The organism is Nocardia sp. NPDC020380, from assembly GCF_044386975.1.
Taxonomy (GTDB): domain Bacteria; phylum Actinomycetota; class Actinomycetes; order Mycobacteriales; family Mycobacteriaceae; genus Nocardia.
Genome location: NZ_JBIRVQ010000026.1, coordinates 56006 through 97380, shown reverse-complemented (window position 1 = coordinate 97380; position 41375 = coordinate 56006). Strand labels below are relative to the sequence as shown.

The window sequence follows — 41375 nt, the reverse complement described above, 5'->3', positions numbered from 1 at the left end:
GCTAGTCAGGTGGTCCCATCAGTGGCAAACGAGGTGGTCCCATCCTGCTGGCAAAAACAGCTCCGAAACGGTCCCTTCCCCCTGGCAGCCGACAGATACGGCGGTCGCGCAGTCCGCCTCCGGCACTGCCGGCCGTCGTGTAGGGACCACCATGTTCGGAATCCTCCTGACTGCCGCGATCAGTGGGGCACGCGTCGTGACTATCATCGACCAGTCGAACTAGGCGGCGCGTTTGCGGGCATCCATTCTGGCGATCATTCGATGACCGAGGGCGTGAGAAGGCTTCTCGATCATGCGGTAGGTCACCGTCGCGAGCAGCAGCGAGGCGATCACCCAGCCACCGAAGGTGAGCCACTGTGCGGGGATGCCGGCGACGGATCTCGTCCAGTGCGGCAGGGCGTCGAGAATGAGCGCGTGAACGAGGTAGAGGGAGTAGCTGATCCGGCCGAGGAACAACAGCGGGCGCGGGAAGGAGTGGCGGCGCAACAACAACGCGCCCGCGAACAACAGGTAGGCGGGAATGATGGTGGAGGGCTGCTTGATCCAGTGGACCCACAGGCCGCTCGCCGAGTCCTGGTAGGGCTGGATGAACGTGCTGATCCCGAAGATCACGAACACGGCGAACCAGAACACCGCCCATCCGCGCCACCGGCGGATCTCGCCCGCGGTCATCCGGTAGAGCACGGTGCCGACGAACATGGTCGCGAAATATCCGAAGGTCAACACGGATTCGCCGGGCTGGTTGAGCACCAGCGGAACGGCGATGACCGCGAGCACGACCGCGGCGATGGCCGCGCGGCGGTCGGCGGCCAGGCGGGCGAACACCACTGCGACCAGAATCGTTGCGACCACGACTATCGAACGGGTGATGGCGTTGGCAGAGGATCCATTGAGCAGCGCGGGCGGCAGTCCCGCTCCCGGAGCGATCAGGCAGAGCGCCAGGATAGCCAGCGGCACCGAGCGGCGGTTGAGCCCGGCGACCAGCAGCAGCGACAGGAACAGGTAGAACGCCAATTCGTAAGCCAGCGACCAGGAGGCGCCCACGATCAGGATGCCGGGACCACCCAGGAAGAACTGCATCATGGTGAGGTTGTTGAAGAAGTTGAGCACCGGGTGGGACAGGAAATCCGTCGGAAGCTCGTAGCGATGTATCGAATGCAGGATCATCGCCGCGATCAGGCAGGCCCAGTACAACGGGTAGAGCCGGAAGAACCGTCCCACCCAGAACGCGCCCAGCGACCGCCCGCGCTCCAGTGATGCCGGAATGATGAAGCCGCTCACCAGGAAGAAGACGAAAACGCCGAACTGACCGAGCCCGAAGTGCTGCTGTGAGAACCCGAAATACCCGGGCCACAGTCGTTCCGCCGAATGTTGAATCACCACCGCCAAGGCCGCCAAGCCACGCAGCGCATCCAGGAACTCGAGCCTGCCCCCACGGTCACGTACCGGTTGTTCGACCTGCGGGACCGGTTCTGCCGCAACACCATCGACGGTCATCGGGCGATACCACCGAAATACGCGAACACAGTCGTCGAACGAAAGCTCAAGTAACGCACAGCCGAGACTTAAGCATGCGTAGGATGCCACCGCAAACCGGTTCAGATCTCGGGAAACGCGTTGAATCGAGTGGGCGAACCCGGAAACGTCGTGGGGGAGCCCTCAAGTGGGAATGTACTGGCGCCGGAGTAATTCGTTTGCGGCCGAGGGTGTGTCGTGCCTCGCTATGACAGGGCGGTGGAGTCGGTTGCGCTGTTGAGCCGGTTGTTGCGGAGTTTGCCTGCCAGTCCATTGCGTATCGCTATTGCGGCGGTGCTGTGGGGTTTGCGGACGGCTTGATGTTCGAAACAGCGGGTGAATTCCTCGACCAGGCCCAGGCGTGGCCACCGCGACAGCACCGAGGCGCGGGTGTTCGCGGGCAGCAGGTCGACCTCGCGGCCGGAGATGTCGATGCCTGTGGCGCGTTCGAGCAGATGCCCTTCAGGGTCGGAGCCGGCATCGACGGTGTCTTGCATGTGCGCGACGATGATCTCGTGCAAGCGCTGCGCCCGTGTGGGGGACCAGCCTGCGCCGGTGGCGAATACTCTCGCGACGTGCCCGCCGGCGTCTTCGAAATCGACAGCGAAAGCATCGAATTGGGGGACCAGGCCGATGTCATGGAACAGTGCTGCGACATACAGCAACTCGGTGTCGACAGTGAGGCCCTCCTCGTTCGCGAGGGCTGCTGCCCAGTGGAAGGAGCGCACGCAGTGATTCAGCAGTGCCGGTGAATAGTAGTGGCGCGCAACCTCCCACGCGGCGCCGGCCGCGGGGGTATCCGTGCCGGGGATCGTTATCCCGTCGATCATTTCTGGGCTCACTGCTGTCCTCCTTCGATCGTGGTCGACCTCTTCACTCTGCCGGGGCGCACTACACTCCCACCATGTCCAAAGTGACAAATGAACCACAGATTCAGACATGACACATCGGGTCGGTTTTCTCGTCTTCGACCAGGTCACCCTGCTCGACGTCGCCGGACCGGTCGAAGTCCTGCACGAGGCCAGTAGGTTCTACGAAACGATGCTGCTCTCACCGCAGGGTGGATCGGTGCGGACCTCGTCGGGGATCCCGCTGGCGACGATCGCTGTCTCCGACGCCGGCGAGATCGACACACTCGTGGTTCCCGGGGGTGATCAACTGGCGGAGCATGGCGCCGAGGTCGCGGTGCTCGAGGCCGCACGCTCGCTGGCCGCCACCGCCTCCCGGGTTGCTTCGGTATGCACCGGCACGTTCGTGCTGGCCGAACTCGGGCTATTGGCCGGCCGGCGCGCCACCACGCACTGGCGACATGCCCGCACCCTGGCGCACCGTTACCCCGACGTCGATGTCGTGACGGACGCGCTGCACATCAGTGACGGCCGCTACCTCACCTCGGCAGGCATCAGCGCCGGAATCGACATGGCACTGGCACTGGTCGAACACGACCACGGCCCTGAATTCGCCCGCACGATCGCCCAAGAGCTGGTGGTTTATCTGCAACGCCCCGGTGGCCAATCGCAATTCTCGGCCGCGCTACGCACACCTCCGCCGCGAACCTTGGCCCTGCGCACCATCATCGACGCTGTCCACGCCGACCCCGCCGCCGATCACAGCGCCACCACTCTCGCAGCGACTGCGGCCCTGAGCCCGCGCCAGATCACCCGCCTGTTCCACGCCGAACTGGGCACCACCCCCGCACGCTGGATCGAACGCGTACGTCTCGACTTGGCTCAGCAGTTGATCCTGCACGGGCACAGCGTCACCGCCGCCGCCCGTCGCAGCGGCCTGGGCAGCGACGAATCCCTGCGCCGCGCCTTCGCCCGCCACCTCGGTCTCACCCCTACCGACTACAAACGTCGCTTCGCCACCAGTCTGAGCCGCGACGCTGACCCCTCCGGGTAAGTCGACAACGGAATCGGAAATGCCACGATTTACATTGCTGAACTTGTGTTTCGGGTACGGGCCGCCCAATTCGACTCCGTCACAAGCTGTTTCAATGCACCATGCCGCCGATATCAGGGTATTGCCGGCCACCGTAATATCGAACAAATGGCTATCGCTGAGCTAGCTCTCATCTCGCTGAACTGCGCCGACGAGCTCGAACTGGCGACCTTCTGGGCCGCCGGGGTTCGGATCATGGAGATCACGCCGCGTGGGGTGTGGACTACGGCCATGGTGTCCTCGCGGTACACGATCTCTCCGCCGAGTAGCAATAGTTCTTCCCGCCGTGCCGGATTCACCCGCACCAGCACGGTGACGTGGTCGCCGCTGGTACGGAACTGTGTGCTGCGTTCGTGCCAGGCCCGATCCAGATCGACCCGGTCCGGCCGCTGCGCGGGTTCGGCAAGTTGTTCGGCGGCCCGGATCCGCGAGAGCCGGTAGGTGCGATCCGAACCGGATTTCGTGGCCAGCAAGTAGCCCATGTCTCGCACCGTGACCAGGCCGATCGGGTTGATCGTGCGCCACATCGGGGTTTGATCGGGTGCGGCGTAATGGATGCGCAGTTTGTGACTACCAACCACCGACCTGGCCCGACGGCACCACCCCAACCCACATCCGCCTCGACCTCACCGTGACCGACCTGGACATCGGCGAACAAGAAGCCCTGCGACTGGGCGCCCGCCTCGCCGACGAACAGCCCGGACCCCACCGCTGGCGCGTGCTACTGGACCCGGCCGGACACCCGTTCTGCCTGACCACCCACCTCCCACTACTTCCCTTGGGGGAGAGGAACGCCGACGACACCCCTGCTAGCGGCGCATGAACAAATGCCGATTTACCAGCTGCAAGCCTCAGGATGTCGCTTTGTACCAGGTCGCGATTTCGGTGGCGTGAGCACCGCACTGGCAGTCCGTGCCGAAGAAACCGACACGGATGGCTGGCTGCGACTACAGGTCACCTTTCAAGATGCGAGACATGCCGAATGGGCACTGTGGCAACTCGCCACGAACGCCGAAGCTCTTGCGCCCCAATGGTTACGCGCCGCATTGAGCAGCGATGCCCGCACCTGCCGAGTCCCACGCTGACCGAATTGGCCGGCGTGGGACGGCGGAAGATCCACCGGCCGTGCCGATCCGGGGCGGCGTTGGATCTGTTCAGTTGCGTGGGGTCAGCAGGACCAGTGGAATTTCGCGAGTGGTGCGCTGCTGATAGCCGGCGTAGACGTTGTATTTCGCGGTTACTTTCGGCCACAGCTCGGCTCGCTCCTCCGGAGAGGCCGTCCGGGCGGTCATGGGTCGGCGGGGGCCGCTGCGGAAGGACACGTCGACCTCGGGCTGATCTCGCAGATTCAGGTACCACGCCGGGTGGATCGGATCGCCACCGCGGGACGCCACTACGACGATCGTGTCGCCTTCGACCAGCGGGGCGGTAAGCATCACGCTGTGCGGGCGTCCCGACTTCCGGCCGATCGTGGTCAGTTCCAGCGATGGCATGCCGCTGAAGGAATTGCCCAACTTCCCGCCGCTCACCCCGAGCAAGCTGCGGTGCACGATGTTCATTGCCTTCAAAGCCAGGTTGGATGGCAAGGGTTCTCCTGTGTCGGGGTTCGGCCGGTCAGCCAGTCGCTCAGCTACTATTCGGCTATGGCCAAGACCGGTTCGGTAGCTGACATCCTGAACGAGTTGGACGCCGATCGCGGAGAGCAGGTCACGGCCCTGCAATCGATCATATTGGTGACCGAGCCGAGCCTTGTAGAACACGTCAAATGGAGTGCACCCAGCTACGTCCTGGACGGTGAGGATCGGGTGACCTTCAACCTGAAGAACAAGGACGACAAGGTGCAGCTCATCCTGCACATGGGCTCGACTCGCAAGGAAGACAAGAAGGCCGCTCCCGTCATGGAAGATCCGTCCGGACTGGTGCAGTGGGTCTCCGATATCCGCGGAATCTTGAGCTTCGATGACCTCGACGACATCAAGCAAAAGCAGGCGACCGTCGCGCAGATCCTTCAGCGGTGGCTGGCGATCAAATAGCGCTCCGACCACGAAGATATCGGACGCGGATACACACCTTCTTCGGCGATGAAGACCGGGCTCGACCGCAGGAGGCTGGTGATATGACCTTCGAGTTCGAACGACGATCTCTGCCGATTGTCCTGCGCGGACGGTTCCGTCCGTGGAGCATCGACGTGGGCCACAGCAAGTTTTTGCTGCGTGGATTTCTGCGGAATCGCGAGTCCGAGGATCTGCCCAGAACCTTCGACGTGCTATTTCAGGACGTCTCGCGTATCCAAGTCGCAGATCACTACGACGGCCTTCGAGTGACCATCGCGGAGCCCGATGCAATGAACGCGGAGGCGCGTAGGGTCGGCGGGGAGTGGCGCGACGCGCACATGTTCCACCTCAACAGCGAAAACGATTGCGACTACATCGTTGCCGGTTTCGTGTTCTGGGCAGAGGTATCGGTCCATGCGAGCGCACCGAGCCCTCTGATAGACGAGACGCAGGCCTCAGACTCCGTTATCGGCAAGGTCTTCAGGCTATGAATTCCGTTGAGCACCAGCGTGCCGGATGGGACCGATGCGAATCAGCGTCGCGGGCGGCGCTAGGCGCCGAGCTTCAGCAGCAGTTCACTGAGCTCGACGGGCATAGTGATCATGCAGTCGTGGCCGGTCGGCAACTCCCACACCTCGGACGGAGAACCGTTGGGCTGCAACGCTGGAACGGGCCGCCGGGTGATGCCCGACGGCTTCGCGCCGACGCAGTGGATATGGGTGCGCGGGATTGCGTTCGCGGCCGGGTTGTCCAGCCGGACCGGTTGCTGAAGGCAGCGCACCGGTTGATCCGAGAGCATCTCACGCAGCCAGGCGACATCCGCCGGATCGGTGACCCCGAACAGGCCGTAAGGCGGTGGCATCTCCGGCAGCGGCGGCACTCGCCACCCGCTCTCGGACTGCGCGGCGAGTTCGATCAGGTTTCGGGTGATGGGTTGGACGTCGACCGCGGTCTCACCGTCCTGCGGGACCATCGCATCGAGATAGACCAGATGCGCGATCCGTTCCGGAATCTGGTTGGCCACAGCGGAAATGACGAGTCCCGCGTAGCTGTGCCCGACCAGGATCAGCTCGTCGAGGTCTTGTTCGTCGATCAGTGTGACGATGTCCTCGACGTGCGTGTCGAGCCCTACATCGGGACCGAGTAGATGCGCCTTGTCGCCGTAACCGGTCAGCGACGGTGCGAGCACTCGATGTCCGGCCGACTCCAGTAGCGGCACCACCCGATCCCAGCACCGACCACTGTGCCAAGCGCCGTGGACCAGCAGAAATGTAGACATGGTTGTAGTGATCCTTCTTCTCGAGGCGAGTAGTGCGCGAAACGATGACAGTTACCATCCGTAACCCAGTACGGTTTAGGAACCGCAATCAATGGTGATCGCTCGATATGCCTCGAGCAATAAGGCACTTTTCCGTGCCCCGGTTCCTTGGAGGTAACCATGACCACGACGGGCAGCGAGCCTGAGCCCCAGGACAATTCATGCCGCAGCCGGGAAGTCCTCGCCATCGTCGGGGACAAGTGGTCGCTGCTGATCGTGCGCAATCTCCGGCACGGTCCACGCCGCTTCACCGAACTCAAACGCGAGATCGACGGCATCAGCCAACGCATGCTCACCGTCACCCTGCGCGACCTGGAACGCGACGGAATCCTCACCCGCACCGTCCACAACGTCATGCCACCCCACGTCAGCTACGAGCTCACATCCATGGGCAGAACCCTCCGCGAAGCCACCGCACCCCTGATGGAGTGGAGCCTCACCCACCTGACCCACATCGACGCCGCCCGCGCCGAATACGACGCCCGCGCCGACACCCACCCCGCCCGATCGAAGTAGGCACCCCTGGCACCGGATCGCAGCGCTCGGCGGCCAACGCACCAAAACGCCACTTCCCGCACCGGCCGAACCTGCGGGCATAGGGGACCGAGGATCAACCGGCAGTGCCGTTCTGGCGTCGACCGAACGCACGCTCATGCCGATTACATGGCGTTTGAATGCGCCAATCTTGTTCTGGGAGGTAGCGCGGTCGGTCAGATGGCGGGTGCGACTTCGCGATAGATGCCTGCCAGCGCCGCCACGAGTTGGCCAATTCCGGGATCTTCCACCGGGTAGTGACCTGCTTCGTCGAGGATGACAAGGTGTTTCGGCGCGGCAATCCGATCGAAGAACGGCTCGCTGATGGCCAGTGGCGTCCAGCGGTCGGCACCGGGGTGGAGCAGCCACACCGGGCAGGCGGTGAAGTCTTCCGGTTCGACGAACGGCGCTGATCTCAGGTAGGTCCGCAAGAACCCCAGCGACATCCAGGCACCTCCGCCTCGTGGATCGGCAATGGCCGTGGCAGTGAGTTCGGCGCGGTTGGACATCGCGGTCATGTTGGCCACCAGTCTCATTGGTACACGAATCCTGTCGAACACCGGAAGGAGCAGCCGCGCGCCGTGGTGTCCGAGCCAGCCGAATCGGCCGATAGCACGACGAGTCCTGGGCAAGCGGAGGTCGAGCAGGCAGGTGACCGCGATCGCATCGACCATGCCGGTACGAGCCGCGGCCTCGTAGGCGAGCATTCCGCCCATGCTGGCCCCGAACACGACCAGTGGGCGCGGATCGGTGGCTTTCTCGACCCGCACCAGATCGGCGACACAGTCGACCCAGTCCGAATGGCTTACCGGGGCAGCTGATCTCACCTCGGTGTGGCCGTATCCCGGCAGGTCGGGCACCACTCCCTCGAAGCCCAACCTTGCCGCCAATACTGCGAACGGCCACATCACCGCCGCGTGCCCGCCACCACCGTGTACCAACAACATCCGCACCAGGGCGTCTGCTCGGCGCACACGCTCGATGTGGACGCGTATGCCCTGCCACTGCCACCAGGTCGGCTCGGGTCGTAGTTCCGGGCCAGTTCGGAGATCATCGGGAAGAAATGCCAGGTAGGAGTCGTGCATGTAGCAATGATTCGAGCAATCCTCGGTTCTGACAACTCGGTTTCGGGAGACCATGTCGACCCCACGCAAAACCCCGCGCCAGCAGCGGTCGGAGTACACCTTCGACGCGATCCTCGACGCGGCTGCTCGACTTTTCCACCAGTACGGCTACGCCGCGACCACCACCAACAAGGTCGCCGAACTGGCCGGAGTGTCGATCGGGACGCTCTACCACTACATCCCCAACAAGGACGCGCTGCCCTATGCGCTCGCCGAACGCCACCTGCTCGACGGCGCCGCAGACTTGTTGGCCGAAGCAGCCCAATTGCGCAGTGACCAACCACCTCTGGCCGAGACCGTGCGACCGCTGATCAGCGCGGTCGCCCGCCTGCACACCACCCAGCCGCACATGCACCGCCTGCTCTACGACCAGGCACCCCGCACAGTCACGAGCACCGACAAACTGAAACAGTTCGAACAGTTGCTGGCGGGCGAAGTCGCCTTCCATCTGAACCGCCTCGGTGTCGGCGGAACCGATCCGGGGTTGATCGCGACACTTCTCGTGCAAGCCGTCGAAGCGCAGATCCACGGAGTAGTTCTCGAACCACCCAACGGCTACCCCGTCGACGACTGCATCGAGACTGTGATCGGCTTCTGGACAAGGGCACTCGCCGCGCAGGCAACCTGACCGTCGCGCAGAAGGTACGTACCAATATCCAGTCATGCCGCGAGGCGCGCGGACCGAACCGGCCAACGCTGGAGCACTGAAGATCAACGGCTGAGCCGATCCGGGGTCGGCGGAAAGTCGGCACCTGCCGATCAGCGTGTGGCTCACCGGTATCGGAGGACCGGATACGAATGGATGCTCCGGCTGCGCGAAGAGGAGCCGCCAGAACTTCCATCTCGACCCGGGTTCCTTCCAGCCCCCGTTCGCCAAGCTCGTTCGCCAGGGCCCGTGCCTCGGCGAGGGGCAGAGTCCGAACTGTCCGAAGCGCGCGCATCACCTCTGCGGGCATGACGTTGTCGCGGATGAGATGCATCGTCGCGGGACCGTCCGCGGCCAAGATAGCCGCGCGCATCCCGGCCAGCGGTGTTTCGTAACCACATTCGTTCCAGCGGCTGCCGCATCTTGGACACTGGCCTTCAAGCTCCCACCGGTGGATGCCAGCTGTGAAAACTTCGACAACTGTGGCTTCCATCTGCGACCCGCACTCGACGCATTCGGTTATGTCGGGCGCGGTTTCGAGCACGGTGTCCATCGCATCGAATCCTAGATGCAGTGTCGTACCCAGGTGCGCACAGAACCCCCTGAAAGCAGCGTAAGGCGTTTTGTGTCAAGCGATTCGGTCGGTGCCCTGGTCTGTCGTCGTCCCGGCATAGCGGCAATGGGGCTGGTGGCCCTGCAGCGTGTAATCGGGTTGAGGTGCCGGCAGGTCGGGGCTGCCTAGGATTACAGGCGAGATCACAGCGTGTCTCAATGCTGAAGAGGGCTCGCCCCGACCGACCGCTCGACGTGCCATCGTCACCGGGAAGTCTCAACGCGTCTGCCCCAATCGACAGGGGATCAATCAGCCGGGCGTTCGGTGCCGGCGTGCTCCGGACGGCTCGGCAGTTGTGTTCGCAGACGGGCGTTCATGGACAGTAGCAATTGAATCAACTGCATGTTTTGAGGGACGTCGGGGTAGTCCATCACCACGGTTCCGAACCGGTTGAGGTTCACCTTGTCCAGATTCTGGACGAAGTATTGGCACAGGAGGAAGTTGATACCGCCATTTGGACCCGGCATGCCGGCGCGGTCCGTGCTGTCGAAATTACAGGATGCGTAGTCCCACGGGAAGCTGCCCAATACGGGCAGAGTGGACAGACTCGCGTTTGTCCAGTTCATGTACCACTGCAGCGGCACCAGGGGGCCGCTGGACGCCCGGTCGAGGTGAGCTTTCACATTCGGCCACTTTTCTGCGATGCCCCTGGTTGCCGCCGAAACCGCGTAGGCGTCCTGCAGTTCGATTTTGCCCGTGGCGACAGCGGGATGGCGGGGCGTTTCCGAAGAGGGAATGACCTGCGGGGCGGGACACTCGAAGCTGGAGTAAGCGGAATTATTCGGCCAATTGGAGACGTCCAAACCGTAGGTGCGCGGCTGGTCCCGGCGCAAGAGAATTACACAACCCTTCAGGTTCTCGAGGGTTCGATCGAAAATTGTGGGATCATTGGCGTCATAGAGCCCGTTGGCAGGCAGATTCTCCATCAAGACGGTGTGCAGCGCCTCGTCTATATCCTCGCCGTCCGAGGTCTCGCGTTTGACACAGAAAATGACGCATTCCGAGGGGTTCTTGGCGAGGAAATCATTCACGTCGGGCAGGATGTCCTTTTTCAGCCACACGTTTTGGAAGTAATGGCCATGGAACAGGCCCAGATCCATTTCGCCGTTCGGGTTCTTTTCCGTCGGATTGTAGATCAGCCGGAGATCGAAGAAGCGAATACCCGCCTCGAGCTGGGCTTGGAAGTCGATCTGCTGACAGCGCGTGCCCTCCTCACCGTCGCCATCGTAAGTTGCGGAATCGTGCGAGCCGGGAATATTCAATGCCATCAAGGTCTGATCTTGGCACCGCTCCATCCATCGCTTCGGGTCCACGAAGGGTGTGATATAGACAGTCAATTTGTTGTAGTTCAGATCGCCATTATCGATGGCCTGCCGCTGCGTAATCACCTGCAGGACGGTGTACCGCTCCCCGGTCGAGGAGGTGACGGTCTGACTGGGCCTGTCCTGTATGTGGGTGAAGTAGCAGGCCACATCGCGGGCATCCAATTCGAAAACCAAATCTTCGTAGTTCGCGAAAGTTACCGTCATTGTAAATATCACCGAGTCCGGGCTGTATGCCGTTTCAAAGTGAGAGTAATCATCGACATGCCATTTGCTCAAAGCAGGGTATTTATCGCTGTAAGTAACCTCGGGATTGAGGCTGTCGCGGTGCTCCCATTCGGTCTGATCGTTGAGTTTGGCACGGAGTGTGCAACTCTTGTCCGTGCAGTTGACGACATTCATCAAGAATCCCAATGATGACATCTTCTATCTTCCCTCGAGGATCCGACCAGCGTCGGGGGCAATATTGTTCGGTATTGCTGTGGGTGAGTTACGGGAGGGCTACAATGCTGACGCGCATCTAGCCGGTAGAAACGATATCGCGAGCCTCGAAAACCCCGCTGGTCTCGACACTGGCGATGATCAACTATGGCGGTGCACGCCGACCGTTGAACGGGATGGTGCCCATCACGAACCCCCAGAATCCGGCCTTGTCGAATTAAGAGTGGCACAGGTTGCGTCGACGGTCGACTACTTCTCCGGCAAGAAAGATGCGCCCTACGGCGAGTCGCGTGTGGCGCGCCGAGATCCTCAAAACATACTGCGAACCCTCAATTACGCATTCGTCGCGGCTGCGGATTCCTGGAAGTCGACGAGGTAGCTGCGCGGGCTATTCGGCGATGTCGGCGGCGTTCCTCGGGGAGGTCGTCGATGCGGATGAGCCGGACACCGGTAGGGATCGCGGGTAGCAGTGTCGCAGGAACGGTGGTGATGCCCGCGCCTGCCGAGATTCGCCATGATCTTTCCCCTCTGAGAGTCTCGGACTTCGATCACTCCAATCACACTGCACTGCAACGGTTGTGACAATCGCACGACGGCTCCTCGATGACACCGCCGTCCCTAGGCAACGCTTGGTAGGACCGTGGCTGAACATCCGCTACTGCCGCTGGCCGTGCGAACCGAACCAGCCGGCGCACGGGGTCGGAGTTCTACGGGCCAATCATCTCGGTCTGCCGAACCCGCGAGGATGGGTGCGCCCTCCTGCAACATTTTTCGTAGTATCCCGCTGTGAATGCCGTTCTTCCCGCCCTGATCGCCGTCGCCGGAACGCTTCTCGGGTCCGGGGTGGCCTTCCTCATCCAGCGTTCGCCCACTGACCGGGCAGCTTCGCAAGTGTTCGCGGAGCGACTCAGACAAGATCGGCTCAACGCTTACAACGCTTTTGCGGATGCGGCGGTCGAGTACCGGGGCGCTGAAAACGACCGGTGGTTCCGGCTCCAAGAGGGGAGGACGAGGCCGAATCCGAAGATGGCCAGGCTGATCATCATGTCGAGCGGGTGGTGGTACCGGATGGCGATGTATCCGCTTCCGACAGCGCACGTCAGACATCCGGCGATGAGCGCGCCGAGGAAACCGAGTCTGCGGGCGATGCGCCCGGCGAGTGATCCGGCGACGGCGATCGCGACCGAATACGGAAGCAGGTAGAGGCCGCAGACGAGTGGCGATGCGCCGTGACCGAATCCGCTGCTCGTGGGCAGTTGCGCGAAAATCGGGTACACGGCGGTCGAGGAGAACATCGCGGCCCCCAGCAGGAATGCGGTGATGTTGGTCGTCCACAGTGTGCGAACGCGCATCAGGGACACGATTGATCAACGGACGGCTGCTGACGATCTCGGCAGTTGCCCGCGTGGCCGACACGTTCACCGGGTAGCTCATCGCGAATGATCCCGAACGCGAGCGGCAGCAGCCCACCGGCCATGCCCTGCAACACGCGTCCGAGGACCACAACCGCGAATACGCCGGACACGGCCGAAACCAGCGTTCCCGCTGCCATCAACATCAGAGCGACGAGAAGCATCCGCCGCTTGCCGAACATGTCGCCGAGCCGACCCAGAACCGCGGTACTCACCGCCGCTGCCAGCAGATAAGCGGTCAACAGCCACGTCACCCCGCCCACCGAGGTGTGTAAATCGTGCTGCAGCAACGTGAGTGCCGGGGTGACGACCGTGCCCAGGACGCCGTAGACCAGGACGCCGAGCATCAACGCCGCGACCGTGCGACATCTCCGCGGGCGCTGCACACCGCGCGTCAGCTCTGTGCGAGGTTGGTCTCGGCCAGCCATGCGCTGCCTGCCTCGAGGATCGCCGCCTCCTGCTCGCCGAAGCGAGTCGGGTAGGTGCCGGTCACCGGGTGCCCGGCGGTTCCGAGCAGGTTGGCCAGTGCCGCGTACTCCCGAGGATGACGACCGGAAAGCGACTGCGCGTCGATGTCCGGGGCGCCTGTGACGCCGAAAGGGTAAGTGAATCCGCCCATGTCGTAGACGGAGTCACGATGCTCGATGCGCCAGATCCCGTCACGCCGGCTCACGCGGTCGAGGAATCGGTTGTGGATGGTCGCGCCGATTCCCGCATCGGTGACTTCCGCGAGCAGGATCGCGTTGGTCTCGACGAACGCGCGATCGCCCGCGAAGCGGATGGTGGGCGCGCCGATGAAGTGCTTGCTACGCAACGGCCCGTGCCCCATACGACGAGAGCCGCCGATGAACTCGTGGGCAGCGCCGGAGAACCACAGGATCCTCAGCGTGGCGTCGTCATGGAACAAGGCGGCCAGCTCATCCCACCGCTCCTTGTCCCGATGGATCCAGCCTGTCATCAATTCGCTGATCGCCCAGCGGTGTTCGATTCGGTTGTCGCTCATGAGGAAGTCCTCCCGGTTCGATGTGCTCTCGGTTCCACTGTCGTCGATCGACGCGACGACAACCACCGGTAAAATGACTTTCTGTGCCAGAAACCCGCCAATTCGTTCCCGCACCGGAGTCCGCTCGCCTCTGGCCGCACGGCGAGCGCATGGCCATGCATCGGCACCCCCAAGGACAGCTGATCTACCCGTCGAGCGGGATCCTCTCGATCGCAACGGAGGACGGCGTCTGGATCACCCCCGCCAACCGTGTCAGCTGGACCCCGGCCGGCTTCGATCACGAGCATCGCGCATACGGCGAAACCGACGTACGGACGCTGCTGCTGCCCCGGACGCTGTCAAAGGCCCTGCCGGACAGGCCGACCGTGTTCGAAGCCTCGCCGCTGCTGCGAGCGGTAGTGCTGCGACTGACCGATCCCCGGCCGCCGGCGAAGGCCGCTGCGCTGCGACTGCGTCAGGTCATCGTCGACGAACTGCTCCAGACACCCGAGCAACCGCTCCACCTGCCCAAGCCGCGCGACGATCGGCTCCGCGCTGTCACCGACCGGCTGCACGCCGACCCCGCCGACGGATCCTCACTGAGCGAGCTGGGCCGGGCCGTCGGCGCCGGCGAGCGGACCCTGAGCCGGCTGTTCCATGCCGAACTCGGTATGAGCTTCCACCGGTGGCGTGCCCAACTACGCGTCCAGCACGCCCTCGTACACCTGATGGACGGCCACACCGTCACCCAGACCGCCACCCTGTGCGGATGGGCCAACACCGCCAGCCTCATCGACGCATTCACAGCCATCCTCGGCCAAACTCCCGGCCGCTACCAGGCGAGTCTCCAACGCGCAGAATAAGTTTGGCCGAGATCATCTCGGCCTGCCCGACGCTGTCGGTCCACTCCGGACCTCTAGAGGTGTCCGAACACCTTCGTCGGCGTGGTGCGCACGACGACGCGTTCGGCATCGTTGATCGACTCGGGATTGAAGTCTGCGTAGCGCTGTCCGGTGTATTTGATCGATATCCGGAGGGGCTTCCTACAACCAGCCGTTGGGTTCGCCGTAGGTGTTCCGATTTTCTGTCAGGGCGCTGGTCGTTCGTCGTACTGCTGGATCAGGTCGAGGCTTGTACGGCAGGGGAGGGCGTTACCTCTTCCTGGTTGGGTTGATCGGGTGCGCAGCTGATCAGTAGGCGGGCGGTGTGTGCGATATGTTCGCGCAGCAGTTCCTGGGCGTGGTCGGCGTCGCGGGCCAGGGCGGCGTCGAGTAGTGCTCGGTGCTCGGCGGCGAGGTCGCGGCCGGGTTCGTTGCCGAGGGAGACCGACCACTGCAGGTACAGCTCGGCCTCCTGCCGTAGCGAGCGCGCCGTGTCGATCAGTCGCTGGTTGCGGCAGCCGGCCAGCAGTGCCCGGTGAAAGGCCGCGTGCGCTTGTGACCACTCGTCGGTCGGGTGGTCGGGATCTGCGGGATCGCGATAGGGCGTGCGTTCCAGAAGGTGGTGTGCCGCAACGGCTTCCGCCTCCCACCGCATGTCGCCTTCCAGTACGGACAGTCGCAGGACCAGGGATTCGATCTCTACCCGCGCCTCGGTCAGCTCGGCCAAGTCCTGATGGGACAGCGGCCGGACCTGGTAGCCCAGATGCGGCTTCGTCACCACCAGGCCTTCGGCGACCAGCCTGGTCAGCGCCTCGCGGGTGGCGCCGACGCTCACCGTGTAGCGGTCGGCCAGGTCGGGGAACTTGAGCCGTTCGCCCGGGATCAGCCGACCGGCGAGGATGTCGGCGCGCAACGCCTGGTGAATGCCGTCGGTGCGGGTCGCGCCGCCGCTCTTCGTCATTCGTTCACTGTAGCAGCTTACGAATAACCATTGAACTTTCGAAAGTATAGGTCTACTTTCGAACTTGTTCACCACAGGTCCGGTCGGCAGCTCACAGGCCGCCGGACCACCGTCACCTTCGGTGTGAACCGAGCGAATAGCCCCAGTCAGGAGCCCACCCCATGCGTTTCGCCACCATCTCGGATAGGTTGTCGCTGATCACCGTGTCCGACACCGTGATCGACCTCGCCCGCGCCAGTCGCGGCCGGTTCGGTCCGAGCATCCAGGACGCCTACGAGCGCTGGGACGAACTGCTCGAGTTCTGCGCGACCATCTCCGAGCCGGGCACGCCCCTGTCGGACGTCGCGACAACCGAATTCGGCAATCCGGCCCCGAATCCCCGGCAGCTGTTCGCGATCGGCCTCAACTACGCCGACCATGCCGCGGAGTCGGGATTGGCGGCGCCCGAGGAGCCGGCGGTGTTCACCAAATTCGTGACCGCGCTGGCCGATCCGTACGGGACGATCACGCTGGTGCCGGGCAAGGTGGACTGGGAGGTCGAGCTGGTCGTGGTGCTCGGCCGCCGGGCGCACCACGTCGCCGCCGCCGACGCGTGGCGCTACGTCGCGGGAATATCTGTGGGACAGGATATTTCGGAGCGAGTTCGGCAGCGGGTGGGCCCGGCGCCCCAGTTCAGCATGGGCAAGTCCTTTCCGGGTTTCGGCCCGATCGGACCGGTACTGGTCACACCGGACGAGTTCGACGACCCCGACGATCTGGAACTGGGCTGCCTGATCAACGGCGAGCAGATGCAGAAGGGCAGGACCTCCGACATGGTCTTCCCGGTGCCCGAGCTGATCGCGCGCCTGTCGGCGATCACGCCGCTGCTGCCGGGCGATGTCCTCTTCACCGGCACCCCCGCCGGTGTCGGGTTCGGCCGCACCCCGCAGCGATACCTCGCCCCCGGTGACGAACTGGTCAGTTATGTGCGGGGCATCGGCGAGATGCGCCACCAGATCATCGCCGGGCGCTGAACCACCTCGAATTCCCTGGAGACACAATGGGATTACATCAACTGTCGTCGGTCACCATCGGCGTACCCGACCCGGCCGCGACGCGCGACTACTACACCGAATTCGGTCTCTCACCCCGATCGGACGGCTGGCTGTCCACCCGCGACGGCGGCGATCAGCTGCGACTGGTACGGGCGCCGTCGCGCCGGCTGGCCGAAATCGTCATCGGCGCGGACGATTCCGACGATCTCGACACGGTCGCCGCCCGGCTGCGCACGCTCGGCCTCCCGGTCGAGCGCACCGCCGACTCGGTCGCCACCACGGAGCCGATCGCCAATTTCCGTGCCGTGGTGCGGATCTCGAACCGCCTCACCCAGCCCGCCACACCGGTGACGCCCTACAACGGGCCGGGCCGCATCGAACGCCGCGGCACACGCGCCCCCGGCGTCCTGCGCGACGACCCGGTCCGGCCGCGCAAGCTCGGACATGCGGTCATGGGTTCGGTGGATTACGAGGCCACCCGCCGATTCTTCACCGAGGGACTGGGTTTCAAACTCTCCGACGAAATCAAGGGCGAGGGCGCGTTCCTGCGGTGTTCCACCGACCATCACAATGTGCTGGTACTCAACGCGCCGGTCAACTTCCTGCACCACACCTCGTGGCAGGTCGACGACGTCGACGATGTCGGCCGCGGCGCCACCGCCATGCTCGAGGGCAACCCCGAACGACACGTCTGGGGCCTCGGACGCCACCACGCGGGCTCGAACTTCTTCTGGTACCTGAAGGACCCGGCGGGCAACTTCTCCGAGTACTACTCCGACATGGACGCGATCATCGACGACCAGCTCTGGACTCCGGAGGTCTTCGACGGCGCCCAGGGCCTGTTCAGCTGGGGCCCGCCACCACCGCCCTCGTTCCTGCACCCCGAAGACCTCGCCGCGCTGATGACCGGCGCGCACCAGAGCAGCTAACGGCCGCACCGAAGGCATCGGGACCTGGGAGTCCCGTGCTCAATCGACAAGGGAGAGATCATGTCTGACCTGTACGTGCCCCAGATCCCGGGCAACCTGAACATCCGTTTCGTCGAGAACCGTATCCTCATCGAGCGCCCGGCCCAGGTCGTCTACGACTGGGCGACGACCTGGTCGAATCTGCCGAAGTGGCTGCCATTCGCATCGGGAACCGAGGTGCTGCGCGGCACGGAGGGCGTCCCCGCCGAACTCGGAGATGTGCTGCTCGAGTACATCTTTCCGGAGCTGAACGAGAAGCCGAAGGAATACACCGTGGTGGCGCGGGTGCCCGGCAAACTGTGGACGGTGGTCGGCCGCGACGTACTCGGCGACGATGTCCCGGCCGCGACGATGCACGCGATCGCCACCTTCACCACCTTCGACCTGGGCGACGGTACGACCTTGTTCTGCCGCCTGTTCCAACGGCTGATCCCCGACACCGAGCCGCCCGGCCCGCACCCGGTCGAAGACTCGGCGCAGGTCCAGCCCGGTCTGGAACTGCTGAAGGCACACATCGAGGGCACGGCCGCATAGCCCGCCCACCCCGCACTCGAGCGAATCACGAGGTAACCCGATGAACAGCGGCGCCACGCTTGCCAAGCCGTATCTGACCGGCCACTACCGGCCCGTGCCGGACGAGGTGACCGCGCACGATCTGCAGGTGCGCGGGACCATCCCCACCGAACTGAACGGCCGTTACTTCCGTAACGGCCACAATCCGAAACCTGGTGACATACCGGCACATTGGTTCAAAGGCGCGGGCATGCTCCACGGCCTGCGGCTGCGTGACGGGCGGGCCGAGTGGTATCGCAACCGGTGGGTGCGGACGCCCGCCCTCGACGGCGCACCCTTGCTCCGCGAGGACGGCAGCATCGATTTGACCGCCAGTGTGGCCGGCACCCACATCATCGAGCACGCCGGGCGCATCCTGGCGCTGCAGGAGGCGAACCTGCCGTTCGAGGTGACTCCGGAGCTGGATACGGTCGGCGCCTACGACTTCGGCGGCAAGCTGAAAACCGCGATGACCGCGCACCCGAAAGTGGACCCGGTCAGCGGTGAACTGCATTTCTTCGCCTATTCCCCGGTCGCGCCGCACTTGATCTACTACATCGCCTCCGCCGACGGCGACATCCGCCACCAGCAGATCGTCGTGGGGGCGGGCCCGTCGATGATGCACGACTTCGCGATCACCGAGCACTACGCGGTGTGGCTGGACCTGTCGGTGACCTTCAACCCCGCCGAAACCTCCGGCATCCCCTACCGCTGGAACGACGCCTACCAGGCACGCATAGGTGTCCTGCCCCGTACCGGCACCGGTCCGGTGCGCTGGTTCGACGTGGAACCCGGTGCGATGCTGCATGTTTCGAATGCCTACGAGGACGCGGACGGGCGGGTCGTCGTGGAAGGCCCGCGGCTGGACCGGGCGAGCTGGGAGACCTCGTGGAAGTGGTGGATCGGCGCACCCGGATACCCGAACGACCCGGTCGCCGGAGCCCTGCAATACCGCTGGATCCTGCAACCCGGGCAGGCCACGGCACGCGAGGAAATGCTGGACTCGATGGTCACCGAATTCCCGACCATCAACGACGACTACATCGCGCGCCGCAACCGCTACAGCTACGCGGTCGCCTACCCCGGCTCCGGATACGACGGTGTGGGAATCGTCAAGTACGACAACGACACCGGCGCACGCCTGCTGGCCCCGACCGGTGCGGGCCGCATCCCCGGCGAAGCCGTCTTCGTCCCCGCCGCCGACGCCACCGGCGAAGACGACGGCTACCTGCTCACCCTCGTCGGCGACCGCGCCGGCACGGCGTCGGAGCTGCTCGTCCTCGACGCCCACGACTTCACCGCGCCACCGGTCGCGGCCGTCGCACTGCCCCGGCATGTGCCGGGCGGTATCCACGGATCCTGGATCTCGGACTGATCTGGCATTTCTGCCTGCGGCACAACCGAATCCGTCACAACAACCGCAGGTGGTCGTCCGGTGGCCAGCGAGCCGCCGGACGGCCACGTGTGTACGGCCCCGGAGTCAAGATCATGAACCCTCAACCACAACCGGTCCTCGTAGCCCGAACCCCCACCGCGCCGGCCCGGGCCTGGATCGTGCTCACCGTCCTGGCCACCGCACAGTTCCTGGTCGTGCTGACCACCTCGATCGTCAATGTCGCCCTGCCCGATATCGGGCGTGGGCTCGAACTCTCGTCCATCGGGCTCTCCTGGGTCGTCAACGGCTACGTACTCGCGTTCGGGGCCTTGCTGCTCCTGAGCGGTCGGCTCGGCGACGTGTTCGGGCGGCGGCGGGTATTTCTCACCGGCGCAGCGATTTTCGCGGCCGGCTCGATCGCGGCGGGACTCGCCCCCACCGCCGCGGTCCTGCTCGTCGCCAGAGTCGGGCAGGGGGCGGGCGCGGCGCTGCTCGCCCCGGCCGCACTCGCACTGGTGCTGACCGTGTTTCCCGCGGGCGCGGGCCGCGCGCGGGCAATCGGCGTATGGGGCGCGGTATCCGGAATCGGCGGCGTCGCCGGGGTACTGGCGGGCGGCCTCCTGACCGGCGTATTCGGTTGGCGCGCAGTATTTTTCATCGGCGCACCGGTAGCGGTCGCGGTGCTGGCCGCCACCATGGCGCTGGTACCGGCCGACCTGCCGGCGGGCGGCCGGATCGACCTGTGGGGCGCGGTGACCGTGACCGGTGGACTCGCCGCACTCACCTACGCGCTGTCGGTCGGCGGGCAATACGGCTGGACTGCGCCCCGCGTCATCGCCCCACTGATCGCGGCGGTAATACTGCTCCTCCTCTTCGCCGGATCGCAACGGCGGCTATCGCAGCCGCTCGTTGCGCCCGCAGTACTGCGCATCGGCGGCGTACTGGGCGCGAACATCGTCATGACACTGCTCGGCGCGGTATGGCTGGGACTGTTCTTCTTCCTCCCGCTCTATCAGCAGAAGGTGCTCGGCTACACACCGATCCGAGCCGGCCTCACCCAACTGCCACTGGCGATCATGATCACGGCAGCCTCCACGATCACACCGAAACTGAGTCGACACCTCGACACCCGCGCCCTGCTCGCCGCCGCACTGGCATTGCTCGCCGCCGGGCTGGCCCGGCTCGCACGCACTCCCGTCGACGGGCGATTCCTCACCGACATCGCCGCCCCCTCACTACTCGTCGGCGCCGGGCAAGGCGTCGCGTTCGTGCTGCTCACCGCACGAGCCACCACCGGCGTCCCGGCCGAACACACCGGCCTGGCCGGGGGACTGATCAACACCACCCGCCAAATCGGCGGCGCACTCGGACTCGCCGGACTACTCGCCCTCACCACCGCGGGCGGCGACGCCGGCAACCGATCCACACCGTCCCACCTCGCCCACACCTACGGCACCGCGTTCGCCGCCACCGCCGCCCTCGCCGCATCCGCAGCTCTACTGACGGTCATCCTCCGCGACAGGCCCGCGGCACCCTCGAACGATCAACGGGCAGAGCCGGTACAGCCGCCGGCAAGCTGATCCTCAGCGAGCCAGCATCGCCGATCTGGCTATGGAATCTCATGCCAGCAGCCATCGATAGTGGACCGATGGCATCAGCTACCCCGCACGGCAGGGAACCCGCCCAGGCAACCGATCGCTTCGTCATCCGCCGCCTGAACGCGATCGAACAACTGCGCGCCGGGCGCAAGCCGCGCAGGGTCCCGCAATTGCTGATCGGCCTGATCGGTTATGGCGCATCAGTGATGGTGCTTGTCACCTCCGGCTTGGGCGCGGCCAGCTGGAGTGTCCTCACCGAAGGAGTCTCCAAGTCGATCGATATCTCCTTCGGCACCGCAACGAATCTCATCGCAGTGGTTGTGCTCGTCGCCTGGATCCCGATGCGGGAATTGCCAGGGGTGGGAACGCTTTTCAACGTCTTCCTGGTCGGGATCGCCGCCGACGCAACAGCATCGATAATTCCTCGGCCTGAGGGCGTCGGCACCGAAGCGCTCTACTTGACCACCGGAATTATCGGGATCGCATTCTTCGACGCGGTATACCTCGGCGCACAATTCGGCGCCGGACCCCGTGACGGACTCATGACCGGCCTGGTCCGCCTCACCCGGCAACCAATCGCGTTGGTACGCACCGGCATCGAAGTCACCGTCGCCGCCACCGGCTGGATCCTCGGCGGCACCATCGGCATCGGAACCCTGCTCATCGCGATCACCATGGGCCCACTCGTCGGCTATTTTCTTCCGAAGGTCGCCGTCGATATCCCCGACCGGAACAACCGGGATTGAATGCTCAATGGGGGTAGCCGATTTCGACGATGTCCGGCTCCAGGTCGCGAAGATCGACATCGGGATTGAGCCCCGCCACCACCGCGGGCGTCAGCGGCAGCAGCGCATACACGTGCTGAACGGCAGCCAGGCTCACCTCGACCTCGTAGTAATCCTTGACCCACTCCTGATACCCCTCGGGCGTGCCGTCCACCAGCAGCTCGAACAACCCCTGGCCGCCACGCTCGCCGGCGGACACGCCCCAGTCAGCGTCGTGAGGTTCACGCCAGAAGCACACCGTGACAAGAGGCGGACCGTCGTGATCGGCGAACGCAGGCTCGGTGACGTACGGATCGAAGACCGCAGGCACAGCATCGGGTACCTGTGGGGCATCAGGCGTTTCGTGATTGAATCCACGGCCGTAGACACCGACGGCGGAGAAGACGATGAACCAATCATCGCCAGACCCGTTACACATCGAAGCCATCTCCTCGCCCTCACCCCAGCGGCTGTTGAACGAGTAGTAGCGATTCTCCCACTGCGGACTGAGTACAGCATCGAGCATGGCCATCGCTCGACACCGGTTGCGAAGGATCGGAATGTCAGGGAGATGGCGCAGCAGTTCGTTCACAGCGCCATCTAACACACCGCCACCGACATCGATCGTGACCAATCGACCCGCCACCACAGCGCCCAATCACGTTGCTGGTCGCGCCGACGGCCCCGGGCAGCGCGGGCAGCGGGAGGTCAACTGGCCGTGTCGATCCGAGCATCAGCCAGGAGTGCGAACGCCGTACTGGTGACGTTCATGTCGAGGTACCAGTCCAGTTCGTGAAGTCTCATTTCCTCCCAGAGCAGCTCCTAGGGCCTCTGCACGATTTTGCCGTGGGTGTGTCTGCGTTCGAGTTCGGTGTAGGCCTGGCGAACCTGAGCCAGCGGGTAGACGTTCGCGATCGGGACTTCGAGGTGTCCGTCGGCGATCAGTTCGGCCAGTTCGGCGAGGACTTCGGCGCCTGGTCTGCCGTTGGGGCCGGGTTCGGTTTTGACTCCGTGCTTTGCGGCTGCGGGGAAATCGATGAGGGTGTCGATCCGATCGGTTGCGACGCCGAGAGCGAGGGCCAGTTCGACGTAGCCGTCGCCGTGGGCGTCGATGAAGGCGTGGATGCCGTCGGGGGCGGCGGCCCCGATCCGGTCCTTGACGCCGGCACCGTAGGCGACCCAGATGTCGATGGCCGAGGTCCGCGCCCAGACGGATCTGCCGCTGCCGCGTTGGCCTCGACCGGATGGAAGTTATCGGGACGGCCCCGGCCCGCAGGTTCGCGACTACACCCAGTTGATCCAGCTGATCAAGCTCGGACGGGCCTGCGCTGTCATGCCCGAGTCGCTGCGAGCCGAACTGCGCGAGGATCACGCCATCGTGCCGGTACCGGACGCACCAGCCGTCACCACCGTCATCGCCTGGCCGCCACACAGCAGATCCAAAGCCGTCGCCGACCTCGTCCGCACGGCAATTCGCCTCTAGCCCATAGCGATACGCGCATGCCGTGGTCGCCCCGACGTCCGTTCTGGTTGGATTGCCCGTATGGCAGCCACCGTACGCATCCCCGGCTTGGTGCTCACCGAACACGAATTCTCCGTCCCCCTCGACCATTCCCGCTCTGACGGGCCGAAGATCACCGTCTTCGCTCGGGAGGTCGCCGATCCGGACGGGCTCGACCGACCGTTTCTCGTCTACCTCCAAGGCGGGCCCGGGCACGAAGCGCCGCGGCCGTCGCGCGGGGCGCCGAGCTGGTTGCCGCGGGCGTTGCGCGAGTACCGGGTGCTGATGCTCGATCAGCGTGGCACCGGACGGTCCACGCCGGTCGGCACGTTGTCCGGCACCCCGGCCGAGCAGGCCGAATACCTCACCCACTTCCGCGCCGACGCGATAGTCCGCGACGCGGAGTTCGTGCGCCGGCAGCTGGGCGTCGAGAAGTGGAGCGTGCTCGGGCAGTCGTTCGGCGGATTCTGCACCCTCGCATACCTTTCCCACGCTCCCGAAGGCCTGGCCGAGGCCTTCTTCACCGGCGGGCTGCCGCCGATCGCGCGGCATCCCGACGAGGTCTACACCGCGACGTTCGCCAACCTGATCGAGCGCAATCGCCGTTACTACCAACGCTATCCGGGAGACCGCGCCCGGGTCGAGACGCTGCTACCGATGCTCGACGACGGTGCCGTCGTCCTACCCGACGGCACTCCGCTCACCGCGCGGCTGTTCCAGCAACTCGGGTACGTCCTCGGTGCCGGCGGCGGCGAGGAGACCCTGCACTACCTGCTCGAACGTGACCCGAAATCGCCCGCCTTCGCCCACGACGTCGCCGACGCGCTCCCATTCACCGCTCGCAATCCGCTGTACTCGGTGATCCACGAGTCGTCCTACTCCGACGGATTCGCCACCCGCTGGTCCGCCGAGCGCGTGCTGCCCGACGAGTTCCGCACCGACCGCACGCTTTTCACCGGAGAACACGTATTCCCCTGGCTCTTCGACGACTTCCACGGTCTCCGGCCGATGAAGCAGACCGCCGAGCTGCTCGCCGCACACGAGTGGCCGCGGCTGTATGACGCCGACGCGCTACGCGAATGCACAGTCCCCGCAGCGGCCGCAATCTACGCCAACGACATGTACGTCGACCGAACGTTCTCCGAAGAGACCGCACGATTGATCCCGACACTGCGGCCGTGGATCACCAGCGAATACGAGCACAACGGCGTGCGCGCCTCGGGTGATCACGTGCTCGGGCGGCTGATCGACCTCGTCCGCGGCCGGGTCTGACGGGTCCAATACCGGCTCCGACACAATTCGTGATCGACCCTGCTCGGGATATGTTGGGGCGCTGGATAGTTGGCCACCTAGCAGGTGGTCTGATCTCGGGTGTCGAGGTAGCGCTGGGACATCCGAAGCCCATCACGGCGAAGCGCGGCCTCATCCGACAAACGTACGGTCTCGCCGCATAGTGCGCTGAGCGAACCCAACCAACCTTAAATCTTCTTGCGGATGTGCCACGGAACCAGCCACCATCCGGGCATGCGGAACGGACGTGCAGCTGCTCTGGCACCCGGGACCACACCACCGGAACGGATCGATCTCGGTGATGTACTGCTCCGTCGATGGCGGCCCGAGGATCTCGAGCCGCGACGGGACGCGATGCTCATTTCACGTGAGCATCTGAGCACGTGGATGGACGGCATCACCGAACTCGTCACCGTCGACGGCCAGCGCGCCTACAGTCGGACTGCTTCGGACTGGCCCAGCGCCGAGGGCGACTTCCGCTACGGCATCTTCGATCTGGACGGCAGAGTTCTCGGCGGCATCAATCTGCACGACCGTGTGGGCCCTGGTGCTGTCGAACTGGGCTACTGGTGCCACGTCGCGCACTCCGGGCGAGGCGTCGTAATCACTCGCGCAGCCGCAGCACTGACAGGGATCGCGCTGGATCTGCCCGGGATCCATCAGGTCGAGGTCCACTGCGATGCCGCAAATACTCGTAGTGCGGCCGTTCCTCAACGACTCGGATTTCGTCTGGACCGAGTTCAGCCGCGCGAAAAGTGCACTCCGGCCGAATCAGGCGAAGAGATGTGCTGGGTCAAGCATCGCTCACCATCTACGACCAGCGCCGACACCACGGCAACGCACTAATCTGCCGCCTCCCGCGCGGTCTGAGGCTGCGAGCATCACGCCTCGGAAATCAACGGGCCGCCGCGATGTGGCGCGGCCGACCCGCACGCGACTGCCGCTTGCGGGTCGCTTCGAACCTGCCGGGCTGCGGCCGATCGAACGCGTCACTGTTGGCGTGGTGATGGGTAGTAGGCGGTCCTGCCGTGGAAGACGTGCTCAGGCCGAGTAGCCAGCCATTTGGCTTCCGGGCGACGCGATAATTCGCTGGTCAGCTCACGGGTGTAGGGCCGTTGGTCGTGATGCGGTATGCGCCGGAATCGAATTCGCTGCCGGTTGACAGGGCGGCGATCTGCTGACCGACTCGTTCGGGGGTCAAGGTGGGGTCCAGTCGTTGCAGGAAGTGGGCGAGTGGAACTCCTTCGCGCTGGGCGTGTGCGGTTGCTGCGGTGTGGCCCAGAGTTGTGCCTGCGTTCAGTCCGGGCACGGCGGTGACGAATCTGATGCCGAGTTTTTCGCGGTTGGATTCCTCGGCTGCGAATCCCGTCATGAACAGGATGGTCGCTTTTGCTCCGGAGTAGCCGCCACCGACTGCGGAGCCTTGCAAGGCGGCGCCGCTGGAGACGGCGACCACTACGCTGCCCGGATCCAGGGGAGCCAGCAATGCCTCACGTGTCCAGTTGAATACGTGGCGGACGTCGACCTCCCAGTTGTGGCTGAATGTCTCCCAGCTGTATTGGTGCAGCGGGCGGAGGAGCGGTTGCGCGCCCGCGTTCAAGATCAAGATGTCGGGCCGATAGGTGTCGATGAGGTGGCCGGCGGTGACCGGGTCCGCGGCGTCGGCCGCGATGGGGGTGAACTCTGCGCCGGCCTCGTCGCGCACGGCATCGAGCCGTTCGCGGTCGCGAGCAACGCCTATGACGTGAACACCTGCGTTGACCAGGGCGATTGCCGTCGCACGCCCGAATCCGCGGCTTGCTCCGGTCACTATGGCAGTTCGGGTCGACATGTTTCCTCCAAGTGGGTGCTCATCGGGTCTCAGAGGTACTGATCCCGCCGATATCGAAAACTCACCGCCGGAGGCGCTGCGTGGTTATGTCGCGATCGGATTCTCCTGGTCGATGGCCAGCGGAAGATCGAACAGTTCGAACACGGTGGGCTCCAGGAACACGACTATTCGCGCGATCCCACCAGGTGCAAACGTGAGCACGTGCAATGCTTCAGCGTGGCTGGAACCGTCGGCGTGCCGCTTGTACATCGCCGCAGCGGGTTGACCGTTGGCCGAGGTGGCGAACACCTGGAACAGACCGGGCGAGGTAAGGATTCGCGACTTCCAGAAGCCGGTGATGGCGGCGACGCCGGAGAACCAGGTCGACAGTGGCGGCATCTCCAGGGATGCGTCGGCCAGCAACATGCGCTGCAAGGCCGGAATATCGGCACGCTCGAACGCGGCCATGTATTCGTTCAGAGCATGCTGCTGGTCGGGTTCTAGTGTGTCGCTTATCGTTTGCTCGGATGGTGCGACTTCGGCCAGCTTGTCCCTGGCACGCTGCAGCAGACCGTTGGCGGCCGCAGGGGTGATGTCGAGCAGTCCCGCGACCTCCGATGCGCGAAACGCCAGTACGTCGCGCAGAAGTAATACGGCGCGTTGCCGTGGCGGCAGATGCTGAAGCGCTGCCACGAACGCGAGCCTGACGCTCCGCCGTTGTTGCACGACGTCCGCCGGATCCTGTGGCTCCGATGCGGGATGCAGCAGAGTGGTCGGGATCGGTTCCAGCCACGGAACATCCAGACGTTCGAGCGTGTAGTCGCCGCTGGGTTCCTCGACGGGATTGCCCAAGCCGGAGGGCAGCGAGCGGCGGTGGCCTTTCTCCAGTTCGCGCAGCGCGGCGTTCGTCGCGATCCGGTAGAGCCAATGCCGGAGTTTGGACCGGCCTTCGAAGCTGTCGAAGGAGCGCCAGGCCCGCAGATACGTCTCCTGGACAACATCTTCCGCGTCGTGCATCGAGCCGAGCATGCGGTAGCAGTGCACCTGCAGCTCCCGGCGATACGGCGCGAACAAGACCGCGAACTCTTCGCTATCGACCGACATGGCCACGCTCTCTCCGGACAGAACTTCCAGGCGGCTCGGAATCCGCTCGGCAGTGAGTTTTCGGGATCTCTCGGATCTCTACAGCGAACACCGTAACGAGCTTGTCAACGGCAATGGTGGCGGCGGCCGGGGCTGCCGACAGCGGAGGTCGGGTCCGTGCTGGTGGTTCGCAGGTAATCGGCGGTCTGTACAGGGTCGCCAACACGAACAGGAGACGATAACCATGCGTAAGGTCATCGCGGCTTTCAAGATCTCGGCCGACGGGAAGTACGGCGGGCCGGACGGATACGCGGACTGGGTCGAAAGCTGGCCCGAGGACTTCGGCTCGTGGCTGACGACACAGATCGATGCGTGTGTGCTCGGCCGAGAGTTCTATCCGCTGTACGAGCAGTACTGGACGCGAGTTGCCGCCGCACCCAACGAGATTCACCCGTTCAGCGGGAGAGTGCCCACGGCGGCCGATGTCGAGTGGTCCGAGTTCGCAGCCAGGACACCGCATTACGTGGTGTCGAGGACGCTGACATCGGTGACGTGGCCGAACGCCCGGATCCTGACGGACTTGGACGCCGTCGCGGCAATGAAACAGGAACAAGGCAAGGACATCTACCTGATCGGTGGTCCGTCGATCGCGGGTGCCGCCATCGATGCGGGGTTGGTCGACGAGCTGCATCTGATCGTCTATCCGCTGATCGTGGGGGAGGGCAAGGCGTTGTTCTCGTCCTCGTCGCGGCATGCGATGGAGCTGCGCAAGATCGAGCAGTTGCCGGACGGTCGGTTGAGCCTGGTGTACGGAATCGGGCAGTGACGGAGTCCGATCGCGGGGTCGTCGCGCAGTTTCAGGCAAACGGCGGCTCGGGCTTCGCATATCCCCTGTCACGGCGTGCGGGAACGGCTACCCGAGCCTGAATCGACCGACCCTGGTCGATGTGTGGTGGGCGCGTCTCCAGCGCGCCCATCATTTGGTATGCAACGCATTCCACCTATCTGCTGAGCCTGGGCAGCCAGCAGGGTAATTCTCATGTCCACTGGCATATCTCGCCGTTGCCTCCTGGCGTCCCGAATCACGAGCAGCAGTTCCACGCCTTGATGGCGGAGAACGGTGTGCTGCCGTGGACGCCGGAACAAGCTGGTGCGCTGGCCGAACGGTTGCGTGCTGCCCTGTCGGATTGAGCCGGAGCAGTCGGCGGAACATCCGTTAAGCGCTGTCGTTGCCGTCGCGCAGGGAGCGGATCATGCTGCGCAGCATCACGAATGCGCTGGATTGTTCGGTCTCGGTCATGCCGGCCAGCATTCTGACCTCGACGGATCGGACCGCCACGGTCGCCTTGTCCAGGCTTCGGCGGCCGCGGGGCGTGAGTCGGGTGGGGAGTGCCTTGCCGACGGGGGCCTCGGCCGGCCTGGTCACGTATCCGTTCCGTTCCAAGGCCTGGAGCAGCACGTTCATTGTCTGTCGAGTCACGAATGCGCCGCGCGCGAGCTCGGAGTTCGACAGACCCGGGCGTTGGGCGAGCAGTTCGAGGCAGGAGTAGTGGGTCACGCTCATTCCGAGTGGCCGCAGTACCTCCTCCATGGCTATGCGGAGTGCGCTCGACGCCTCTTTCAGTAGGTAGCCCAGTGAGGTTTCCAGGTCGACGCCGCCATCTTGACTCATGTCAGTATTCTGACATACATTGAGTTGTGTCAGAAAACTGACACGAAGAGAGGAGTAATATCATGCCTGTCACCGGACCCGACTTCATTTCGCTTCAGGTGCGTGACCTCGATGATTCGCAGGCGTTCTACGAGCAGTACCTCGGCCTCGTCCGCTCGCAGGCCGGACCGCCACACGCCGTCGTCTTCGAGACGAAGCCGATCGCATTCGCGCTGCGCGACATCGTCCCCGGGATCGATCTCGCATCCGTCGCCCAGCCCGGCATCGGCGCCGCGATCTGGTTGCACGCCACCGACGTTCAGTCCATCCACGATGCTCTGGTCGCCGACGGTCACGCCATCGTCTCCGCGCCGTTCGACGGCCCCTTCGGCCGAACCTTCACCTTTGCCGACCCTGACGGCTACCAGATCACCCTCCACGACCGCGCCTGAACCTCTGGACTCCAACCCGGTCGCCGTGACGACGTGGGGGAGTCGCGGTCGGATATGACTGTGCTGCAGGTTCTTTCGGTGACCCATCTCACTCGCCAGCCGGTGGTTTCGCTCGCTCCCAAGGCCTGGCGAGGCGGTGATCGATTGCGGTAACTTCGAGGCAGAGGACGCGCGAAGACTTATTCCGGTATGGGTTAGTCCGGAAGTTTCGCCCAGCATCTCGCGGCCGTCATGCGCGTGGGAACCTGTGCGTCCCTTTTCAGTCGAAACGTCTGTGAAGGGACTGTGCTGTGTCGCACAAGGCTGTATCAGAGAAATCGGTGCCGGAAAGCGCTGTGTCGCAAAGGCAAAGGCCAGAAGACGGCGTTCTTGTGATCGGAGCGGGGATCGGGGGATTGTGCCTTGCCCAGGGGCTGAAGCGCGCGGGAATCCCTTGCACGGTCTACGAACGCGATGAGTCCCCGGAGTCGCGGCTACAGGGGTACCGGCTCCACATCGACGCATTGGGCATTCACGCATTGCTGGAGGTGCTGCCCGATGAGCTGTTCGCACGGTTCGAGGCCACCTCGTTGCGGCCGCGACCCACGGTCGCCCGCTACGACGAGCAACTCACGCTGCAGGCCGTGGTGGATTTCCCGAAGCCTGGGGTGAACGTCAACCGAATGACGTTGCGGCACACCCTGTTGAGCGGGCTCGACGGTGTTTACTTCGGGAAACGGCTTACTCGCTACGAGAGCGACGCCCATGGGGTCACAGCGTATTTCGCCGACGGCACCACCGCGCGTGGCCGCGTGCTCGTCGGTGCCGACGGGGTCAACTCGCCGGTCCGGCGGCAGTACCTGCCACACGCGCGGATCGAGGACAGCGGACTGCGTCAGCTGTACGGCAAGGTCCCGTTGAACGACGAGACTCGGCCGCTGTTCGACGACGAAATGCACGCCGTATTCAGCATGATCTTGGGCCCTGACCACACGATGGTCGGCGTGGCACCGGTAGCGCACCCGGAACCGTTCATGACCTGCTCGGTCGGCCTGCGGCGGGAAGCGATCGGTCTGTCCGACGAGGAATTGGCCGCACTCTCGGGCGAGCGGCTGCGGGAGCTCGCGCTGCAGCAGGTGGACGGGTGGCATCCCCGAGTGCGGGCGATGGTGTCCAGCTGGGTACTGGACACTGCGTTCCCATTGGTTATCCGGACGAGTGTGCCGCTAGCGCAGTGGGATTCGAGCCGGGTGACGCTACTCGGCGACGCGATCCACGCGATGAGTCCTGCCGCCGGCGCGGGGGCGAACGCCGCGCTGCGTGACGGGGCCGCGCTGGCGGCGGCGTTGAGCGAGGGGCCGGACGAGGCTGTCGCGAATGGAGCGATCGCCGCTTACGAACAGGCCATGACCGCACACGGATTCGCCGCCGTGCGTGAGTCCGCGGTGAACGGGCGCCACTTCCACGGGCAGGACCCGCTGCCGGTCTGAGGTCGACCTGGGAGCGGGCGGCCGGGTGACCCAGCGGAGGATCACCTTGGCCCGCCCTTGAATTCCTCAGCTGGCACGGACGGATTATGCACGTATGGACCAGGCGGGCACGGACCGGGCACGCACGGACCGGGCGGATGCGTGCGGTGGGGGCTGCACCTGCCTCGGCCGCATCCGGAGTCCTGTCCGTGCGCTCGGCGCTCAGATCAAAGGTCGATCACGACCTTGCCGCGGACGTGCCGGTCCGCCTGGAGTTCGACTGCCGTGCGGATGTCTTCGACCGGGAAGGTCGCCGCGATAGGTACACGCAGACGACCGGACGCGACCAGGTCCGCGATGTTCTCGAGGGCATCCGGCCCGGCGTTGGCCCCGTTGGCGGCCGGGACCCCTTCGACCACACCCGCGATCGTGCAGATACGACCGTCCGACACTCCCAGCTCGCGGGCGACTTGCACTGTGTCTGAACCGTGCAGGTCCAGCGCTGCGGTGACCGGGCCCCCATCGAGGTCGCGGACCCTGCCGGCCAGGCCGTCGCCGTATGCGACCGGTTCGGCGCCGAGGCTTCGCAGATACTCCGCTGTCGACGGCGACCCGGTTCCGATGACTCGTGCACCTGCGATTCGAGCCAGCTGGACAGCGAACACGCCGACTCCGCCGCCCGCGCCACCGACCAGCACAGTGTCCTGCGGGCCGAGGTCGAGGACATCGAGTGCGGCGGCCGCGGTACTGCCCGCGATGGAGAGCGTTGCGGCGGTGCGATCGTCGACCCCGTCCGGCGTGTGATGAGCGACGCCGCTCACGATGTTCCCGTTCGCGTCGATCACGATGAAGTCGGCGATAGCCCGGGACAACGCCGTCCCGAACACCCGGTCGCCGACCGCATATCCGTTCGCGCCCGCACCGACCTGGTCGACGACTCCCGCGTAATCGGTCCCGAACCCGGAGGGCAGGCTCAGTCCGAACCTTGCCGCGGTCGCGGCGTCGGAGGTCATGAACCAGTCCATGGGGTTCAACCCGGCCGCGGTGACTCGGACCCGGATCTGCCCATCGCCCGCCTGGGGTTCGGGCACGTCCTGGACGGTTAATTCCTCAGGGCCGCCGAACGATTCGAGTCGGACCGCCCTGCTCGTGCCGGCTCGGAGTCCGTCGTTGTGTTGCTGCATCCCTGTCGTCTCCTCGTGTCTGTGGAGCCATCCTGGACCTGCGGAGTATCTCGTATCTGTCGAAAAGCGCTGACCCGGTGATTGTTTCAGTTCAAGTGGCCGAAGCGCCCTATGCGCATGTTCGCGTCCCCGCCAGTGTCAGGGGATGGGTCGATCAGTGGAGCACACTTGCCACCCATCAGTACCGTGCTCGAGCATGAAGCTCACATCCTGCGGGCTGGGCATTGTCGAAATCCGCAGTTCGGTGTCGGCGACCGCGGTCTGATCGGTGATGTGGATTCGGGTGAAGCGCTCAACCTGAATCCGGCGGCCCTGGCCCGGTCCCTGCCACCAGATCGTCAAATCGGCCAGCGGACCCACGTCGCGGAAGTCCTCCGCCATCGCACCACACGCTGTATTGCGCAGTGTGGCAACATCACCGGCGTTTCGGGCATCGATGTGCTGCTGTACGGCCTGTTCGACCTGGGAGTCGGCGCTCACCGGCGCTTGGGCATCGGCGTCGGTGCCGACCATGCCGACGCCCACCGTGGCCAGTACGGCAACCGTCGCCGCGGAGCGCGTTGCGTGCGGAATCGGCCTCAGGAAGGTCACCGGTCGCCCTCGTCGAGCGGTGCGGGCTTCGAGTTCTCTTCGACTCTCCGCACTCGCTCGGTGCCCGGTAGCAGTCCGGCACTCGTACCGGTAGCGGCCTGTGTCTGCACGGTGGTGACGCCGCCGAAATTCTCCTGAATGGCGGTCCCCGGCGGCACTCCGCCGTACCCCACCGCTGCCAGTGGATTGTTGAACTCGCCCCCGTTGGCCCCGTACCGCCTGATCCGGCGCCACCGCAAGAACATCAACGTCAACGGCCCGAAAAATCCGATCAGAATCACCAGTACCGGAACCACGACCGATCCATCCATACCTCAGTTAAACCCTTCAGCTACATTTCAGCAACCATTGGGCGGTGATCGACCATCTGCACACAGCTCGGGTCCCGGCCTAGTGGATCTGTGCCCCTATCGCCTCCAACGGAAGCGTCTCCGAACCACGCTTGTACGCCGGGCCGCGACCGACGGTGGCGCCGGAATGGCAGAAGTGTCGTCCGAGGTGTTCGATGCTGTTTTTTCCCAAGGGGTTTGGTAGGGGTGGGTCAAATCGTGGGCGAGCTTACGAATCTTGGGGTTGTCGCTGGTGCGGGCGCGTTCGATGAGCTGTTCCTGGATCGGTTGTGCGCCGACGTGAGACAGGATCCCCGAGAGATACGAGTACTGATTTTCGTCAGCGGTGTCCAGGCGCGCCATGATGAGCGGCTCGAGTGCCGGCCAAAGTTCACGTCGTGGGATTCGGTCGATGACTTGCCGGGCCTGAAGATCCCAGGTGGGCTGGGTGCACACGTCGACCAGCTGCGGAAGCAGTTCGATGTAGTCGTACCAAGCGCTGGCCAGATGGGTCAGCGCGGTCTGTTGTTGCCAATCATCGCCGGACAGAGCGGTTTTGAGGATCTCGATCTTGCTCGAGGTAGGAACTCTGTCGCTGAATTCGAGCTTGCGGCGAGTGAGGTCGCGCGTGGCCGCGACCAGTGCGGCCCATCGTTGTTCATCGGTCGGTTGTTCGTCGGTCGGCGGGGTATTCATGATCGCTCCGGTGACAGGGTGCCTGATGCCCGGGTAGGCGTCCTTCATCGACTTGGTACGTATCTCGGGCCCCGTCGGTTCGGGCGGCATCGGCTGGTCAGGCGAATTCGCCTGACCAGCCTGCGATCACGGGTGGAGGGGAATGTCTCCGTTCGCGGGGGTGCAGGGTGCGGGTGGTTCCTCGCCGTAGAGCTTGTTCAGGAAGTCCTTGATGGGGCCGAAGAGGGCGGTTTCCACCGATTGCTCGGTTGGTGTGTTCATGCAGTAGCTGGGTCCGGCGGTGCCGTCCGGGGCGATCTCGCTCGCCACCGATTTCGACAGGTGCGGGTCGGCCTGGGTGACCCGCCCGCAGGCGGCGTCATCCTGCTGGATGTGGCAGTCCATCCAGTCCACCGCGTAGTTCACCGATACCGCCACCGAGTAGGTGGCTTGCGGCACGATGAAGTCGATGTTCGCGGTGTCGCCGTGGCTGCCGCCCAACAGCGTCAGCGTCTGCAGTGCGGCGTTTCCGCTGCCGTGCCGGCGCAGCCAGTCGTACCAGGCCTTGTCGCCCAGGGGACCGTCTGTGAAATTCAATCCGATATTGGCGCCGCCGAAGTCGAAGTTGTTGAGCGGGAAGACACCCGAGCTCGTCATGCCGGGGATATCGATGTCTGCGGTCTGGATCTGCGTCGGCACAATCGAGTTGAAGACCGGTGACAGCGCCGAAAGGACCACGGCGGCAGCCGGTTTCGGGACCGGGCGCCCGTCCATGCCCTTGCCCTCGCCGACATCCTTGAGATAGTGCGTCAGCCCGAGTGAACCCTGCGACTGCGACCAGACTCCGACCCGGTCCAGATCGACCATGTCCAGTGCGGGATTGCGGATGTTGTCGCCGTCGGGTGCGTAGGCGGGGTTGTACAGCTTGCCGATGCGCGGGATGTGCACGGTATTCCAGAAATTGACCGGATTGGACGTGTCACCCAGGAACGATTCGGTGGTCGGCGCGTTGCCGATGTCGTCGTTGAACACCCAGCGCATCACGTCCTCGACGTCGCGGCACACACCCGAGGACGCGCAATAGGGGACGTTGAACGGGATCTCCTGGTCCAGGACCGTGCCGTCGCTGGCGCCTTGTCCGGCCTCGTCGTAGGTCAGGCCGATGTAGCCGCGGGTCACGGCGGTCTCGGTCCAGGCGTAGTACGCCGACTGCGGTACCGCGGCGCCGTTGGTGAAGACGGTCATCGGGTACTTCTTGGTGTTGCCGGGGTCGAGTGCGCCCTCGGGGTACCACATGGTCGCGGCCATACGCAGGCCACGGGAGTCGATGATCTGGATCTTGCGGGCAGTGCCGGTCTTGAAGACCACACCGGGGGAGTCGGCGGGGACGCAGACACCGTCCTCGTTCTGGTACCAGACGTCACCGTCGACACGTACGCACGGGTAGCGGAACGGCGCGCTCAATCCGACATGGCCGGCGCTGTCGGCGGGGGAGTCGACCTCGAGGGCGTTGTCCTCGGGAGAACCCCACTGCCCGTTGTGACTCCAGTTGGGCGCGAACAGCCGATTCACCGGCAGCAGTCCCGCGCCCGCGATCGTGGGGATCTGGTGCACTGTCATGTCGATGAGCTTCTGCAGCGTGTCACGCAACCGCTGCTGCCCGTCGGGCCCCTGGTACTGGGACGGGTCGAGCATGGTCGCCAGATTCGCGCCGGCGCGACCGGGCAGGGACGCGATCTGCTGCCACCAGTACTGCTGCTCGGCCGGATTGGGCAGGTCGCGTTGATATCCCATCAGCAGCGTGGCCATGTTCTGCAGCAGGTACTGAGGATCGGCGGGTCCGGTCGCCACCGTCGGTGCGGTCTCGGCCGGCGCGCCGGGTGCCGGGTCGGCCAATGCCCGCGGTCCCGCCGTGATCGCCAATGCGGCTGTGAATGTCACCGCGATACCACGCAACCACCACCCGGACGAACGGATGGACGTCAATCCCATTGTCTGCCTTCCTCATCGAATCGTGACGATGCCCCGATCGGTCGTTCGGAGAGGGCTGGCCATCGAGCGACGCAGCCCTGGAACAACATGACGGATCGAACACAAGAATGTTGCTGTCGATCCTGAGAGTGGCGGCTATGGGCCAACTCGTGGCGGAAGAAATCTACCCAGCACGGTCATGAATTTCACTGTGCACAAATTGAAGCGGAAATATCTGCAGGGCGGGATACCCAACCGATCCTTCGGCGGTGCGAGGACCGCAACTTTTCAACCGAGTGATGGCTGTGGGACCGGACTCTCAGTGCTCTCGTGCCAGGTGATCGGAGTGGGCACTTTCGATTCTGCCGTGATCCGCGCCTCGTCAACCGAACGGTGCGCCACGGAATCCGGCCAGAATGACGCGTCGTCGCGGAAGGCTCTGAACGACACGTAGTAGGCGTGCCCGGTCGAATCGAGGAACGGTTCCTCGTCCGCCTCGAGTGTGCCGTCTTCTCGGGCGATCTCGTACCAGAAGTCGTAGTCGAGACGGACGACGAACACCGGCATGGGGACAGTGTCGTCGTACAACCACGAACCCGTAGCTACAATCTCCCGGCTGAACATGATGACCAGATGCTACGCGAGCGATCGTGTCGATTGCTCACTCCCGCCGGGGATTTGAAGCCATCACCTCATCACGGTCATCGTCCGTTCATATGAGCGGTGATGCGGGTCAGCAACCGCACGCAATCCCGCAACTGCTGCTGCTCATCCGTGGTGAGTGTGTCGCTGATAGCGCCCTCGAGTGATGTGGCGCGCTGGGTGCGTTCGTGCCGCAGGCGGGCGCGGCCGGTATCGGTGATGTAGAGCAGGTGCTTGCGGCCGTCGTCGGGATGAGGTTCGGTGCGCACCAGGCCGGCGCCGAGGAGTTCCTTGACGGTCTTGGCGGCCGACTGGTGTGTCACGTTGCGCCGGTGCGCGAGTTCGGCGGTGGTGTGCGGGCCGTCGCGGTCGAGGTAACCGAGGATGGCGGCCTCCCCGGCCGGCATGGTGTCCGCGACCCGCGTGGCGCGCACCAGATCACCGATCGCGTGCCGCAACTCCTCGGCCAGTGCATCGTTCACCGCTCGACCCTATCCGAATGACGCATCCAAGTTGTACAATCTAGTTGTACAGTTTGGTTGCATTATTTGAGAGTCTGAGGAGCCTCATGCAGCTCACCAAGTTCGGTCATGCCTGCGTCCGTGTCGAGATCGACGGCCGGCGTCTGGTAATCGATCCGGGCGGTCTCACCGATCCGCAGGCCTTGGAGGGCGCCGATGCGGTCCTGGTCACCCACGAACATTTCGACCACTTCTCCGAGGACACACTTCGCCAAGCCGCAGAACAGAATCCGGCCCTGCGGATCTGGACCAACACCTCCGTAGCCCGCAAGCTCGACGGCCTGGGCGCACGCGTCACCGCCGTCGGCGCGGGGGAGACCTTCACCGCGGCCGGCTTCGAGGTGAAGGTGTACGGCACCTGGCACGCCGTCATCCACCCCGACATCCCGCGCGTCGGCAACATCGGATTCCTGATCGCGGACACCCTGTTCCACCCCGGCGACGCCCTCACCGTCCCCGACGTCGCCGTCGGCACCCTGCTCCTGCCCGTGCACGGACCCTGGTCCACCACCGGACAGCTGATCGACTACGTGCGCGAAGTAGCCCCACGCCAGGCTTTCGCCGTCCACGACGGCGCACTCAACGACACGGGCACCGCGATGGTCGCCGGACTCCTGGGCGACAACGGCCCCGGCATCGGCACCCCATACCGTCGCATACCCACCGGCACATCCGCTGAAATCGCCTGAGAACACCTGCAATACACCTACGGGTACTTCTCGATCCCCCGCCGGAAGGTCGAATGTCGACCTCGTCCACTCTAATCTGTTGCGGCAATTAATCTCTCGTTCCGTCCGCGTTGACCGATCCGGTCAACGCGGGACACTCGAAGACCAAGCTGCCATACCGATCCGGCTGACCAACGGCGGCTACGTGTCGCGGACGACGGATCAGAAGACTGGGCTCAGGGGTTGGAGGATGCGTTCGACCAGCGCGGTGTCGCAGTGCTCGACCACCTCGGTGATCCGACCGTCGGCCAGTGTGAGCAACAGGCAGTAGGTCTGGTGGTAAGGGTCGCCGGCGTGCGTGGTGCCGTAGCCGCGAGCCTGCACCACCACACGGTCCGCGTCGGCCAGGATCAGGTCGGCCTCCATCCGGTAGCCGCCGGCGAACTGGCTCATGAGGGGTCTCAGGAGGCCTTGCACCACAGCGGTTTTGGGTGACCAGGTGCCCGACCAGGACCAAGCTCCGGGGAAGATCCAGCGGCAATCGTCGGACATGGCTTCGCTCAACGCGCGGGGATGGCCGTTCGTCATCCGGTCGAAGACGGCTGTGATCAGTTCCTTGTTCTGGGTGGTGCTCATGTAGCCGACGCTACGGTTGCGAGGGGCATGCGCCCAGCGAGAATCACGCATACCCGGTATCGCGATCGCGCATGGGTTGGGCAGGTAACCGGCACTCGCGCAACGACATACGACGCGGGACTCCTGTCGGTCTGGAGCAGTTGAAGGGGCGGGCGGGTATCGTCTCGGTTCATCGTGATCAAGCGACTCGTCGCGACACTTATCGAGATACGAGGCAGCACAGTGCGATTCATCAACTTCGCGACCAGGGTGGCAGCCGCCGTCACCGTCCTGTTCGCCGCATCACTGACCACGAGCGGATCCGCGCAGGCAGCCTCCACACCGGAAGCAACCTGTGGCGCAGGGTATTACGCGATCGACCACTACGACCTGCAGATCGCCGTCGGCTGGCTGATGTACAACGGTTCCACCGACTGCGTCGTCACATGGAAGACTCAACAGATCGGGACGAAAACACCCCTCGTAGCGTCGGTAGGTTCCCAGAACGCCACGAACGTGCCGTACCCGACCCACGGCAGATACGGCAACTCGAACGTCGATTTCGATGCCTATGACTACTATGCGGGCCCCGTCTACTGGTATGCCCCGCACACATGCATCGAGTGGTACGTCTCCGACCCCTACGTCTCCGGCGGCAGCAACGTCCCGGTGCACTGCGGCTGACACCGCCCACGCACCCGCCCTCTCAGCGGCGCTCGGACACCTTTACCCAACGATCGCCGCGAGTCAGTGACCACTTCGCGGTTTACTCAACAGTGCACGGCCGCGTTCTGGGGTGAGGCTGTGCGCCAGAACAGGATCGGCGAGCAGCGCGACCGGGGCGATGTGATCTGGAGTGCGAGGCCGCCAATGCGTCATCGCGGTCTCGAGTGCGTGCCACAGCGCAGTTGGGTCGGAGTGGTGTTCGGCGAGCGCGTTTCGTACCGCGGCGTCGAAATCCTGGTTTCCGTAGGTGAGCCGATAGCCGGGCTGCCGTATCCGCGCTCGGTGCTCGTCGATGGCAGGCCCGAGCACGAGGCCGTTGTCGTTCTGTGTGGTTTCGAGGATCTGGGCAACTTCGAGCGCGGAGTACTGCGAGGACCGGTTGGTTGTGTGCTGCTCGGCGATTTCGAGGGCTTGGCGGTGCCCGGCGCGTGCGCGGTCTGCCAGATATTGGGCAGTCTCGAGCGCTGAGCTGTACCAGGACTCTTTATGCGCGTGCTGCAGGAACATGCACGGCAGGAACTCTTCGGTGAAAAGCGCGCCGGTGAAGAATCCGTCCGGGACATTCTCCGGAGGCAGCAGGTGCGAAAGAATCCGGGAGGCGTCGTAGGGGGAGGAGGTCGCGAGGAACATCTGGAGCTGGACTCGTAAGACGTTGGCACGTGGTCGGCCGAATTCCCAGGCCTTCTCCAGGACCACCATGGTTTCGTCGATATCTCCGGAAAGAGCCTCGCCCCGAGCCTGTTCCACCGCGAGATCCCAGCTGTCACGCGTTTTGCCGGTCGGCCGGCGCAACCGATGAAGGCCTTGGTACTGCGCTTCCATGAGCGCAGTGAACGACGGATATCGCCGCGGAAATTCAGACCAGGAGAACACGCTGTAGGCCGCCCACTCACCGTTTTCGTCACGGTCGGCGGGGTCGAGGAACAGAGCCCCGGCGTCGGCCTCGAGCGAAATCAGTAGTCCGCGACTGAACGGGTTGCCCGGCGCGTCGACCGGGGCCTCGGTGAACAGGTCGGCCCACGATTCCCAGCTCGGGTCGAGGTCACGCAGCCATCCCAGATTGGTGGTATCACGCATCTTCGACACGAATTCCCCGGCATGGCGCCATCCATCGGTGGTCAGCAAGAAGCTGCGATACGAGGGCGGCAACCTCAGGTCGAGTCGTTCCTCGACCGCTTCGACGTCGGCTCCGGTGGCCGGGGCGTAGCCGAGCCAGCGCTGCCGCAGTATCTCGGGCGCCAGGCTACCCGGATCAGCGGTGATCCGTTCCTCGCTCCACAGCTCCAGCCACGGTCTCCAGTTCATTCCATGAACGCTACGAGTAGCCGCCGACAAGTTCGGCATGTGCAGGCCGAGATCCGTGGTGGGAGTGGCTGATACACCGGCACCGCTCCACGACTTCTGCAAGCGCCGTTTCTCGCGCTGACCGAACAGGCCTGCTCAGGTGAGATAGACGGCCACACCGACCGATACGGCACACGCCAGCGTCAACAACTGCAGAGTGCGGTCACCCAACATGAGCTCTTCGGGCTCACCGGCGCCGGCCCCATCGATGTCGACCGCGTAACGCAGGATGGCGATCGTGAAGGGAATCATCGAGATTGCGAACCAGGGGTTGTCCTTGTGATCGGCCTCGAACGCCCACAGCCCGTAGAAGACCACGACCGCCGTGCCGGACAGGGTCCAGACGAAACGCAGGTAAGTGGGTGTGTAGTACTGCAGCGACTTTCGGATCTTGGCGCCGGTGTCGAGCGCGATCTTCATCTCGGCGTAGCGCTTACCCGCGGCCATGAACAACGAGCCGAAGGCCGCGATCAGCAAGAACCATTGCGACAGACGGATATCGGCGGCCGCGCCACCAGCGATCGCGCGCAGCAGGAAGCCTGACGACACAACGCAAATATCGAGCACCGCTTGATGTTTGAGCCCGAAGCAGTACGCGAGCTGGATTCCGACATAGACCGCCATCACCACGGCCAGCTGCCACGTCGCCGCGAACGAGAGCAAGATCGAGCCGATCAGTAGCACCGCCGACAGTGCATAGGCCAGATTCACCGGAACCACACCGGCGGCGATCGGCCGGTAACGCTTGGTCGGATGCGCCCGGTCAGCCTCGATGTCGAGCGAATCGTTGACCAGGTAGATGCCCGATGCTGCCAAGCAGAACACCACGAACGCGATAC

Annotated in this window: 49 protein-coding genes (1 of these 49 cut by a window edge); 23 read left to right on the top strand and 26 right to left on the bottom strand. The window is 64.5% G+C overall.

Features of this window, described 5'->3' with window-relative positions; genetic code table 11:
- Positions 1-219 precede the first annotated feature (219 nt).
- Together ACH438_RS44000 and ACH438_RS43995 are read right to left on the bottom strand one after the other, a co-directional pair.
- Positions 220-1497, bottom strand: a complete 1278-nt coding sequence (locus tag ACH438_RS44000; protein ID WP_397016833.1) for an acyltransferase family protein — start codon at positions 1495-1497, stop codon at positions 220-222.
- A gap of 224 nt (positions 1498-1721) precedes the next feature.
- A complete protein-coding gene (locus tag ACH438_RS43995) occupies positions 1722-2357 on the bottom strand; it encodes an HD domain-containing protein (RefSeq protein WP_397016831.1) in 636 nt (211 codons plus the stop codon).
- Between the two features lie 97 nt (positions 2358-2454).
- Between ACH438_RS43995 and ACH438_RS43990 the strand changes: the two genes are divergently transcribed.
- Complete coding sequence (locus ACH438_RS43990) at positions 2455-3417, top strand: GlxA family transcriptional regulator (protein WP_397016829.1); 963 nt, start codon at positions 2455-2457, stop codon at positions 3415-3417.
- A 113-nt stretch (positions 3418-3530) separates the two neighbouring features.
- Here ACH438_RS43990 and ACH438_RS43985 read toward each other — a convergent pair whose 3' ends face one another.
- A complete protein-coding gene (locus tag ACH438_RS43985) occupies positions 3531-3983 on the bottom strand; it encodes a WYL domain-containing protein (protein WP_397016827.1) in 453 nt (150 codons plus the stop codon).
- A 14-nt stretch (positions 3984-3997) separates the two neighbouring features.
- Between ACH438_RS43985 and ACH438_RS43980 the strand changes: the two genes are divergently transcribed.
- Both ACH438_RS43980 and ACH438_RS43975 read left to right on the top strand, forming a co-directional pair.
- Positions 3998-4279 (top strand): VOC family protein, encoded by a 282-nt coding sequence (locus tag ACH438_RS43980; protein ID WP_397016825.1) that lies wholly within the window; start codon positions 3998-4000, stop codon positions 4277-4279.
- A gap of 4 nt (positions 4280-4283) precedes the next feature.
- On the top strand, positions 4284-4541 hold the full coding sequence (locus ACH438_RS43975) for a WYL domain-containing protein (RefSeq protein WP_397016823.1): 258 nt from the start codon (positions 4284-4286) through the stop codon (positions 4539-4541).
- Between the two features lie 69 nt (positions 4542-4610).
- On the opposite strand, the gene ACH438_RS43970 is transcribed toward ACH438_RS43975, so the two are convergent.
- Positions 4611-5042 carry a nitroreductase/quinone reductase family protein gene (locus tag ACH438_RS43970; RefSeq protein WP_397016821.1) on the bottom strand — a complete coding sequence of 144 codons (432 nt, stop codon included), beginning with the start codon at positions 5040-5042 and terminating at the stop codon, positions 4611-4613.
- A gap of 57 nt (positions 5043-5099) precedes the next feature.
- Between ACH438_RS43970 and ACH438_RS43965 the strand changes: the two genes are divergently transcribed.
- Positions 5100-5489 (top strand): DUF1801 domain-containing protein, encoded by a 390-nt coding sequence (locus tag ACH438_RS43965; RefSeq protein ID WP_397016819.1) that lies wholly within the window; start codon positions 5100-5102, stop codon positions 5487-5489.
- An 83-nt stretch (positions 5490-5572) separates the two neighbouring features.
- Positions 5573-6001, top strand: coding sequence for a hypothetical protein (locus tag ACH438_RS43960; protein WP_397016817.1), 429 nt, complete (start codon positions 5573-5575; stop codon positions 5999-6001).
- 59 nt (positions 6002-6060) lie between these two features.
- Here the strand turns inward: ACH438_RS43960 and ACH438_RS43955 are convergent, their stop codons facing one another.
- Positions 6061-6789 carry an alpha/beta hydrolase gene (locus ACH438_RS43955; protein ID WP_397016815.1) on the bottom strand — a complete coding sequence of 243 codons (729 nt, stop codon included), beginning with the start codon at positions 6787-6789 and terminating at the stop codon, positions 6061-6063.
- 159 nt (positions 6790-6948) lie between these two features.
- On the opposite strand from ACH438_RS43955, the gene ACH438_RS43950 reads away from it, so the two are divergent.
- A complete protein-coding gene (locus ACH438_RS43950) occupies positions 6949-7344 on the top strand; it encodes a winged helix-turn-helix transcriptional regulator (RefSeq protein WP_397016813.1) in 396 nt (131 codons plus the stop codon).
- 194 nt (positions 7345-7538) lie between these two features.
- Here the strand turns inward: ACH438_RS43950 and ACH438_RS43945 are convergent, their stop codons facing one another.
- Positions 7539-8309 (bottom strand): alpha/beta hydrolase, encoded by a 771-nt coding sequence (locus tag ACH438_RS43945; RefSeq protein ID WP_397016845.1) that lies wholly within the window; start codon positions 8307-8309, stop codon positions 7539-7541.
- Between the two features lie 190 nt (positions 8310-8499).
- Between ACH438_RS43945 and ACH438_RS43940 the strand changes: the two genes are divergently transcribed.
- Complete coding sequence (locus ACH438_RS43940) at positions 8500-9114, top strand: TetR/AcrR family transcriptional regulator (RefSeq protein ID WP_397016811.1); 615 nt, start codon at positions 8500-8502, stop codon at positions 9112-9114.
- A gap of 876 nt (positions 9115-9990) precedes the next feature.
- On the opposite strand, the gene ACH438_RS43935 is transcribed toward ACH438_RS43940, so the two are convergent.
- From ACH438_RS43935 to ACH438_RS43920, 4 genes are all read right to left on the bottom strand, one after another.
- Positions 9991-11469: a phosphatidylinositol-specific phospholipase C domain-containing protein gene (locus ACH438_RS43935; protein WP_397016809.1), complete on the bottom strand. Its 1479-nt coding sequence runs from the start codon at positions 11467-11469 to the stop codon at positions 9991-9993.
- A gap of 968 nt (positions 11470-12437) precedes the next feature.
- Positions 12438-12860 (bottom strand): hypothetical protein, encoded by a 423-nt coding sequence (locus ACH438_RS43930; RefSeq protein ID WP_397016807.1) that lies wholly within the window; start codon positions 12858-12860, stop codon positions 12438-12440.
- On the bottom strand, positions 12860-13267 hold the full coding sequence (locus tag ACH438_RS43925; RefSeq protein ID WP_397016843.1) for an MFS transporter: 408 nt from the start codon (positions 13265-13267) through the stop codon (positions 12860-12862). Before ACH438_RS43925 ends, ACH438_RS43930 begins: the two co-directional genes overlap by 1 nt.
- A 47-nt stretch (positions 13268-13314) precedes the next feature.
- Positions 13315-14037 (bottom strand): nuclear transport factor 2 family protein, encoded by a 723-nt coding sequence (locus tag ACH438_RS43920; protein ID WP_397016805.1) that lies wholly within the window; start codon positions 14035-14037, stop codon positions 13315-13317.
- Between ACH438_RS43920 and ACH438_RS43915 the strand changes: the two genes are divergently transcribed.
- On the top strand, positions 14007-14765 hold the full coding sequence (locus ACH438_RS43915) for a helix-turn-helix domain-containing protein (protein ID WP_397016803.1): 759 nt from the start codon (positions 14007-14009) through the stop codon (positions 14763-14765). The two genes, ACH438_RS43920 and ACH438_RS43915, sit on opposite strands and share 31 nt — an antisense overlap.
- 256 nt (positions 14766-15021) lie before the next feature.
- Here ACH438_RS43915 and ACH438_RS43910 read toward each other — a convergent pair whose 3' ends face one another.
- Entirely contained in the window at positions 15022-15744 is a 723-nt protein-coding gene (locus ACH438_RS43910) for a GntR family transcriptional regulator (RefSeq protein ID WP_397016801.1), read from the bottom strand.
- Between the two features lie 161 nt (positions 15745-15905).
- Here ACH438_RS43910 and ACH438_RS43905 point away from each other — a divergent pair, with 161 nt between their 5' ends.
- From ACH438_RS43905 to ACH438_RS43880, 6 genes are all read left to right on the top strand, one after another.
- Positions 15906-16757, top strand: a complete 852-nt coding sequence (locus tag ACH438_RS43905) for a fumarylacetoacetate hydrolase family protein (RefSeq protein WP_397016799.1) — start codon at positions 15906-15908, stop codon at positions 16755-16757.
- Between the two features lie 26 nt (positions 16758-16783).
- Complete coding sequence (locus tag ACH438_RS43900) at positions 16784-17707, top strand: VOC family protein (RefSeq protein WP_397016797.1); 924 nt, start codon at positions 16784-16786, stop codon at positions 17705-17707.
- A 60-nt stretch (positions 17708-17767) separates the two neighbouring features.
- Positions 17768-18280: an SRPBCC family protein gene (locus ACH438_RS43895; RefSeq protein ID WP_397016795.1), complete on the top strand. Its 513-nt coding sequence runs from the start codon at positions 17768-17770 to the stop codon at positions 18278-18280.
- A 40-nt stretch (positions 18281-18320) separates the two neighbouring features.
- Positions 18321-19673, top strand: coding sequence for a carotenoid oxygenase family protein (locus ACH438_RS43890; RefSeq protein WP_397016793.1), 1353 nt, complete (start codon positions 18321-18323; stop codon positions 19671-19673).
- Between the two features lie 113 nt (positions 19674-19786).
- Complete coding sequence (locus tag ACH438_RS43885) at positions 19787-21253, top strand: MFS transporter (protein WP_397016791.1); 1467 nt, start codon at positions 19787-19789, stop codon at positions 21251-21253.
- A gap of 68 nt (positions 21254-21321) precedes the next feature.
- The gene (locus ACH438_RS43880; RefSeq protein WP_397016789.1) at positions 21322-22017 is read left to right on the top strand and encodes a YitT family protein; all 696 of its coding nucleotides are present in this window, start codon (positions 21322-21324) and stop codon (positions 22015-22017) included.
- Positions 22018-22021: 4 nt separating this feature from the next.
- Here the strand turns inward: ACH438_RS43880 and ACH438_RS43875 are convergent, their stop codons facing one another.
- Both ACH438_RS43875 and ACH438_RS43870 read right to left on the bottom strand, forming a co-directional pair.
- On the bottom strand, positions 22022-22627 hold the full coding sequence (locus ACH438_RS43875; RefSeq protein ID WP_397016787.1) for a hypothetical protein: 606 nt from the start codon (positions 22625-22627) through the stop codon (positions 22022-22024).
- Between the two features lie 230 nt (positions 22628-22857).
- Positions 22858-23160: a zinc-binding dehydrogenase gene (locus ACH438_RS43870; protein WP_397016841.1), complete on the bottom strand. Its 303-nt coding sequence runs from the start codon at positions 23158-23160 to the stop codon at positions 22858-22860.
- A gap of 58 nt (positions 23161-23218) precedes the next feature.
- On the opposite strand from ACH438_RS43870, the gene ACH438_RS43865 reads away from it, so the two are divergent.
- The 3 genes from ACH438_RS43865 to ACH438_RS43855 all read left to right on the top strand — a co-directional run bounded on the left by ACH438_RS43865 (position 23219) and on the right by ACH438_RS43855 (position 25672).
- Positions 23219-23518, top strand: a complete 300-nt coding sequence (locus tag ACH438_RS43865; RefSeq protein ID WP_397016785.1) for a LysR substrate-binding domain-containing protein — start codon at positions 23219-23221, stop codon at positions 23516-23518.
- A gap of 60 nt (positions 23519-23578) precedes the next feature.
- The gene (locus ACH438_RS43860) at positions 23579-24808 is read left to right on the top strand and encodes an alpha/beta fold hydrolase (RefSeq protein WP_397016783.1); all 1230 of its coding nucleotides are present in this window, start codon (positions 23579-23581) and stop codon (positions 24806-24808) included.
- Between the two features lie 252 nt (positions 24809-25060).
- On the top strand, positions 25061-25672 hold the full coding sequence (locus ACH438_RS43855; protein WP_397016781.1) for a GNAT family N-acetyltransferase: 612 nt from the start codon (positions 25061-25063) through the stop codon (positions 25670-25672).
- 247 nt (positions 25673-25919) lie between these two features.
- Here the strand turns inward: ACH438_RS43855 and ACH438_RS43850 are convergent, their stop codons facing one another.
- On the bottom strand, positions 25920-26657 hold the full coding sequence (locus ACH438_RS43850; RefSeq protein WP_397016779.1) for an SDR family NAD(P)-dependent oxidoreductase: 738 nt from the start codon (positions 26655-26657) through the stop codon (positions 25920-25922).
- A gap of 84 nt (positions 26658-26741) precedes the next feature.
- Positions 26742-27740: a sigma-70 family RNA polymerase sigma factor gene (locus ACH438_RS43845; protein WP_397016839.1), complete on the bottom strand. Its 999-nt coding sequence runs from the start codon at positions 27738-27740 to the stop codon at positions 26742-26744.
- A gap of 223 nt (positions 27741-27963) precedes the next feature.
- On the opposite strand from ACH438_RS43845, the gene ACH438_RS43840 reads away from it, so the two are divergent.
- Both ACH438_RS43840 and ACH438_RS43835 read left to right on the top strand, forming a co-directional pair.
- Positions 27964-28545, top strand: a complete 582-nt coding sequence (locus ACH438_RS43840) for a dihydrofolate reductase family protein (RefSeq protein WP_397016777.1) — start codon at positions 27964-27966, stop codon at positions 28543-28545.
- A gap of 119 nt (positions 28546-28664) precedes the next feature.
- Entirely contained in the window at positions 28665-28910 is a 246-nt protein-coding gene (locus tag ACH438_RS43835) for a hypothetical protein (protein WP_397016775.1), read from the top strand.
- Positions 28911-28935: 25 nt separating this feature from the next.
- On the opposite strand, the gene ACH438_RS43830 is transcribed toward ACH438_RS43835, so the two are convergent.
- Positions 28936-29391: a MarR family winged helix-turn-helix transcriptional regulator gene (locus ACH438_RS43830; RefSeq protein WP_397016773.1), complete on the bottom strand. Its 456-nt coding sequence runs from the start codon at positions 29389-29391 to the stop codon at positions 28936-28938.
- Between the two features lie 62 nt (positions 29392-29453).
- Between ACH438_RS43830 and ACH438_RS43825 the strand changes: the two genes are divergently transcribed.
- Positions 29454-29822 (top strand): VOC family protein, encoded by a 369-nt coding sequence (locus ACH438_RS43825; RefSeq protein ID WP_397016771.1) that lies wholly within the window; start codon positions 29454-29456, stop codon positions 29820-29822.
- Positions 29823-30193: 371 nt separating this feature from the next.
- Complete coding sequence (locus ACH438_RS43820) at positions 30194-31291, top strand: FAD-dependent oxidoreductase (RefSeq protein ID WP_397016769.1); 1098 nt, start codon at positions 30194-30196, stop codon at positions 31289-31291.
- A 206-nt stretch (positions 31292-31497) separates the two neighbouring features.
- Here the strand turns inward: ACH438_RS43820 and ACH438_RS43815 are convergent, their stop codons facing one another.
- The 7 genes from ACH438_RS43815 to ACH438_RS43785 all read right to left on the bottom strand — a co-directional run bounded on the left by ACH438_RS43815 (position 31498) and on the right by ACH438_RS43785 (position 37144).
- Positions 31498-32454, bottom strand: coding sequence for an NADP-dependent oxidoreductase (locus ACH438_RS43815; protein WP_397016767.1), 957 nt, complete (start codon positions 32452-32454; stop codon positions 31498-31500).
- A 138-nt stretch (positions 32455-32592) separates the two neighbouring features.
- Positions 32593-33045 carry a hypothetical protein gene (locus ACH438_RS43810; RefSeq protein ID WP_397016765.1) on the bottom strand — a complete coding sequence of 151 codons (453 nt, stop codon included), beginning with the start codon at positions 33043-33045 and terminating at the stop codon, positions 32593-32595.
- Complete coding sequence (locus ACH438_RS43805; RefSeq protein ID WP_397016763.1) at positions 33042-33341, bottom strand: hypothetical protein; 300 nt, start codon at positions 33339-33341, stop codon at positions 33042-33044. Before ACH438_RS43805 ends, ACH438_RS43810 begins: the two co-directional genes overlap by 4 nt.
- Before the next feature lie 111 nt (positions 33342-33452).
- Positions 33453-34118 carry a hypothetical protein gene (locus ACH438_RS43800; RefSeq protein WP_397016760.1) on the bottom strand — a complete coding sequence of 222 codons (666 nt, stop codon included), beginning with the start codon at positions 34116-34118 and terminating at the stop codon, positions 33453-33455.
- Positions 34119-34196: 78 nt separating this feature from the next.
- The gene (locus ACH438_RS43795) at positions 34197-35990 is read right to left on the bottom strand and encodes a hypothetical protein (RefSeq protein WP_397016758.1); all 1794 of its coding nucleotides are present in this window, start codon (positions 35988-35990) and stop codon (positions 34197-34199) included.
- A 318-nt stretch (positions 35991-36308) separates the two neighbouring features.
- Positions 36309-36644: a hypothetical protein gene (locus ACH438_RS43790; RefSeq protein WP_397016756.1), complete on the bottom strand. Its 336-nt coding sequence runs from the start codon at positions 36642-36644 to the stop codon at positions 36309-36311.
- A gap of 77 nt (positions 36645-36721) precedes the next feature.
- Entirely contained in the window at positions 36722-37144 is a 423-nt protein-coding gene (locus tag ACH438_RS43785; protein ID WP_397016754.1) for a MarR family winged helix-turn-helix transcriptional regulator, read from the bottom strand.
- A gap of 86 nt (positions 37145-37230) precedes the next feature.
- Between ACH438_RS43785 and ACH438_RS43780 the strand changes: the two genes are divergently transcribed.
- On the top strand, positions 37231-37872 hold the full coding sequence (locus ACH438_RS43780) for an MBL fold metallo-hydrolase (RefSeq protein ID WP_397016752.1): 642 nt from the start codon (positions 37231-37233) through the stop codon (positions 37870-37872).
- 201 nt (positions 37873-38073) lie between these two features.
- Here the strand turns inward: ACH438_RS43780 and ACH438_RS43775 are convergent, their stop codons facing one another.
- Positions 38074-38487 carry a nuclear transport factor 2 family protein gene (locus ACH438_RS43775; RefSeq protein ID WP_397016750.1) on the bottom strand — a complete coding sequence of 138 codons (414 nt, stop codon included), beginning with the start codon at positions 38485-38487 and terminating at the stop codon, positions 38074-38076.
- 222 nt (positions 38488-38709) lie between these two features.
- Here ACH438_RS43775 and ACH438_RS43770 point away from each other — a divergent pair, with 222 nt between their 5' ends.
- Positions 38710-39150, top strand: a complete 441-nt coding sequence (locus ACH438_RS43770) for a hypothetical protein (protein ID WP_397016748.1) — start codon at positions 38710-38712, stop codon at positions 39148-39150.
- Between the two features lie 63 nt (positions 39151-39213).
- Here the strand turns inward: ACH438_RS43770 and ACH438_RS43765 are convergent, their stop codons facing one another.
- Both ACH438_RS43765 and ACH438_RS43760 read right to left on the bottom strand, forming a co-directional pair.
- The gene (locus ACH438_RS43765; RefSeq protein WP_397016746.1) at positions 39214-40497 is read right to left on the bottom strand and encodes an SMI1/KNR4 family protein; all 1284 of its coding nucleotides are present in this window, start codon (positions 40495-40497) and stop codon (positions 39214-39216) included.
- A gap of 135 nt (positions 40498-40632) precedes the next feature.
- Positions 40633-41375, bottom strand: the 3' portion of a protein-coding gene (locus ACH438_RS43760; protein WP_397016744.1) for a decaprenyl-phosphate phosphoribosyltransferase. It continues 205 nt past the right edge of the window; only the last 743 of its 948 coding nucleotides appear in the window; its start codon lies off the right edge, out of view; the stop codon is at positions 40633-40635.

Bases quoted from the DNA above. Each gene is read 5' to 3' on its own strand.
- ACH438_RS44000 (WP_397016833.1), bottom strand. From the start codon at position 1,497: ATGACCGTCGATGGTGTTGCGGCAGAACCGGTCCCGCAGGTCGAACAA.
- ACH438_RS43990 (WP_397016829.1), top strand. From the start codon at position 2,455: ATGACACATCGGGTCGGTTTTCTCGTCTTCGACCAGGTCACCCTGCTC.
- ACH438_RS43985 (WP_397016827.1), bottom strand. From the start codon at position 3,983: ATGTGGCGCACGATCAACCCGATCGGCCTGGTCACGGTGCGAGACATG.
- ACH438_RS43975 (WP_397016823.1), top strand. From the start codon at position 4,284: ATGCCGATTTACCAGCTGCAAGCCTCAGGATGTCGCTTTGTACCAGGT.
- ACH438_RS43965 (WP_397016819.1), top strand. From the start codon at position 5,100: ATGGCCAAGACCGGTTCGGTAGCTGACATCCTGAACGAGTTGGACGCC.
- ACH438_RS43960 (WP_397016817.1), top strand. From the start codon at position 5,573: ATGACCTTCGAGTTCGAACGACGATCTCTGCCGATTGTCCTGCGCGGA.
- ACH438_RS43955 (WP_397016815.1), bottom strand. From the start codon at position 6,789: ATGTCTACATTTCTGCTGGTCCACGGCGCTTGGCACAGTGGTCGGTGC.
- ACH438_RS43950 (WP_397016813.1), top strand. From the start codon at position 6,949: ATGACCACGACGGGCAGCGAGCCTGAGCCCCAGGACAATTCATGCCGC.
- ACH438_RS43945 (WP_397016845.1), bottom strand. From the start codon at position 8,309: ATGTTGTTGGTACACGGTGGTGGCGGGCACGCGGCGGTGATGTGGCCG.
- ACH438_RS43940 (WP_397016811.1), top strand. From the start codon at position 8,500: ATGTCGACCCCACGCAAAACCCCGCGCCAGCAGCGGTCGGAGTACACC.
- ACH438_RS43935 (WP_397016809.1), bottom strand. From the start codon at position 11,469: ATGAATGTCGTCAACTGCACGGACAAGAGTTGCACACTCCGTGCCAAA.
- ACH438_RS43930 (WP_397016807.1), bottom strand. From the start codon at position 12,860: ATGCGCGTTCGCACACTGTGGACGACCAACATCACCGCATTCCTGCTG.
- ACH438_RS43925 (WP_397016843.1), bottom strand. From the start codon at position 13,267: ATGCTCGGCGTCCTGGTCTACGGCGTCCTGGGCACGGTCGTCACCCCG.
- ACH438_RS43910 (WP_397016801.1), bottom strand. From the start codon at position 15,744: ATGACGAAGAGCGGCGGCGCGACCCGCACCGACGGCATTCACCAGGCG.
- ACH438_RS43905 (WP_397016799.1), top strand. From the start codon at position 15,906: ATGCGTTTCGCCACCATCTCGGATAGGTTGTCGCTGATCACCGTGTCC.
- ACH438_RS43900 (WP_397016797.1), top strand. From the start codon at position 16,784: ATGGGATTACATCAACTGTCGTCGGTCACCATCGGCGTACCCGACCCG.
- ACH438_RS43895 (WP_397016795.1), top strand. From the start codon at position 17,768: ATGTCTGACCTGTACGTGCCCCAGATCCCGGGCAACCTGAACATCCGT.
- ACH438_RS43890 (WP_397016793.1), top strand. From the start codon at position 18,321: ATGAACAGCGGCGCCACGCTTGCCAAGCCGTATCTGACCGGCCACTAC.
- ACH438_RS43885 (WP_397016791.1), top strand. From the start codon at position 19,787: ATGAACCCTCAACCACAACCGGTCCTCGTAGCCCGAACCCCCACCGCG.
- ACH438_RS43880 (WP_397016789.1), top strand. From the start codon at position 21,322: ATGGCATCAGCTACCCCGCACGGCAGGGAACCCGCCCAGGCAACCGAT.
- ACH438_RS43865 (WP_397016785.1), top strand. From the start codon at position 23,219: ATGTCGATGGCCGAGGTCCGCGCCCAGACGGATCTGCCGCTGCCGCGT.
- ACH438_RS43860 (WP_397016783.1), top strand. From the start codon at position 23,579: ATGGCAGCCACCGTACGCATCCCCGGCTTGGTGCTCACCGAACACGAA.
- ACH438_RS43855 (WP_397016781.1), top strand. From the start codon at position 25,061: ATGCGGAACGGACGTGCAGCTGCTCTGGCACCCGGGACCACACCACCG.
- ACH438_RS43850 (WP_397016779.1), bottom strand. From the start codon at position 26,657: ATGTCGACCCGAACTGCCATAGTGACCGGAGCAAGCCGCGGATTCGGG.
- ACH438_RS43845 (WP_397016839.1), bottom strand. From the start codon at position 27,740: ATGTCGGTCGATAGCGAAGAGTTCGCGGTCTTGTTCGCGCCGTATCGC.
- ACH438_RS43840 (WP_397016777.1), top strand. From the start codon at position 27,964: ATGCGTAAGGTCATCGCGGCTTTCAAGATCTCGGCCGACGGGAAGTAC.
- ACH438_RS43835 (WP_397016775.1), top strand. From the start codon at position 28,665: ATGTGTGGTGGGCGCGTCTCCAGCGCGCCCATCATTTGGTATGCAACG.
- ACH438_RS43830 (WP_397016773.1), bottom strand. From the start codon at position 29,391: ATGAGTCAAGATGGCGGCGTCGACCTGGAAACCTCACTGGGCTACCTA.
- ACH438_RS43825 (WP_397016771.1), top strand. From the start codon at position 29,454: ATGCCTGTCACCGGACCCGACTTCATTTCGCTTCAGGTGCGTGACCTC.
- ACH438_RS43815 (WP_397016767.1), bottom strand. From the start codon at position 32,454: ATGCAGCAACACAACGACGGACTCCGAGCCGGCACGAGCAGGGCGGTC.
- ACH438_RS43800 (WP_397016760.1), bottom strand. From the start codon at position 34,118: ATGAAGGACGCCTACCCGGGCATCAGGCACCCTGTCACCGGAGCGATC.
- ACH438_RS43790 (WP_397016756.1), bottom strand. From the start codon at position 36,644: ATGTTCAGCCGGGAGATTGTAGCTACGGGTTCGTGGTTGTACGACGAC.
- ACH438_RS43780 (WP_397016752.1), top strand. From the start codon at position 37,231: ATGCAGCTCACCAAGTTCGGTCATGCCTGCGTCCGTGTCGAGATCGAC.
- ACH438_RS43775 (WP_397016750.1), bottom strand. From the start codon at position 38,487: ATGAGCACCACCCAGAACAAGGAACTGATCACAGCCGTCTTCGACCGG.
- ACH438_RS43765 (WP_397016746.1), bottom strand. From the start codon at position 40,497: ATGAACTGGAGACCGTGGCTGGAGCTGTGGAGCGAGGAACGGATCACC.